The organism is Streptomyces apocyni (genome assembly GCF_009739465.1).
Lineage (GTDB): Bacteria > Actinomycetota > Actinomycetes > Streptomycetales > Streptomycetaceae > Streptomyces > Streptomyces apocyni.
This window is the reverse complement of record NZ_WHOM01000065.1, coordinates 303085-359632: the sequence shown is the minus strand read 5'-3', so window position 1 is coordinate 359632 and position 56548 is coordinate 303085. Positions and strand designations below refer to the sequence as shown.

Sequence of the window (56548 nt, the reverse complement as noted above, 5' to 3'; positions counted from 1 at the left end):
CCGGGGCTACGTTGTGCCGGGGCTACGTTGTGCCGGGGCTCAGCGTGCCGGGGCTCAGCGGGACGTCGAGTGCGTCGTAGAGGCCGGGTTTCGCCGCCGCCAGCCAGTCGATGGCGCCGACCAGTCGGCCGACCGCGGTGGCGTTTCCGCCCGCTGACCGGTTCTCGCCCTCATCGGTGGCCTCCACCGTGACCTCGATACGCGGTCGGCCCTCGATGATCACGCGATGGGCTCCGGCGCCGTCCGGTGGCGTGGGCCAGTGGGGTGCGCAGGACGGGTGGATACGGGTGATGTGCTCGATCACGATGCGGGGTTCGCCGTCGATAAGGCCCCGCACCTCGAAGCGGACCGCGCCCTGGGTGGCGGCCGGGAACTCGCCCATGGTCGGGGTGCGCACAGTGGTGTCGAGGGGGCAGCGGTCCAGGGTCTCGCCGATCTCGTCGAGTTCGGTGCCCAGTGCCCTCGCCATCAGCCGTAGCTGCCCGCCCCACACCAGGGTCGGGACGCCCGGCGCGAGCATCGGCGGCTCGTATTCCATGGGCTGGCCCATGCCGACCAGGTAGCGGACCGAGGCCTCCTGGTCGTACGTGGAGTAGTCGAAGATCTCCTGGCAGCGGATCGCGTCCACGGTGGTCCCGAGTCCGCTGATCAGCAGCGGCAGAACGTCATTGGCCCAGCCCGGGTCGACGCCGGACACGAACAGCGAGCCTCCGCCGTCCGCGATCGCGCCCAGCACGGGTTCCCGTAACTCCGGCGGGGCACCCCGCTGGTCGTACAGCGCGTACAGCGCGGGCGTGACGACGACGGCCCCGGCCCGGATCGCCCGCAGCACGTCGGCGAGGGCCTCGTCGGGGCGGAGGTCTCCGGAGGCCGCGTACACGACGGCGCGTGGCGCGGCGGCGAGCACCGCGTCGACGTCGTCGGTCGCCGCCAGGCCCCACGGACGCGCAAGCCCGGCGAGTTCGCCCGCGTCGCGGCCGACCTTCTCCGGGTTCTGTACGAGCACCGCCGCGAGCTCGAGCGCGGGATGGGCCTGAACGGCGCGCAGGGCCGCGCGCCCGACGTTGCCGGTACCCCAGACGACCGTGGGAATCATGCGCGGGAGAGTAACCCCGGCGCCTTGTGATTCCCAGAGCCGCGCACCGGCGTCTCAGTTCCCGCCCGTCAGCTGGGCCAGCCGTCCGTGCGCCACTGTCGGTCCTGCCGGTCCTGCCCGTCCTGCCGATCCTTCCGGCCAGACGGGCGCTCGGAGGTCGCGCCCCACGGCTTCCGGGCGGCGAGCGCGGCGGCCAGGTCACCGTGGACCGTGAGCGGCGGGCCGTCACCGTCGGGTACGAGCGAGCCGTCTGCGGGGATCGCGGCGAGCTCCAGGGAGCGTCCCTGGTCGGCGAGGCGGCGGGCGGCCAGCGTGATGGCGCTCTGGCCGTCGGCGGACCAGCCGCGCAGTTCGGTGAGGTCCAGGACGACGGGCCCCGCACCCCGGGCCAGTACCCAGCCGACGGCGCCGGTGAAGCGGCCTACGGCATCCGCGCCGAGGTAACCGGCGACGGAGAGGACGCCGTGGTCCCGCTCGCTCGAGTAGCGCCACTCAATGGTCATGGGGTTTTTGCCTTTCATCGCTGCCCGAAGCAGGTCCTTCACAGGGGCAGGGTGATCCAGGCGCTCGACGACAGCGGCGAGTGCTCCGTTGCAGCCGAGGGTATCCGCCGGTGGGTTCCGGCGGCCCAAGCGCCTACGGCGAGGTGACGCGGTTCAGAGCTTGTCCATGCCCGTGTACGGGCTGGCGATCCTGGCCTGGCGGGAGCCGAAGTCGACGAGTGCGGCGATGCCGTCCTCGACGCCGATGATCCTGCCGAGGCCGTACTGGTCGTGGGAGACGCGGTCCCCCAGGGCAAAGTGCTTCACCGGCGCGACGACCGGGGCTTTGAAGGGGCTCGTGGGCAGGTGGCGCCGGGGCGCGGATGGCTTTGTCATTGAGTTCAGTATGCGCCACCCGGGCACCCTTCGGTCAGAGCCGGTAGGGCGACGATGAGATGACGAAGCGGTCTCGATCTTTGTTAGTCGCTGGCGGCGGGTGGGGAGTTGTGCTCCGCATGACCCCCACGCCAGGTCACCTTGACCTCATTTGCTGGGTACCGTCGTGTTTTGCGGACTGCTCAGGCGGAGGCGCGCTTCTTGGGCGAGGCCTTCTTGGCCGTACCTTTCGCGGCCGAAGTCGACTTGGAGCTGGCCGCTGTCTTCTTGGCCGTGCCCTTGACGGACGTACTTTTGGTAGCCGTACTTTTGGTGGCCGCGCTCTTGCTGGGGGTGGTCTTGGCGGACGCGCGTTTGCCCGCGGTGCCGGTGCCCGCGGTGCGCGTGCCCGCGGTGCCCGTGCCCGCGGTGGTCTTCGTGGCCCGCTTCTTCGCGGGCGCCTTCTTCGCCGCCCTCCCCGAGGCCGTGGACTTCTTGCCGCCCACCTCCTTGGGCGCGGTGGGGGCCGACCTGCGCGCGGCGGCCGCCTTGCGGCGGGCGGGCAGTGAGGTCACCTCCGCGACCTCGCCGGAGCCCGAGTCCGGGGCCTCCGCCGACTCGCCCGCCCCGCCCCGGGCCTCCCGCGCCGCCTGGACACTGTTCTCCAACGCGGCCATCAGGTCGATGACCTTGCCGCCGCCCGCGGCGGCCGCCGGTTCGGAAGGGAGCGGGGCGCCCGAGGCCTTCGCGGCGATCATCTCCTCGACCGCCTCGCGGTAGTCGTCGTGCAGCGAGTCGACGTCGACCTCGCCCAGCGTCTCCATCAGCGCGTCCGCGAGGTCCAGCTCGGCGTCCCGTACGGTCACCTCGGCCTCGGGGGCCACCCCTTCGGGCGCGCGGATCTCGTCCGGCCAGAGCAGTCCGTGCATGGCGATCACGTCATCGACGACCCGCAGCATGCCCAGCCGCTCCCGCCCCCGTAGCGCGAACTTGGCCAGCGCCACCTTCTGGCTGCGCTTGAGCGCCTCGCGCAGCAGGGTGTACGGCTTGGCGGCGGTCACGCCGTTCACCGCCAGGTAGTACGCGGCGCCCATCTGGAGCGGGTCGATCCGGTCGGCCGGGATGAAGGCGACGATCTCGATGGTCTTGGCGGTCGGGATGGGCAGCGCCGCCAGGTCCTCGTCGGTGATCGGCACCATCGACCCGTCCGCCTCCTCGTACGCCTTGCCGATCTCGGCCGACGTGACCTCCTTCTCCTCCAGCTCACACACCTTGCGGTAGCGGATACGGCCGCCGTCGGTGGTGTGGATCTGCCGGAACGAGATCGCGTGGCTCTCGGTGGCGTTCACCAGCTTGATCGGGATGCTGACCAGGCCGAAGGAGATGGCACCGTTCCATATGGATCGCACGTCATACCCCTTTGGTCGATAATCTTCGCGATTGCGTGGGATTCTCATCGTATGACGCCGATCACAGAGGTGGAGGGGCGGCGCCTGGCGCTCTCGAATCTGGACAAGGTGCTCTATCCGGCGACCGGCTTCACCAAGGGCGAGGCGCTGCACTACTACGCGACCACGGCCGGGCCCCTGCTGGCGCATCTGTTCAACCGCCCGGTGTCGTTCCTGCGCTTCCCCGACGGCCCTGACGGTCAGCGGTTCTTCGCCAAGAACGTTCCACCGGGCACGCCCACCTGGGTGCATACCGCCTCCGTACCCCGGCACGCCGACGGCGAGGCGGCGGCCACCCAGATCCTGATCCAGGACCTGGCGTCGCTGATGTGGGCGGCGAACCTGGTCACCGAGTTCCACACCCCGCAGTGGCAGGCGGACGCTCCGGGCCAGGCCGACCGGATGGTCTTCGACCTGGACCCGGGCGCCCCGGCCACGATCGTCGAGTGCTGCCAGGTCGCGCGCTGGCTACGGGAGCGGCTGGCCGCCGACGGACTGCTCGGGTACCCGAAGACCTCGGGAGCGAAGGGCCTGCATGTGCTGGTACCGCTGGAGCCGACGCCGTCCGACCAGGTCACGGCGTACGCGAAGGAGCTCGCGGTCGAGGCCGAGAGCGAGCTGCCGGGTCTCGCGCTGCACCGGATGACGCGCAGCCTGCGTCCGGGCAAGGTCTTCGTGGACTTCAGTCAGAACGCCGCCGCCAAGACCACCGCCACCCCGTACACCCTGCGCGCCCGCCCCGAACCGACCGTCTCGACACCCGTGACCTGGGACGAGGTCGAGGCCTGCACCGATCCGGCGCAGCTGTCGTTCCTGGCCACGGAGATCGCGCCCCGGCTGCGGCAGCACGGCGATCTGCTCGGCCCGCTGATCAACCTCAACCGCGCCCGGCCGCTGCCCCGGAGACCGCGGAGGCCCCGGTGACCCCGGGGCGTGCGCTTCACCTTCCGGTTAAGGTCGCGCTCGCCGCGTCGGTGGACGCGCTGCCGGAGGACGGTGCGGGGTGGGCGTACGAGCCGAAGTTCGACGGGCATCGGATGGTGGTGCTGCGCTACGGAGACGGAGACGGCGACCGCGATGGTGGTGGTGACGGCGATGGTGCTGGTGCTGGCGCTGGCGCTGGCGCTGGCGCTGGTTACGGTGACGGTGATGGGGTGGTGTTGCAGGCGCGTTCGGGGCGCCGGATCACCCCCGCGTTTCCCGATCTGGCCGAGGCCGCGCGCGGGCTCCCGGCCGGGACGGTCCTGGACGGCGAGGTGGTGGTGTGGACCGGCGGCCGGATCGACTTCGCCGCCGTACAGCACCGGGCCGCCGCCACGCCCGGCCGGGCCGCCGCGCTGGCCTCGGCGCTGCCCGCCTCGTACGCGGCCTTCGATCTGCTCGCCCTGGCCGGTGCGGATCTGCGCGGCAGCCCGTACCAGCGGCGGCGCGCGCTGCTGGTCGACCTGCTGACACCGTTGGGCCCCCCGCTCCAGCCCGTGCCGATGACGACGGATCGTACGACCGCCCTGACCTGGTACGAGACGCTCAGGGCGACCGGCATCGAGGGGCTGGTGGCCAAACGGCTCGACCAGCCGTATCCGGGCGGGCGCCGGACCTGGCTGAAGCTGCGGCACAGCGACACCCAGGACGCGGTGGTGGTCGGCTACACGGGCAGCGAGGCCCGGCCCCGGGCGCTGGTCCTCGTCCTGCCCGGGGACGGCACGCCGGTGGTGTCGAGCCCGCTGTCCGCCGCCGTACGCGCCCAGGCCGCGGCCCGGCTGCCGGAGGCGGACGGGGAGGCCACGGCGGTGGCGACCGGGCTGGGCGAGATCACGTACCGGACCGTGCCGGGGGAACTCACGGTCGAGGTACGGCAGACCACGACGCGCCATCCGGTGGCGTCGGTCGTACGCGTCCGTGACCCGGATCACAGCTAATCCCGATGCCTAATCAAGTTTGACTAGCTGACCCTCGCGGGCATACCTTCCTCACGTAACCAAACTTGACCACCTGGCGCGAGGAGCGCGTATGACCTTCCTGCCCGAGACCGGATACACCCCGACCGCCGAGGACCGCGCGAGCCTGGACGCCTGGTTCGCGGAGTACGACGCACAGAGCGGCAAGCGCGACGTCGAGCGCATGGCCGACATGGCGGTCTTCCCGCTCAACCTGGTGAGCGACGACTCCGCGGGCAACGGCACGTCGGCACAGTGGGACCGGCAGCGGTTCGTGGAGACGATGACCCACGTCATGGGGGACGGCGGCGCGGACATCACGTTCGAGTCGACCCGCACCCCCGTCTTCCTCTCCCCCGCCCTGGCCGTGGTCTTCACGGACTCGACCATGACCACGCCGGAGGGCACCCAGCAGCTCCGCTACGCCGACATCCTGCTGCGGCGCGGCGGCGTCTGGGCCTTCCAGACGATGATCCAGGGCGGCTGGGGCGACAACCTGTAGGCGCACCTGGCCGCGGGTCAGACCCGCAGCCAGGTGCGCCGGTCGCGGGCGTGCCCGTACAGCGCCTCGATGTCCGCGGGCTTCAGTACGCCGCCGAGCCCGGCCAGCTCCGCGAGCTCGCTCTCCGGGAGCACCCGGAGCTCGCGCGGCACCGCCCGCACGTCGACCGCCCCCGCGTCGGTCACCGCCAGCAGGGGCCGCACCTCGGCCGTCAACGCGAAGCCCGCGCGGTCGGCCTGGTGCCGCAGGGCACGGAGCAGTGGTTGGGGGGCGGTGCGGCCGAGCGCGACGTTCGGGTCGGCGACGCGTACCCGCTGGCGGTGCGCGTTCAGCGCGTAGACGCAGAAGAGCCCGGCGGGCCCGAGCGCCAGATGGTGAATACGGGTACCGCCCGGCAGCGGGACCGAGTGCAGGGTGCGCCAGCCCGCGCCCTCCAGCCGGTCCAGTGCCCCGCCCACGGCCTGTTCGGCGGCGAGGGCACGGCGGCGCGGGTCGGCGCGCAGCCTGCGGGGTGGCGCGGGGTCGCGGTCGAGGGCGATCAGGAGGGCCTCGCCCGGGCGGTTCGGGGCCAGGTCGTCGTCCGGGTGCAGGCTCAGCCTGAGCAGGTCGGACGCGGTGGGTACGGGCGGCGGGCCGACGGTGACCGGCCCGCTGAGGTACGGGCGCAGCGCTTCCAGTACGGGTTCTCTGCGCTCGTCGTGCAGGAGGCTCACCCGGCCCGCGTCGCGGTCGTACCAGGCGACGCTTCTCCCGTCCGGCAGCAGGACGTAGTACCTCTCCTGCCCGTGTCGCCAGGTCGGTACGACCCGCAGTCCGGTCATGCCACATCACCCCACGACCATGGGAGCAGCCCCGGCGGGGAGGGGCAAGAGCCGGGCGGACAGCACGACCGCGACGTTCCGGGTCCGCGAGATCGAGCAGGTCGCGAAAAAGGACTTCCCCACGAATAAGGTGTACGGGGTGACGAAAACCCCGGAGCTTCGGCTGCTCACCTGCGGCGGCGGCCTCCAGGGCGGCCACCGCGCCGACAACATCGTCCTCTACGCCGACCTCGTGAACTAGGCCGCGGCCGCGGGCCTCGGCAGGCAGGAGCGCCGTGACCCGACGCCTGACACCGGGGCCCGTCAGGCTGCCCGTCGCGCTACCCGTCGCCGCCATGCTCCTCCTGCTCGGGCTCACCGTGACGGGCTGCGACAGTCACGACGGCGCCGAGTCCGCGGGGCCGACCCCCAGCGTCGTCGGTCCGGCCGAGCTGTGGCCCGACCTGCCGCCACCTCCTGCCGAGGACCGGGACGGGCTCGACGACGAGATGGCCGAGGCCGTACCTGGCATCGACGTGCCGGGGGGTGACCTGCGTAGGGTCGACCCGGTCGCCATCGTGCAGGCGGAGGCGGCCGCCAACCCGGACACGTACACCGGAGTGGACGCGCTGCCCGATGACACCGCGAGCGCGGTGGCCGAGTGCGGCATGGCGGGCTCGGCCGACGCCGACTGCCCGGTCCTGGAGCCGTACTACCGGGACATGACCGGCAACGGCGAGGACGAGCTGATCGTCGGCATCGAGTTCTCCGACGGCAGTCTGGGCATCCGCTGCTACCAGGTCGCCCCTGACGGCAAAGGATTGATCCGGATCATGTCCACCGCCCAGCCCGTGAACAGCGTGGAGGTGGCGGCGCGGGACCTGATCGTCCACTCCCCCGCGCATATCGCCGACTACGAGTACCGGGACGTCTGGTCCTGGGACGCACAGCAGAAGGCGATGATCCCCAAGCGTCTGGAGATCATCCCCGCCCGCCCGGACGGCACCAGCCCCGTTCCCAGCGCTGTTCCCCTCCCCAACCCGAGCCCCCGCACCGGCCCGAGTGCGAGCCCGAGTCCGAGTCCGAGTCCATCGGCGGCCCGCTCATGAGGTTCCGACCGCCCGCCTGGACCTCGACCCTCACCTGGAAGGCTGCGGTCTTCATCGCGGTGATGTGCTGCTTGCTCGCGGCGCTGCTCGGTTCTCTCGTCCATGTCGCCGTGACCAGCCAGATCGTGGGCTATGCCCGCGAGCGGGCCCTCACCAAACTGGAGGACGTCAGCCGCGTGTACGAGACCGGGGACCAGCTTCCCCCGGGCTCCGGCCTCGACCCGCCCGGACTGCCGGGCGCGCTGCGCGAGCTCGCCTTGGGTGGGCAGCGGGCCACCATGGTCGCCGACCACGACGGCCGCCCGGTCATGTGGGCGGCGGGGCCCGCCGACGACGGCCAGGTGATCACCGCCGAGATCGACTACACCCAGGGCGCCAAGGCGATCGACGGCCTGGACCGCGCCATCGTCGGCTCGTCCGCCCTGTCCATCGGCGCCACGCTGCTGATCGGCTCCTTCGCCGTGACCCGGGTGACGCGCCGACTCCACCAGACCGCGTCCGTGGCCCGCCGGATCAGCGCGGGTGACCTGGACGCGCGGGTGAATGACCCCCGTACGAAGAACCCCGCGCGCCGCCGGGACGAGGTGACCGCGGTGGCCGGGGCGCTGGACACGATGGCCTCGTCTCTCCAGAGCAAGCTGGAGAGCGAGCAGCGGTTCACCGCGGATGTCGCGCATGAGCTGCGCACCCCGCTGACCGGGCTGCACGCGGCGGCCGAGCTGCTGCCGCCCGGGCGGCCCGCGGAGCTGGTCAGGGACCGCGTACAGGCCATGCGGTCGCTGACCGAGGATCTGCTGGAGATCTCCCGGCTCGACTCCAGGTCCGAGCGGCTCGAACTCGACGCGCACCAGCTCGCGGCGGTCGCCGAACGGGTGGTCCGGGCCTCGGGAACGGACACCGAGGTCGTGGTCGTCCGCGACGTGTGCGTCGAGACGGACCGCCGACGCCTCGAACGCGTACTCGGCAATCTGCTGGGCAACGCGCACAAGCACGGGCGGGCCCCGGTGGTACTGACGGTCGACGGGCCCGTGGTCACCGTGCGCGACCACGGTGACGGCTACCCGGACTACCTGGTGTCGCACGGCCCGCAGCGCTTCAGGACGGAGAGCGGGGCGCGGGGTGGGCATGGGCTCGGGCTGACGATCGCGGCGGGCCAGGCGGGAGTGCTCGGGGCGAACCTGGAGTTCACCAACGCGCCAGACGGCGGGGCGCTCGCCCGCCTCACGCTCCCTGACGGTACGGAGTGCGCCTGCGATCCGGAGCCTCCCGCGCCGTAGACGGGCGGGACGGGCGGGGCTGTCGGGAACCAGTGGGACCGGTGGGACTGGCGGGACCGGCGGACCTCCCTTTGTGCAACGCCGCCGCCCCCGTCAATCTCCGTACGCACCCCATCCGCTTGCTACGTTGCCCGTTATGTCCGGAACCGGTACGGCGGTAGTCGCCAAGGAGAGCGCCGAGACGCCCCTACCGCCCGCCCGGGTCCCCCGACGCCGCGGCACCGAGCTGGCTCTGCTGGTGCTGGCCGTCGGCGTCTCGGTGCTCGGATACGTCCATGTCGGGCTCGCCAGAAGCCACGCGGTCCCCCCGGACGCCGCCAGGTACGGCGCCGGTCTCGGCGTACTCGCGCTGCTGGCCCATCTGGCCGTGCGCTGGCGCGCTCCCTGCGCCGACCCGCTGTTCCTGCCGATCGCCGTCCTCCTCAACGGCCTGGGTCTGGTCCTGATCTACCGGCTCGACCTGGAAACCCCCGGCGACATGGCCGCCCCGGCCCAACTCGTCTGGTCCACGGCCGGAGTCGCCCTGTTCATCGCGGCGGTCGTGGTGCTACGCGACCACCGCACGCTCCAGCGCTACACGTACGTCTCCGTGGTCGCTGCGCTGGCCCTGCTCACGCTCCCCATCCTCTTCCCTCCGGTGAACGGCGCCCGGATCTGGATCAGGCTCGCCGGATTCTCCATCCAGCCAGCGGAGTTCGCCAAGATCCTGCTGGCGGTGTTCTTCGCCGCGTACCTGGCGGCGAACCGTACCGCCCTCGCCTACACCGGCCGACGCCTCTGGAAACTCCAGCTCCCCACGGGACGCGTACTCGGCCCGATCGTCGCGATCTGGCTGCTCAGCGTCGGCGTACTGATCCTGGAGCGCGACCTGGGCACCTCGCTGCTGTTCTTCGGCCTCTTCGTCGTCCTGCTGTACGTGGCCACCGGCCGTACCGGCTGGATCGCCGTCGGCCTGCTGCTCGCGGTGGTCGGCGCGATCGCCGTCGGCTCACTCGAGCCCCACGTACACAGCCGCGTCAAGGTCTGGCTGCACCCCTTCGCCTCCATCGACGCGGGCGACGGACCCACCCAACTCGCCCAGTCCCTCTTCGCGTTCGCCGCGGGCGGGCTGCTCGGCACCGGCCTCGGGCTCGGTGACTCGATCCTGATCGGGTTCGCCGCGAAGTCCGACTTCATCCTGGCGACGGCGGGCGAGGAGCTGGGCCTGAGCGGGCTCTCCGCGATCTTCCTGCTGTACGCGCTGCTGGTGGCCCGCGGTTTCCGGGCGGGCCTTGCCCTGCGCGACGCGTTCGGGCGACTGCTGGCCACCGGGCTGGCGTCGATCCTCGCGCTCCAGGTGTTCGTGATCGCGGGCGGGGTGTCCGGTCTGATCCCGCTCACGGGCATGGCGATGCCGTTTCTCGCGCAGGGCGGCTCGTCCGTGGTGACCAACTGGATCATCGTCGCGCTGCTGATCAGGGTCAGCGACTCGGCGCGCTGCCAACCGGACGAGCAGGCGCGGGAAGGGGTCCCCGAGTGATCCGCCACATCCGACTCGCCGCCGCCTTCTCCCTGCTCCTGATGCTCGCGCTGCTCGTCAACGCCGCCCGTATCCAGGTCTTCCAGTCCGAGGAGTACGACAACAACCCGGCCAACCGCAGAGTGGCCATCGCCCGCTACGCCCAGCCCCGCGGCGACATCCTGGTGGACGGCAAGCCGGTCACCGGCTCCCGGGACACCGGTCAGCAACTCCGCCACGAACGCACATACGAGAACGGCCCGTTGTACGCCCCCGTCACCGGCCACGCCTCGCAGACGTACGGCACGACGTTCCTGGAGGACGCCGAGGACGCCGCACTCTCCGGCACCGACCCGATGTTCAGGCCGTTCCCCGCATGGAACGCCCTCACCCGGTCCGAGCCGCCCGGCGGTCAGGTGCACACCACCATCGAGCCCTCGGTGCAACAGGCCGCGTACAACGCGCTCCGCGACAAACCAGGCGCGGTGGCGGCGCTCGACCCGGCCACCGGGCGCGTACTGGCCCTGGTCTCCACGCCGTCGTACGACCCCGAGCTGCTGTCCGGTACGGGGTCCACCGCGACCCGGAACTGGAAGCGGCTGAACACAGCCGCGAGCAAGCCGATGCTGAACCGGGCGCTCCGGCAGACCTATCCACCCGGCTCCGCCTTCAAGGTGGTGACGGCCGCGGCGGCGCTGGAGTCCGGCGTCGTGAAGGATATCGACGCACCGACGAAGTCCCCCGACCCGTACACCCTGCCCGGCACCTCGACCAAGCTCACCAACGCGGTGGCGGGCTGCGCGGACGCCTCGCTGCGGTACGCCGTCGTGTGGTCCTGCAACACGGCGCTGGCGAACCTCGGGGATCAGGTGGGGCTACGCGGGATGGTGCGGGTGGCGGAGCGGTTCGGCTTCAACGACAGCGGCCTGACGATCCCCTCCCCGGTCTCCCGGAGCAACTTCGACACCGACATGGACCGGGCGCAGCTGGCGCTCTCCTCGATCGGGCAGTACGACACGACGGCGACGCCGTTGCAGATGGCGATGGTGTCGGCTGCGGTGGCGAACGGCGGTGACCTGAAGGTCCCGTACCTGGTGGACCGGGTGACCACCCGACACGGCGCCATCGTCTCGACCCGGCACCCCCGCTCGCTGGACCGCCCCTTCGGCCAGCGCACCGCGCAGCTGCTCCGCGAGATGATGATCGGCGCCGTCGAGGAAGGCACCGGCGAGAACGCGGCCATCCCGGGCGCGATCGTCGGCGGCAAGACCGGCACCGCCCAGCACGGCATCGCCAACTCGGGCCTCCCGTACGCCTGGTTCGTCTCCTGGGCCCAGCCTCAGCACGGGGCCCGCCCGGCGGTCGCGGTCGCGGTGGTCGTGGAGGACGCGGCGGCCGACCGGGAGGACATCAGCGGGGGCGGCAGCGCGGCGCCGATCGCGCGGGCGGTGATGGAGGCGGCGTTGAACGCTGAGCCCTGAGCGCTGACGGGCCGCAGCCCGCGGCTCGGCCGATCAGTCCCCCGTACGCCCCGCGTCACGACCCGCCTCAATCACCTCCGCCACCTCCGCCACCCGCGCCGCCTCCTCCGCCGCGAACCGCTCCGCGTCCAGCTTCTCCGCGATCTCCTCGTCCTGGGCCATCAGTTGATCCAGATTGGAGTTGCCCATCTCGAAGACGCCCATGTCGACATACGCCTCCTGGAGCCGCTTGCCCCACAGACCGATATCCCGTACGCACGGCACGATGCGGCTGAACAGCAACTGCCGGAACAGCGCCAGGTACTCCGACCGCTCGCTGTACTCCGCCGCCTCCGCCTTGGAGATGCCGAAGTTCTCCAGCACCTCGGCGCCGCGAAGCCGGTCGCGCATCAGGTAGCAGCCCTCGATGACGAACTCCTCGCGCTCACGCAGCTCGGCCTCGCTGAGCTGCGCGTAGTAGTCCCGCAGCGCCATCCGCCCGAAGGCGACGTGCCGGGCCTCGTCCTGCATGACGTACGCCAGGATCTGCTTGGGCAGCGGCCGGTCGGTGGTGTCCCGGATCATGCCGAACGCGGCCAGCGCGAGGCCCTCGATCAGTACCTGCATGCCCAGGTAGGGCATGTCCCAGCGGGAGTCGCGCAGGGTGTCGCCGAGCAGCGCCTGGAGGTTGTCGTTGATCGGGTAGACCAGGCCGACCTTGTCGTGCAGGAAGCGCCCGAAGACCTCGGCGTGCCGGGCCTCGTCCATGGTCTGGGTGGCGGAGTAGAACTTCGCGTCCAGGTCGGGCACGGACTCCACGATCCGCGCGGCGCACACCATCGCCCCCTGTTCACCGTGCAGGAACTGGCTGAACTGCCAGGAGGCGTAGTGCTGGCGCAGTTCGCCCTTGTCGCGGTCGGTCATCTTCCCCCAATGGCGGGTGCCGTAGAGGGTCAGCACCTCGTCGGGGGTGCCGAGCGGGTTGTGCGGATCGACCTCTTGACCCCAGTCGATGCGCTTGGCGCCGTCCCACTGCTTGTCCTTGCCCTTCTGGTAGAGGGCGAGGAGGCGGTCGCGCCCGTCGTCGTACTCCCAGCTGAAGCGGGCCGAGCCGGCGGCTGGGACCTGCCAGGTCGGTTCTGCGGGGGCGTGTGTGTAGCGGTCGTACGTCGACACTGACGTCTCCTTCGCTCAGCGACTGCGCGCCACGACGTCCTTGCAGGACGCGGTAGTTGGCAGATTCACACGTTGGTAGACGGATGGTCAACAAGTCACGCACAAGGGATTGACGCCCTTACTGACAAGTAGTCTCATAAGAGGTGACCGCTGGTAACCCCCAATCCCCACGACGAGGCAGGAATGGCATGACGACCACAACGGAAGCCGTCACGCTTGAGGGACTCCGGGACGCTCTGGGCCTGCTGAAAGACCGCGAGCAGGTGGCTGAACGCCTACTCGAGTCGTCCGCCAAGCACTCCTTCGACCCCGACAAGGAACTCGACTGGGAGGCCCCCGCCGAAGACGGCAAGTGGTTCTGGCCCCCAGAACTGCTCTCGCTCTACGACACCCCACTCTGGCGGAAGATGCCCGAAGAGCAGCGCATGGACCTGGCCAGGCACGAGGCCGCCGCGCTCGCCTCGCTCGGCATCTGGTTCGAGATCATCCTGATGCAGCTGCTCGTACGGCACATCTACGACAAGTCGGTGACCAGCGCGCATGTGCGGTACGCGCTCACCGAGATCGCGGACGAGTGCCGCCACTCCATGATGTTCGCCCGCATGATCAAGAAGGCCGGGGCACCCACGTACCCCGTCACCCGCGCCCACCACAACCTCGCCCGCGTCCTCAAGACGATCTCCACCACCCCCGGCTCCTTCGCGTGCACCCTCCTCGGCGAGGAGATCCTCGACTGGATGCAGCGCCTCACCTTCCCCGACGAGCGCGTCCAGCCGCTGGTGCGCGGCGTGACCCGCATCCACGTCATAGAGGAGGCCCGCCATGTGCGCTACGCCCGCGAAGAGCTACGCCGCCAGATGGTGACCGCTCCCCGCTGGGAACGCGAACTCACCCGCCTGAGCTCCGGCGAAGCGGCCCGCGTCTTCTCCCTGGCCTTCGTCAACCCCAAGGTCTACGACAACATCGGCCTGAACCGCCACGAGGCCCTCGCCCAGGTGAAGGCCAGCGCCCACCGCCGAGAGGTCATGCAAACCGGCGCGAAACGCCTCACCGACTTTCTGGACGACATCGGGGTCATGCGAGGACCAGGCCGCCGCTTGTGGCGCAGCTCGGGCCTCCTGGCCTGACGAGCTCCGCGTTCACCGCAAACGGCCGTCCCCGGTGCCTGTCAGCCGCGACTGGTATCGATGACGCAGAAGCGGTTGCCCTCGGGGTCGGCAAGGACGACGAAGTCGGGGTCCTCCGGATAAAGGTCCCACTCGACGCGCTGGGCACCCAGGGACACCAGCCGCTCAACCTCGGCCGCCTGGTCAACCGCGTTCCTTGCGTACAGGTCCAGATGGGCTCGCGGCCGCTCCTGAACCGGCGTCTCGCTCAGCCCGAGCGCCAGCTGAACCCCGGGCCCTTCCGCCGGGACCAACACCACCCAACCGTCGTCCGCCTCCTCACGCGGCACATACCCCAGGGCCTCCGCCCAGAACGCGGCCGCACGCGGCACATCCGAGACCCCCAACACAACCGACCCGATGCTCAACATGCACCGATCTTGCCGGACAGTTGGCGGGGCGGGGCGGGGCGGGGCGTCGTCGGGGTGACCCAGTGTCCGCGAGGGTGCGGGGATGGCCGCCCTCTAGTCGCAATGGTCGCGGGGCCGGGCCGGCCACCATCCGACGAACCGGGCGGCCACCGGCAACCCTCCAGTACTGGCCCACCACGACACCGACCCGCCCCGCCCCACCCCGCACCCCGGGTGCCACGGTTGTCACGGCGAAGGTTCAGACCCGGTCCAGCGGGCGGTGCGGCTCGGCCGGGAGGTCCACCGTGATCTGGTCGTCGGGGCGGACTACGCCGCCCTTCTTCACCACGCTCATGATTCCGGCCTTGCGGACGACGTTCCCGGCTTCGTCGCGTCCGACGACCTGCTTCAGCAGCCCGTCCTGGAAGTTGTCGATCTGTCGGCAGGGGTTGCGCAGGCCGGTCACCTCCAGCACCGCGTCATCGCCGAGGCTCAGGATGGTGCCGACCGGCAGGCTGAGCAGGTCGATGCCGCGCGTGGTGATGTTCTCGCCGAGTTCGCCAGGCCTCACCTGGTATCCCGCCACGCCGACCTCGGCGAAGAGTTCCTCGTGGATGAGGTGGACCTGACGCAGGTTCGGCTGAGTGGGGTCCTGCGCAACAAGCCAACGGTGCTTGACCGTCACCCCGGCATGGACGTCCCCCTCCACGCCGAGCCCGGCGAGCAAGGTGACGCTGTCACGGTTCGGTTTGGTGAACGCGTACTCGCCGTTGCTGCTGACGGCCGTCACCATCCCGCTGATGCTGTGCTGCACGCACACCTCCATTAGTCGGCGGACTCGTCGCCCTTGGGCGCGTCAGCGGGCGGCGGCAGTACGTCTACGACGTACGAGCCCTTGTGCGGCAGCGTCTCAATCAGTCCCCGCTCGCGGAGGTCCCGCAGAGCGCGCCGGATGGTTCGGTCGGCGACACCGTAGGTCTCAGCCAACCGCGTGATGCCGGACAGTGCCCCGCCAGGCGGGATGCGTCCCGACCTGATCTCCGCTTCGATGCTGCGTGCGATCCGCTGCCACTCGTACTCGGCCATGCCTTCAGTTTCGCGCGGTGTACCGCCACCTGCCCCGCCAGCCCATGGCGCACCGAGGGCGACCATGGCGCACCGTGGTATATCCAGAAGGTGCCCCCGCGACCGTTCCAGCGGTCCGGGGGCATGGCCACCAACCCCAGGAGGTTGATGACAGTGGGCATTATCCATGCGTTGCTGTGTTGGGTAGCGGCGGTGTTCCGCCCGCGTCCGTGCGGCACTGTTCCCGCGCCCGGGACCGCACCCCTGCACCCCGCGCCCGAGCCCCTCGCACTCCCCCGCTCCCCGTACGGGCTGGACCTACCCATCGACGGCACCGAAACGGCGCTCGTGCGCCCCTACCTCGTCGCCGACGAGCGGCGACAGCGGCGGCTCGCCCTGGTGCTCGCCGCCGACTTCGGGATCGACCTCGACACCCATGTACTGAACGGGGCGGGGGTCGCCTGATGGACGAGCCGCCGGTCACCGTGTCGCCTCGCGTCTGCGTGCGCTGCACGGCCCTCACCGCCATCCCGGTAGTCGTCTCCGAGGTGCACCAGAACTCCGGGCCCGGCTTCAGCGTCTACGCCTGCCCTGACTGCGCGGCCGTCCTCCCGCCCACGCCCGACGTGTTCACCCTGCTCCCCGCGCCCCTCGCTCAGGCCGCACGATGAACGGGCTGTCGGCCGAGTGCACGCTAGCCCGCCGCCCGGAGTACCAGCGCCTGCACCGCGAGTGTCGGCAGACCCGAGACGTCCCGCTCCCCCACGGCATGGGCGTGCTGCTGACACCTCGTTGCCCGTGCGCCTGTCACCGGTCAGCCCCCGGCCCAGCCCCAACCCCAACTTCAGTTGGCGCCCGCAGCAGTGACGCCGGAAGGTAGTCGGACTCGAAGGCCAGGTCCCAGCCGTGGACCTGGACCGCCAGCGCCGCCAGCGCGAGCGGGCCGACCGGGAGCAGGGTCCTGGGGGCGGGGTCAGGGTCGAGGGCGGGGTCAACGCTCGCGTGGTGTTCCAGCAGGCGGTCCGCCAAGGCCCGTTCGAATGCCGTCTGGTCGTCTGTCAGCAGTACGCGCAGCAGTCGCTGATCCGGTGTCAGCGCACCCCCGGCGGCAGCGTCCAGAGCCAGCGCCGCGTCCAGGCGTTCGTCAATGGACGGCTTGCGCAGCGGCACCCGGGGCCAGTCCCGGGGCAGGTGTCCGCGTGCGGGGGTCAGGTAGCCGCACAGGGCGTCCATCTCGGCGATATCGGCCGGGGCCGATATCGACTCCCGTTTCGCGTACGGGACTCCGTCGCGGATCGCGGGCGCGTAGTCCTCCCGCAGCAGCAGCCCGATCACCCTCTCCCACTCCCACACCAAGCCGCTGCTCACGCACAGCGTGAAGGCATCGAGCCAGGTCCGGGCGGTGGTCGGATGGGGCGGCTCCAAGCTCTCGTCGTAGGCGATCTCCTCGCTGCTGAGCCGCTCGTCGATGACCGGGAAGGAGATCTCGAAGTCGCCGTTGGGGAAGCAGCCCAGGGAGAGCACGCCGAGCGCGCACTCCGCCGAGGTGTTCAGGGCGGTACGCACATCCGGCGCCTGGAGCGCGGGGTCCTCCAGGGCCCGCGCGGCGACGTGGTCGAGGAGTTGCTCGCTCATCGTCACCAGCGTCGGGCGGAGCGGGGCGTCGCCGTAGCGCATGGAGTGCCAGTGGCCGTGAGTCTGCCGCCATGCGCTCTCGAGTGCTGCCTCGATCCGCCGCTCGCTGACGGTCTGATGTCGTGCCACGTTCTTGATCACCATGCCACCAATGGTGGCAGCCACCACTGACATCCCCCTCAGTGCCAGCCAGCCGTCAGGCGTACCGGCAGTGTGGCCGCGCCGCTGCCACTACCCTGCGGATATGTCCTCGGCAGCGTCTACCCGTCCGCCCACCCGCGCGTCCACGTCGGGAGCCGCACCCGCGTACCGCCGGCTGAGCGTCGAGGAGCGGCGTACGCAGCTGCTGGCCGCCGCGCTCACGCTGTTCGCGCGCCGGGCGCCCGAGGAAGTCTCGATCGACGACGTCGCCGAGGTGGCGGGGGTCTCGCGGCCGCTGGTGTACCGATACTTCCCAGGCGGCAAGCAGCAGCTGTACGAGGCCGCGCTGCGCTCCGCCGCCGACGAACTGGAGCAGTGCTTCGCCGAGCCCCCGACCGGCCCGCTCACCGAGCGGCTTGGCCGCGCCCTGGACCGCTATCTCGCCTTCGTCGACGAGCACGACACCGGCTTCAGCGCGCTGCTCCAGGGCGGCAGCGTGGCCTCCACCTCCCACACGACCGCGATCGTGGACGAGGTGCGGCGAACCGCCGCGGACCAGATCCTGGCCCATCTCGAGGTGGCCGAGCCCGCCCCCAGGCCGCGCATGATGGTGCGGATGTGGATCACGGCGGTCGAGGCCGCCTCGCTGATCTGGCTCGACGAGGGCAAGCAGCCGCCGAGGGACGAGCTGCGGGACTGGCTACTCGACCACTTCATGACCCTGATGACCGCCACCGCCGCGTCCGACGAGCAGACCGCGACCGTCCTCCGCGCGGCCCTCGCCCTGGAGCGGCCCGACGGCTGCGCCGGGTCGCTGGCCCGGCGCGTGCTCCCCGTGGTGGGCGACGCGGCGCACCTGCTCTGACGCACGGATACGGGGGCACGGGGATACTGGTGGCGTGAAGAGTGAAGACGTCCCGTTTGTCGGTGGGCCGCTGGATGGGCGGGTGCTGTCCGTACTGACTGGCATGACCGGGAACCCGCCGAAGGTGTACGAGGTCCCCGTGCCAGGCGCCGACGGCGAGAAGCCCACCACCCTGGTGTACCGGAGGGTGCCGGTGGCGCACACCCGGCGGGTCGGCCTCACCCAGGGCTGGCAGTACGAATACGACCCGGAGGGCAAGCCCAGCGGCGGCCCGAAGTGGCCCTGGACCAAGCCGCAACGCGACGCGTCCCCCTGACGTACTGACGTCGTGTCAAATTTGGCTCGCCGTACCGACCGGATCGGGTGACCCGATACGGCCGTACCGCCCCCGCCACCAGGTGGCCACCGCGCCCGCGCCGCATGCTCGCGGTGGAGGTGGTCCTGTGTCGGGCAGCGTTCTTCGTGTCGTGTGTACGACGGCCCTGGTGGCGGCGGTGATGGCGGCCGGGCCCGCGGCCGCGGTGCCGGTCCCCGCCGACCCTGCCCCCGCCCCGGCGCCTGCCGCCCCTGTCGCCCCTGCCCCCACGGAGCGCTCCGTCGCCGAGCTGCTGACCGACCTTCAGGAGCTGTACCGCAAGGCTGAGGACGCCACCGAGTCGTATAACGCCACCGCCGCGAAGCTCAAAGCCCAGAAGGCCGAGACCAGAAGGCTCGGGCGGGCGCTGGCCCAGGCCCGCCTCGCCCTCGGCGCCAGCCGTGGCGCGGCCGGGCGGCTGGCCCGCCAGCAGTACCAGAGCACCAGCGAACTCTCCCCCTACGTCCGCCTCCTGCTCGCCCGCGACCCGCAGCACGCCCTCGACCAGGGCCATCTGATCCGCCGCGCCGCCGCGCAGCGGGCCGACACCGTAGGACGCCTCACCGCGAGCGAACAGCGCGCCAAGGAGCTGGCCGCGAAGTCCCGTAAGGCGCTGGACAAGCAGCTGACCCTGAGCGAGAGACGCAAGGCGAAGCGGGACGAGGTCAAGGGGCGGCTGGCGGAGGTCGAGCGGCTACTCGCCGGGCTGACGCCGGAGCAACTGGCCCAGCTGCGGGAGCTGGAGGACTCGGAGACCGCCAGCGCCCAGGAGGAGCTGATCACCTCCGGGGCCCTGGGCGATGCGTCCGCGCGGGCACCCTCGCAGGCGGGCGAGGCGGCGCTGCGGTACGCGGTCGAGCAGATCGGCAAACCGTACGAGTGGGGAGCGGAAGGTCCGGCGGCGTACGACTGCTCGGGGCTGACCTCTCAGGCGTGGGCCCACGCAGAGGACACGTACGACACGGACCGCGCGCGCCACGCCGTCCCCCGTACCTCGCAGGAGCAGTGGGACGAGCTCACCCGCGTGCCCTTGGACGAGGTACGCCCAGGTGACCTGGTGGTCTACTTCCCCGAGGCCACGCACGTCGCGCTCTACCTGGGCGACGGCATGGTCATCCACGCCCCGCGCCCCGGCGCGAAGATCAAGGTTTCGCCCATCGCGGCGAACCCGCTCCTCGGAGTCGTACGGCCCGATCCCGACGCGGAGCCGGTCGAGGACTACGTCGCGCCGGAGCTGCCGGAGGGAGCCACGGAGGGGTCGGATCTGGGGTACGGGGAGGCGGGGGAACCGCCACCGGCCCAGCAGTGACCTCCCCCTCCCCCGCGACGCCCGTCAAGCTCCTGCGGCGTCCGTCAAGCTCCCGCCGCGCCCGTGCCCGCGACCTCCGCCACGTACGCGTTCGCCTTCTCCGGGTCGTAGAAAAAGTTCTCGAAGTCGGACGGGTCGTTGAAGCCGTTGGCGAAGCGGTGTGCGATCGGCGGGAGTTCCCCGGCCGCGCCGATCAGGTTCAGGACGTGCTCCGGGGGGACACCGAGCATCGCGTTCGTCCACTTGGTGACGTGCTGGGCGGTGTCCCAGTAGCGGTCGAACGTCGCCTGCATCCAGGCCTCGTCGAACGGGCGGTCACCCTGCTCGACGATCGAGGAGAGGTACGACGCGGCGCACTTGGACGCCGAGTTGGAGCCCTGGCCAGTGATCGGGTCGTTGGCGACGACGACGTCCGCGACGCCGAGGACCAGGCCACCGCCCGGTAGGCGGCCGATGGGGTTGCGGACCGTGGGGGCGTAGCGACCGGCCAGCGTGCCGCCCGCGTCGGTCAGTTCGACCTTGGTGGCACGGGCGTACTCCCAGGGCGTGAAGCGCTCCATCAGCTCCAGGGTGAGGGCGAGGTGTTCGGCGGGGTCCTTGACGCCCTTGAAGACGTCGAGCGGGCCGCCGGGGATGCCCTCCCAGAAGAGGATGTCGGCGCGCCCTGACGTGGTGAGGGTCGGCATGACGAAGAGCTCGCCCACGCCCGGGACCAGATTGCAGCGGACCGCGTCGTACTCCGGGTGCTCGGGGCGCGGGCCGAGCCCGTGCACGTACGACACCGCGAGGGCGCGCTGCGGTGTGTCGTACGGCGAACGGGCGGCGTCGCGGCCGAACATCGAGACCAGCTCGCCCTTGCCCGCGGAGACCATGACGAGGTCGTACGTGCGCGAGAAGTAGTCGAGGTCGGAGACGGCGGCACCGTGGATGACGAGCTGGCCGCCACGCTGCGCGAAGGTCTCCATCCAACCGGCCATCTTGACGCGCTGGTCGACGGACTGGGCGTAGCCGTCCAGTTTGCCGACCCAGTCGATGACCCGCTGCGACTCGGGTCCGGCGACGGACACGCCGAGGCCCTCGATCTTCGGGGCCTGGGACTCCCAGAAGCCGAGCTGCTGGTCGCGCTCGTGCTGGAGCGCCGTGTGGAACATGCACTGGGTCGACATGACCCGGCCGGACCGGATCTCGTCCGCCGTGCGGTTGGACATCAGGGTGATCTCGTACCCCTGCGACTGGAGCGCGAGGGCGAGTTGGAGGCCGGACTGACCGGCTCCGACGATGAGTATCTTCCGCATGGGGGGCCTTCTCTGCTTGCGGGCGTACGTCTGGTGCGGGCTTATTCGGGGGTGACGTCCAGGGCGTGGCCGACCAGGGCCAGCAGGGTCTCGATGACCGCGATCCGGCGGCGCGCGTCCATGATCACCACGGGGGTGTGGGCGGGGAGCGTCAGGGCGTCGCGGACGTCCTCGGCCTCGAACCTCTCCGTGCCGTCGAAGTGGTTGACCGCCACGACATACGGAATCCCGCAGCTCTCGAAGTAGTCAAGAGCCGCGAAGCAGTCGGGCAGCCGCCTGGTGTCGGCGAGGACGACCGCGCCGATCGCGCCCCGCACCAGGTCGTCCCACATAAACCAGAAGCGCTGCTGGCCGGGGGTGCCGAAGAGATAGAGGACCAGGTCGTCGTCGAGCGTGATGCGGCCGAAGTCCATCGCGACCGTGGTGGTCGTCTTCTCCGGGGTCGCGGTCAGGTCGTCGTCCGCGCTGTCCTCGCTGGCCGAGGTCATCAGGGCCTCGGTCTGGAGCGGGGTGATCTCCGAGACGGCGGTGACCAGGGTGGTCTTGCCGACGCCGAAGCCGCCCGCGATGACTATCTTGGTGGCGATGGGGGCGCGGGTGGTGTCGGTCTGCCAGGGCTGGGCGCCGTCTTCGTCGGCTGGCTCAGCTGGCTCAGCTGGCTCGGCTTCCGCGATGCGTGTGTCAGAGACGGCGGAGTCCACCAAGCACCCTTTCGAGCAGTGCGCGGTCCGGCTGGCCCGGGCCGTGCCCGGTTCCGTACACACGGATCTTTCCCTGGTCGGCGAGGTCGCTGAGCAGTACCCGCACCACACCCAATGGCATCTTCAGCAGCGCGGCGATCTCGGCGACCGTACGCATCCGGCGGCAGAGCTCCACGATGGCGCGCAGCTCCGGCAGGACACGGGTCTCCAGCGAGCCGCCGGGCAGTTCGCGCCGTTCGTCGGGCGCCGAGAGGGCGTTGTCGATGCGGGCGACGAAGGTCTCGACGAGGAGTAGGTGGCCGAAGCGGGTGCGGCCGCCGGTGAGCGAGTACGGGCGTACCCGGGCGGGTTTGCGGTTGGCGCCGCGGATGGGAAGGTCGGCTGTGCTCACTGGGCGCTCTCGCTCTCCATCGACTGGCGCAGTTCGCTGCGGAGTTCGGGGGTGAGGACGTGCCCGGCGCGGCCGACGAAGAGCGCCATGTGGTACGCGACGACGCTCATGTCGCAGTCCGGCCTCGCGTGCACGCCGAGCAGCGAACCGTCGCTGATCGCCATCACGAAGAGACTGCCTTCCGCCATGGCGACCACCGTCTGCTTGACGCCGCCGCCGTCCATCAGCTTGGCGGCGCCGATGGTGAGGCTGCAGATGCCGGAGACGACCGTGGCGAGGTCGGCGCTGGAGCCCTTGGGTCCCTTGGGGCCCTTAGGCCCCTTGGAACCCTGGGAGCTGGGCTCGGTGCGGTGTTGTTGCTCCGTGTCGGGGTCCGAGGAGAGCAGCAGCAGGCCGTCGGAGGAGACCACGGCGACAGAGTGCAGGCCAGGGACGTCCTCGACGAGGTTGGTCAGCAGCCACTGGAGGTTGCGGGCCTCGCTGCTGAGCTTGGTGGCGGGATCGCCGGATTCATCGGGTTCACCGGGTTGGGGCGGATCGCTGAGGTCACTCGGGGTGGTGCTGGGCGTACGCATGGGCGCAGTCAACTGCGGGCCTCCTCGACTGTGTCCCCCGAGTCTTCTGCGGTCCGATCGGTCTCCGTTGGCTCCGTTGGCTCCGTTGGCTCCGTTGGCTCCGCTGGCTCCGCTTGCTCCGCTGGCCGATCGGTTTCCGCACTTCTTTCCGAGAGTTCGGCCTCTACGTCGCGGCGGCCGTCCCTCGCCCCCTGGTAGAACCCGCCGAGCCTGCGGCGCAGGGCTTCGGCGTCGATGGAACCTGTGACGGGTGGGGCGGGAGCCGGTACCGGGGCCGTGATGACGGGCGTCCGCTTGGGCAGGCCCTTGTCGGTGACGCGCTCCCACTTCGGGGGCTCCGTCTCCTCCCCCGCGTCTGTGTCGGGGTCGAGTTCGGCCCTGGGCGCGGGGATCGCGGCCGCGCTGGTGTCGGAACCGTCCGAGGTTCCGCCATAGACGCCGCTGCCGCTGACCGTGACGCCCTCAACCTGGGCGTCGTCTTGGGCGTCCTCGCCCGCGTCCGTATCGGCGTCGTGGGCGCTCAGGGTGCGCTCTGCGGCGCTGATGAGCGGGTCCTCGGGCGCCTCGTCCTCGTCCTCAGGCACAGACGGCGACTCCGACGGCAGCTGCGACTCCGACTGCGACTGCCACTGCGACTGGACGGAACGGCCAGGGATGACGTTGGAGTTGGCCTCCGCCTCGGAGCCGGGCAGGTGGACCGCCGGAGCCGACCCCGACCCCGACCCCGCACCCGCCACCGCGCCTGCACCCGCACCCGCCGCGTCGAGCCCCGGAGCCACCGCCGTCGACGGCGCCGCGGTGAGGATCGACTTGGGCAGCACCACGACCGCCGCCACGCCAGCCTGCTTGTGCTCGCGCAGCTGGACCCGGACGCCGTGCCGCGCAGCGAGCCGGGCGACCACGTACAGCCCGAGGCCGAGATCGCCGTCCCCGCCCGCCTCCACAGCGCGCGGCTCAGGCTCGTCCGGGTCGAACTCCGCCAGACGGGTGTTGACTTCGCGCAGCCGCTCCGGGGCCATGCCGATGCCCTCGTCCTGTACGGAGAGCATCACCTCGCCGCTCTCCAGGAGCCACCCGGAGACCTCCACCGAGGCGTCCGGCGGCGAGAACGAGGTGGCGTTCTCCAGCAGTTCGGCGACCAGGTGGCTGACGTCGTCCGCCGCGAACCCCGCGAGGTGCGCGTGCTGCGGCAACGAGGAGATCCGTACCCGCTCATAGCGCTCGATCTCGCTGACCGAGGCCCGCAGGACGTCGATGAGCGGCACCGAGCCCGGGTGGGAGTGCTTGTGCTCGGCGCCCGCGAGGATCAGGAGGTTCTCGTTGTGGCGGCGCATGACCGTCGCGAAGTGGTCCAGCCGGAAGAGGGTGGCCAGGCGCTCCGGGTCCTGCTCGCGGTCCTCGAGGTTCTCGATGACGGCGAGTTGCCGCTCGACGAGGCCGAGGGTGCGCAGCGCCAGGTTTACGAAGGTGCCTTCGACGCTGTGCCGTACCTGCTCAAGGCGGGTGGTGGCGTCGGCCAGTTCGCGGCGCAGCTGCTCGCTTTCCTCGGCGAGGGACTCGCGGCGGCCGACCAGGTGCTTGCGGTCGCTCTCCAGTACGCCGAGGCGCTCGCGCAGTTTCGCGCTGTGCGCGTGGAGGGTGTTGACCGAGCGGACGACCTGCGCGAACTCGTCGTTGCGTCCGGTGAAGCGTACGGGCTCGTCGGCGGCGGGGTCGTCGGCGATCCGGGCGGTGCCCAGGCGCAGGACGGCGAGCGGCCGGGTGAGCGTACGGGCGACTCCCATCGCGACGCCCACGGCGAGCAGCAGGCAGGCGCCGACGATCGCGATCTGGAGTTCCAGGGCGGTGACGTCGTCGTCGCGCAGTTGGGCGATCCGTGCGGTGCGTTCCGCGGTGAGGCTGTTCTCGACGCCGCGTAGCTGCTCCACGCGGGCGGACAGCGCGGCGTCGACCTTGGCGCGGTTCAGGGCTAGTTCGGCCTCGGAGAGGGTGGGCTGGTCGGTGAGGCGGGCGAGGTACTTCTCGGCGGTGGTGATCTCGGGACCGGTGACCGTGGAGCGGAGTTTGGCCTGGTCGACGCCGTGCGCGGCGCGTTCGAAGTCGGCGCGGGCGAGTTCTTCGCCGATCCTCGCGCGCTGGGCGGCGGCGGTGAGTTCGTCGCGGCGGTCGTCCAGCGGGGATTCGGGGACGCGGGTGACGTACTGGGCGGTGACCGGGTCGTACGTGGTCTGCGGCTCGGGCCGGGGGACGGCGAGCGCGGCGAGGAGCAGTCCGCGGCTCGCGGTGGCCTGCTCGACGGCGCGGTCCAGGTCGGCGAGGGCGCGGCTGCCGGAGCCCGCGCGGGGCGGCAGCCGGTCGGCGAGGCGCTCGGTGAGGGTGTGCAGCTCGCCGATCGCGTCGGTGTACGCGGCGTGCGCGTCCAGGGCCGTGCCCTTGCCGGTGAGCGCGGTCCGCCGTACGCCGGAGATGGCGTCGAGGTCCTCGCGTAGCGCGGTGGGTGCCTCGGCCCGCAGCTCGGTGATCTGCCGGTCGACGCGCGCGCTGCCGCTTTCGTCGGGGCCCTTGCCCTTCGGGCGCCCGGCGGCGATGTACGAGGTGACCTGGTCGCGTTCGTCGGCGAGTGAGTGGGCCAGTACGACGGCGCGCTGGGTGCGTTCGGCGAGGGTGACCAGGCTCTGTGACTCGGCGAGTTGGTCGGAGGACGACAGCAGGGCGGGGCCGCCCGCTCCGGCCACGGCGGCGGCGACCACGGCGACGGCGATGATCAGTCGGCTGCGGACGCGGACCCGGCGGCCGGTGGGCGTGGCGGGTGCGCTGGGTGCGCTGGGTGCTGTGGGTGTCAGTGCGGGTGCGGGTGAAGGGGGCGCGGCGTCGGTCCGGTCCGCGCTCGTCGGCTCCACGCTCGTCGGCCCGGTGCCCGGCTGGTCCGTGCCCTCATCGGACGTGCCGCCGTTGCCACCTTTGCCACGCGGCCGCTTCATCTGCACCGGTGCTCGCAATCTCGATGTTCTCGTTCCTCGCCCCGGGGAAGGGGCACTGAAGTGCTGGCTCGGGCACCCCCTGACCCGGGTGACGAAGAGTCAACACGGACACACCCCTGGTTACGGCACATGACCTTTCCAGCGGGCTGGGACAGGGGCCGCCCATCACCCACCAGGCCACCCGAAGGAGTGAACAACGGCGGCTGTGGGTGGGCAAGTCTTCGTGACACTCGCATCAGCCCCGCGCGGAGCGCCGGTTGGACTGGCCGGGCGGGCTTTGGCAAGATGCCCTGCCGCGCACTTCCGGAAGGCGCCAATCCGCCCAAATCCCGCCTGGCGGCGCGCTACAGGGGGACGCCAGGGGGTTCCGGGCCCGCCGTGAAGGGCTCATGCAGACTGGCGGCATGCGCATGGAACTCGCCACGGACCCCGGCCACCCCGATCGCCCCAACGAGGACTACGCGTCGTTGGCGCTGCCCGCCTCGGGTCAGGGCGGTTCGCTGGTTCTGCTGGATGGCGTGACCCCGCCAGCCGACGCTTACGGATGTCTTCATTCCGTTCACTGGTACACGGCCCAGCTCGGTGGCGCCCTAGGTGAACTGTCCGTTTCGCGTCGAGATTTGACGCTGCCTGACGTATTGGCCCAGGCCATTGGGCGCACCGCCGACGCCCACCGCGACACCTGTGATCTTTCTCACCCCCGTACGCCGCAGGCAACCGTCGTCCTGGCCCGCTGGGACGCGGACCGCGTGGAGTATCTGGTGCTCTCCGACTCCGCGCTGCTGGTCGAGGGGTCGGACGGCGAGGTCACGCCCGTACTCGATGACCGGCTCGACACCCTGCCGCCGCGGGTCAGGCACCTGGGCGACGCGGCCCGTTCGCTGCCGGATGGCTCGCCCGAGCGTACGGACGCGGTGGGTGCCTACCGCGTGGCGGTGGAGGCGCTGCGTAACGCGGAGGACGGCTTCTTCACCGCGGCCGCCGACCCCTCGGTGGCGGCGCGGGCGGTCACCGGGGCGCTCCCCCGGGCCGAGGTCGCGGCGCTGGCGGCGCTTACGGACGGGGCCGGGCGCTGGGTGGAGATGTTCGACGAGGGGAGCTGGGCGGACTGCTTCGCGCTGCTGCGCAAGGAGGGCCCGAGGTCGCTGATCGAGCGGGTCAGGGCGCTGGAGACGGAGCGGGCGGAGTCCGGGCCCGCGTTCCGCTGGAAGAGGCACGATGACGCGGCGGTGGTGTTCGCGGAATTCTAGGGCTTTGGCTCGCTGGCGCTGCTGAGCTCTGGCTCGCTGGCGCCTGGGCCGTGGGCCGTGGGCCCTGGGCCCTGGGCCCTGGCTCGCTACGGTTGTTCCTCGGCGCCTGAGTTCAGCTGGCCGAGTAGCCGGGCCAGCTCGGCCACCTCGCGGCGGTCCCAGTCGGCGAGTTTGCGCACGTACTGGGCCCGGCGGGCGGCGCGGACCGTGGCGAAACGCTCGCGACCGTCGTCGGTGAGGCGGATCAGCGACGCGCGGCCGTCGGCGGGGTCCGGCTCCCTGGTGACCAGGCCGAGCTCCTCCAGGGCACGGAGCTGACGGCTCATCGTCGCCTTGCCGACGCCGATATACCCGGCGAGCGCGGTCGCACGCTGAGCGCCGCACTCGGCGAGCCGCACCAGCAGCCCGTACGCGGCGGACTCCAGGTCGGGGTGGACGGCGCGGGCCATCTCGCCGGACGAGGCGCGGGCGCGGCGCAGAAAGACCGTGAGCTCCCGCTCCAACGCGAGGAACTCCTGATCGACCCCGTCGACTCCGTCGCCCCCGTCGACCCCGTTGTCGTCCGACCCGTCCCGCACGTCAGCACCCTCTCTTACGTTCCGCTCTTACGTTCCGCCACCCGCAGCCGTTGCCCCGGCCGCACCAGTATTTCGCAGGCGGTGGCGGGGGCGGTTTCCGGTCCTACGCTGGAAGGGTGCCGCCGCTGTCAGGGGACGGCCACCACGGAGGTGCCCCATGTTCCTCGCCACCGCCGTCGTCTCGGCGCTGCTCGCCGCGGCACTGGTCGCGTCGGCTCTGCTGAAGCTGAGCCACCGCCCGACCGCGGTGGAGAGGTACGCCAGGCTCGGCGTACCCGAGGACCGCCTCAACCACCTGGCCGCGCTTCTGCTCGCGGGGGCGGTGGGCCTGGTGGTCGGACTCTTCTGGGTGCCGATCGGGATCATCGCGGCGATCTGTCTGATCCTCTTCTTCTTCGGCGCGATGGGCTTCCACATACGCGTCAGCGACTTCAGGGGCCTGCCGGTCCCGGCGGCGCTCTGTGTCCTGGCGGCTGTCGCCCTGGCCCTGCGGCTGGCGTCGACGTAGCGCGGGGCGAGCGGGGGTGGTCCCCCCGCTCGCCTCCTCGTCAGGCCGCGACCCGTACCTCCGTCGGCGCTTCCCTGGACGCGTCACTGCTCGCCGGAGACAGCGCCAGCTCCAGGACCTGGCGGACGTCCGTCACCGGGTGGACGTCCAGCTTGTCCAGGATCTCGGCGGGGACGTCGTCCAGGTCGGCCTCGTTGCGCTTGGGGATCACCACGGTGGTGATGCCCGCGCGGTGCGCGGCCAGCAGCTTCTGCTTGACGCCGCCGATGGGCAGCACCCGGCCGGTCAGCGACACCTCGCCGGTCATCGCCACATCCGTACGGACGAGTCGGCCGGAGAGCAGCGAGGCGAGGGCGGTCGTCATGGTGACGCCCGCGCTCGGGCCGTCCTTGGGGACCGCGCCCGCGGGGAAGTGGATGTGCACGCCGCGGTCCTTCAGGTCGCCGACGGGCAGCTCCAGCTCCGCGCCGCGTGAGCGGAGGAAGGAGAGCGCGATCTGCGCGGACTCCTTCATCACGTCACCGAGCTGACCGGTCAGGGTCAGTCCGGATCCACCGGTCTCCGGGTCCGCGAGGGATGCCTCGACGTACAGCACGTCGCCGCCCGCGCCGGTGACCGCGAGCCCGGTGGCCACGCCGGGTACGGCGGTGCGCCGCTCGGCCGGGTCCTGTGCGGACTCGGGTACGTGGTGCGGCCGTCCGATCAGTTCCCGCAGCTCAGCGTCCGTCACCGTGAAGGGCAACTCGCGCTCGCCCAGCTCGTGCTGGGCCGCGACCTTGCGGAGCAGCCGGGCGAGGGAGCGCTCCAGGTTCCGTACGCCCGCTTCCCGGGTGTACTCGCCCGCCAGCTTGCGCAGCGCCGACTCGTCGAGCGTGACCTCGTCCTGGCCGAGACCGGCCCGTTCCAGCTGCCTGGTGACCAGGTGGTCGCGGGCGATGACGACCTTCTCGTCCTCGGTGTAGCCATCCAGCCTGACCAGCTCCATGCGGTCGAGCAGCGCCTCCGGGATGGCCTCCAGGACGTTGGCCGTGGCCAGGAAGACGACATCGCTCAGGTCGAGTTCGACCTCCAGGTAGTGGTCGCGGAAGGTGTGGTTCTGCGCGGGGTCGAGCACCTCAAGCAGTGCTGCGGCCGGGTCGCCGCGGAAGTCGGAGCCGACCTTGTCGATCTCGTCGAGCAGGACGACGGGGTTCATGGAACCCGCCTCCTTGATGGCCCGTACGATCCGTCCCGGCAGCGCCCCCACGTACGTACGCCGGTGCCCGCGGATCTCCGCCTCGTCCCGTACGCCACCGAGCGCGACCCGCACGAACTTGCGCCCCATGGCATGCGCCACGGACTCGCCGAGCGAGGTCTTCCCGACGCCGGGCGGCCCGACCAGCGCCAGCACGGCCCCACCGCGCCGGCCGCCGACCACCCCGAGTCCGCGCTCGCCGCGCCGCTTGCGCACGGCCAGGTACTCGGTGATCCGCTCCTTCACGTCGTCCAGGCCCGCGTGCTCGGCGTCCAGGACGCCCCGGGCGCCCTGGATGTCGTACGCGTCCTCCGTGCGCTCACTCCAGGGCAGCTCCAGCACGGTGTCCAGCCAGGTCCGAATCCAGGACCCCTCGGGCGACTGGTCGGAGGCCCGCTCCAGCTTGTCGACCTCCTTGAGCGCGGCCTCCCGCACCTTCTCGGGCAGGTCGGCGGTCTCAACGCGCGCCCGATAGTCGTCGGACTCCTCCCCCTCCGACTCGCCGTTGATCTCGCGCAGTTCCTTGCGTACGGCGTCCAGCTGGCGGCGCAGCAGGAACTCGCGCTGCTGCTTGTCCACACCCTCCTGGACGTCCTTGGCGATGGACTCGGCGACGTCCTCTTCGGCGAGGTGCTCGCTGAGCCAGCCGGTGGCCAGCTTGAGCCGGGCGACGGGGTCGGCGGTCTCCAGCAACTCCACCTTCTGCCCGGTGGACAGGAAGGGCGAGTACCCGGCGTTGTCGGCGAGCTGCGACACGTCCTCGATCTGCTGTACGCGATCAACGACCTGCCACGCCCCACGCTTACGCAGCCAGCTGGTGGCCAGCGCCTTGTACTCCTTGGCCAGTTCGGCGACGGCCCCCGGCAACGGCTCAGGCACGGTCTCTTGAACCTCGACGCCCTCCACCCACAGCGCCGCCCCGGGCCCGGTCGTCCCCGCCCCGATCCGCACCCTCTGCCGCCCCCGGATCAGCGCCCCGGGATCGCCGTCAGCGAGCCGCCCCACCTGCTCAACAGTGCCCAGCACCCCCGTACCCGCGTACGTCCCGTCAACCCGCGGCACCAGCAGCACCTGCGGCTTGGCGGTATCCCCACGCGCGGCCGCCTGAGCCGCCTCGACCGCGGCGCGCACGTCGGCGTCATTCAGGTCGAGCGGCACCACCATGCCGGGCAGTACGACCTCGTCGTCGAGCGGCAGTACGGGCAGGGTGAGCGACGTGTGCGCCTTCGACCCAGTGGACTCAGCAGCCATGATCTGATCTCCCCTTAGGCATTCAAGTTGAGCTTTACCGACTCAATGGTTGTGAGCCCAGAAGTGTTCCCTCCGGAGTGTTCGCCGTGAGCGATCAGGGACCACTGTCCTATGCGGGTAGACCTTGCACTTTCCAAGTCAAAGCTGCATCGGACTTTGCATCGTCCGCGTGACCTTGCATCGAGGTACGCGGTTAACGGGCCATGGATCGTGTGTTGGGTGTGGTGCAGGGCGGTACAGCAGGCCCTCCGGCGTACGGCTTCGAGGTCGGGTACGTCGAGCCAGGCGGGTCGGAGCTGCGGCGGCCGCTGACGGATGCGTGGGCGGTCCGGTTCGAGGACTCGGCACCGGTACGCGGGTTCAAGTCGTACAAGGGGCAGCGCCATCTACCGGGGCTGTGGTGGTCGGCGACGGTCGGCGGGCACATCGGGTACGAGTCCTGGCTGGAGCGCGATCACGTGATGCTGCTGGACTTCGACCCGACCGTGGTGGGGGTGTCCTCCCAACCCTTCTGGCTGTTCTGGGCCTCGGAAAAGGGCAAGGGCATCTCGCACGCACCGGACTACTTCGCACGCCGTGACGACGGTTCGGCGGTGGTGGTCGACTGCCGCCCGGTGGACCGCCGAAAGACGCGGGACTGGGCCAAGTTCGAGGCGACACAGTCGGCCTGCGATCAGGTGGGGTGGGAGTTCCGGCTGGTGGGGGCACCGGACGCGATCGTGGTGCGCAACGTGCGGTGGCTGGCGGGGTATCGCCATCCGCGGCACCGGTTGGAGCCGGTCGCCTCGGCCCTGCGGGATGTGTTCGCCGAGCCGCGTCCACTGGCTAGCGGCGCAACGGAAGTGGGTGATCTGGTCTCGGTGCTGCCAGTGCTGTTCCATCTGCTCTGGCTGCACGACCTGGCGGTGGATGTGTCGGTGCCGCTGCATGCGGAGTCGCTGGTGTCGCCCGAGGCAGTGCGGTGACGGGCGGCCGGGATGCCTCGGTACTGCGGCCCGGGGACTGGATCACCTATGACAGCGGTGACCATCAGGTGGTGGGCCTGGCGGGGACGTCGGTGCGGCTGCGCTCGGACAGCGGGGCGGAATCGGTGGTGCTGGCCTCGCATCTGATGGCGGCGCCGGACTTCGCGGTCACAGGCACCGAGCCGCTGCCCGCACTGGAGCCGTCCGGCTTGCTCGCGACGCTGCCGGAGGCGGTTCGCACAGCCGCGTACGAGTGGGAACGCCACGTCGTGGAAGTCGAGACCGGGCTGCCGCCCGGCGCCGCACCGGGCACGCCACTGCGGCCCGAGTACGACCCGCAGGTGTGTTCGCTGCTGGAGCGCGCACGGGCGAAGGCGGATGAGTTGGGGGTGAGCCTGCGCACGGTGATGGGCAAGCGGTCTCGCTATGCCCAGCAGGGGTTGTGGGGGCTGGTCGATCAGCGTCTGGTGCGGATGTCAGCGGTGACCGGACAGGCCGATGCCCGGCTTGTCGCCGTGATCCAGGAGGCCCTGGCCGCCGAGACGCCCACCTCGACAGGGACCCGCTCCCGGCTGATGCGCCGGGTGGTCAAGATGGTGGAGGCCGCCCACGGCGAGGGGGTGGTGCCGCTGCCGGGCAAAAGCACCTTCTACAAGCTGATCGATGCGCTCTCCACCGGCAAGCACACCTTCGGCTCGGCGGCCACCCGGCGGCAGACGGCGAACCGGCCCGAGGGGCCGTTCACGCCGACGTTCGCAGACCGGCCCGGGGAACAAGTTCAGATCGACTCCACCCCGCTGGACGTCATGGTGGTGCTCGATTCCGGGCTCACCGCCCGCGCGGATCTGACGATTGCCATCGATATCGCGACCCGCACGATCTGCGCCGCGGTACTGCGGCCCATGGGCACCAAGGCGGTGGACGCCTCGCTGCTGCTGGCGCGGATGCTGGTGCCCGAACCGATGCGGCCTGGCTGGTCCGCCGCACTGCGGATGGCGGCCTCGCGGATGCCGCACCGGCGGCTGCTGGACGTGGACGCGCGGATGGAACAGGCCGCGGCGAAACCGGTGATCGTGCCGGACGCCGTTGTCATCGACGGAGGGAAGGTGTTCATCTCCGACACCTTCATCCGGGCCTGCGACCGGCTCGGCATCTCGGTGCAGCGATCACGCCCGCGCACGCCGACCGACAAGGCGATCGTGGAGGCCACGTTCTCCGCGATCAACACCCTGTTCGTCCAGCACCTTCCCGGCTACACCGGGGCGAACGTCTCACGCCGCGGTGAACGCATCGAGGATCAGGCAGTCTGGACGATCCCCGAACTCCAGGACCTGCTAGACGAGTGGCTTCTGGCCGGGTGGCAGGCCCGGCCGCATGACGCTCTGCGTGACCCGTTCCGCCCGAAGAAGGCGATGTCGCCGAACGACAAGTACGCCTCGCTGGTGGCGGCCTGCGGCTACCTGCCGCTGGTCCTGCGCGGCGAGGACTACCTGGAGCTGCTGCCGGTGGCCTGGCGAACCATCAACGACTACGGCATCCGGATCAACTACCGCACCTACGACTGCGCGGAGTTGGGGCCCCATCGGCGTCAGCACTCCGGACACACGGCCAAGCGCGGGCTCTGGGAAGTGCACTACGACCCCTATGACCTGTCCCAGGTGTTCGTACGCACCGAGCAGGGCTGGATCACCGCCCCCTGGGTTCATCTTCCGCTGGTGAACGCTCCGTTCGCGGACTTCACCTGGCAGCACGCCCGCCGTCTGGCCGCCGAGGCCGGGCTGGATGACGCCAACGAAGCCGCTGTCGCCCGTGTCCTGGACGGGCTGCTGACCCGCGCCGAGCACGGCCCGGACACCAGATCGGCCAAGGTGGCCGCCCGCACCCGCACCGCTGTCGCCGTCCACCCGCCCGCCGCAGCACCCGAGATCGAAAACCAGACGGAGCCCGAGCCGGAATCCGAGGTCCAGCCGCCTGCGGCGGTGGCGGGTTTCGGGGTCTTCGACGCCCACGCAGAAGCCGAAAGGTGGCTATGAGCAAGCCCTCCCCTTCCCGCACTCCGGCCAGGGCAAGACCGGCACCGCCCGACAATCCGCTGACCACCAAGGAGGGCTGGCGCCACTGCGTCGAACACGAGTCGATCCCGCCCCGGCTCCTGACAGTCACTGAACGAGCGGCAATGAGCCGGACCGAACAGTTACAGGAGGAGGACCGGCGCCGGGAGTATCACGCCGATCTGCCGATGGTGAACACCCCGACCATCGGCAAGGTCATCACCACCTCCCGACTGCTGATCCAGCTCAACCGCAACCAGATCTCCGCCCGACGCGGCGTGATCCTCTCCGGCGCCTCCGGCACCGGCAAGACAACCGCCTTGACCCAGCTCGGCCGGGCCCACGAACTGGCTGTCCGCAAACGGCATCCACGCGACCACAACCGGCTCCCGGTCGTCTATGCCACCGTCCCCCCGGCGGCCACCCCGAAGATGCTCGCGATGGAGTTCGCCCGCTTCTTCGGGCTGACCTTCCCCACCCGGGTCAACGTCACCGACATCGTCGACGCGGTCTGCGCGACCGCCGCCCACGTCCATGTCGACCTGGTCCTCGTGGACGAACTACACAACCTGAATCTCGCGACACGGTCCGGCGCCGAAGCATCCGACCAGCTCAAGTACTTCGCCGAACGGCTACCCGCCACCTTCGCCTACGCGGGCATCGACATTGAATCCCAGGGCCTGTTCGCCGGCACCCGCGGACGGCAGATCGCCGGACGCTTCGTCGTCATCCCCGCCGCCCCGTTCTCCCACGCCACCCCCGCCGACCACGATGCCTGGCGGGCCCTGGTGGGCACCCTGGAATCCATGCTCCGGCTGCACCACCACACCCCGGGCACCCTCACCGCGCTGAGCGAGTACCTCTTCCACCGCACCGGCGGCATGATCGGCAGCCTCTCCCAGCTCATCCGCGGCGCCGCCGTCCTGGCCATCGAGGACGAAAGCGAACGCATCACCGAGAACCTGCTGAAGCTCGTTCCGATCGACTTCGCGGCCGAGCAGTCCGAGAAGCTCACCGCCCCTGCCAAACCCACCGCGAGGCGGAGGCGCGCGGCCTGATGCTCATCCGCCGTCTGCCCGACCCGGTCCCTCCTGCCCGACATGAGATCGCCGCCTCCTACATCGGCCGCCTGGCCCGGCTCCACGGTCTCGACATCAACACCCTCTGGCAGTGCGTCACCGAACGCGAAGCCTCCGGCGGCATACGCCGCGTCGTCGTCCCCGAACGGCTCGCTGCCATCACCGGCCGCACCGTCCATTCCCTCGCCGGAGCACTGCCCGAACTACGCACTCCACAGCCCGACTGGGCCATGTTCCGCCACCAGCCACAACCCGGCTGCCACCACTGCAACGCCAAACACCCTGGCGGCGAAGTCACCAGGGTCCTGCCGCACCACCGCTACGTCTGTACCCGACACCGGCTCTGGCTCTGCCCAACCGACGCCGACGGACACACCACGCCCCTCGACGCCCTCCCGGAGATCGTCCAGGCACAGCGCCGGCACCTGCGCATCCTCCAGCGCCACGGCTGGGCCACCACCTATGACGCCGTCCTCACCGGCATACTCATCTGCGGCCAGCTCTGGTCACGCCCGGAGAACGAGAACGGCGGAGTCTGGCACGACTGGATCCGCCGGGCCAACATCCTCATCCCGCCCGGCACGGCCGAAGCGACATACTCCGTCGCACGCCTCTGCGCCGCGGTCTATCCCGAAGCCGTTGCACTGGCCTCGCTCTTCGCATCGCCCTATTGGAGACAGCAGGCACAGAAAACGGCCTGGGACCGCCGCCTTTTCAACGCCGAGATCGCCCGACGGCTACGACACCCTCACTACGGCGAGCACGAAAACGACCCCATCAGCTACTGGGCCAACATGACCGCCAAGCGCCCGCCGCTCGCTCCCATCCGCGTCCACGACCAGAAACACCACCTCCGGAAACCAGCCCTGCGCACCGCCACCCAACACGCACAGCAACGCCAAGCCCACGCCTTCAACCCATCCCACCGAGCTGGCGACGCACTCACCGCGCACCGCCACCTCGCCACCGTGTTCCGGCGCGCCTGGCACCCCTTTCGAACCCACACCCTTCTCCCGAATGGAGACAGCACCTACACGCTCTCCTGGTGACAGCCCAGTAGAAGTAGCCGAGCATCCTGGCTTCGTCCACGAGAACGGGCTCTCATCCACCTCTTGTGGTCGCGTACACAGCGTGGCCGTCATTCTTCAGGCGATGGCGGTCACGGTCGTGAACCGACTCGAACAAGGTGGCCCGGTCGAAGCTCCCTTAGAACTGTTGACCTGCGATTTTATAGAAGGACGTCTGGTACGCCTCCAGCGCAGCACGGGCGCGGTCCTCGTTGCCGCCGAACAACCCACTCGCGAGGGGACCCCATTGGGCACCTTGCGTATCGAACTCATGCGCCAGGTCGGCAATCGGGTTGCCGTGGCTCTCGGACCGCCAAGTCGACCGCCCGTACCAGCGAGAGTGTCTCCACGACGGTTTCTGCGGGTTTGCGGCCGCACGCACGTTCACCACATCTTGTGCGAGCACCCCGAGCACCACTTCGGCCCGGTCGAATTCCGAACTGTAAGCGTCGTCGTCCGACCATTGGTCCGAGAAGATCGGGCGAAGGACATGGTGCAGCCACTCAGCAACCGGCGTGTGGTACTTACCGTTCCGACGTTCCGTGAAGTCCTTCAACGAGTCGCCCAAATCCCTCCCTGTCGCGCTTGCACGCGCGAGGGTATTGGTGACGTAGTCCGTGGTACCGCCGAACGGTTTGTTCGGATCCGTTGCCTCGACGATGGGCGTCGGCTTCTGCCCGTACCTGTCCCTGACCGACGGGTCGATGACCATTGACTTGAGGTTGGCCCAGTTGCCGCTCGACGCACAGGCGAGCGCGGCGGTCATGATGCCAACCATCCCCGGGAGGTGGCGGAGTTCAACTAGAGCCGACGTCCCACTCTCCGGCCTGGTTGCCGCCGCGACGAAAGAGCGAATGCCGCTCGTCCATGGCTGCAACGATTCGGGCGCTCCCCAACGGCACGCGACCTGAAGTGACGCGCAGAACGGCTCGGAGAGGGTCCAAAGGTCTTGTGCCTCCTCAGCGATACGAACGATCTGCTCCTCGTTCGTGCCGTCCAGCTGCCCGGCCAGCCGCTCCGCATTCTTGAGGACCGCAAGCACACGCTGGACTTCTTGCGAGACCAAGTCATCCAACTCAATGCGCCGTGACGGTTCGAGGAGCATCTCTTTGGTGAGTCGCTTGAGAAGGTCCGCCCGGTCCGCAGAGGTCGCCTGCTCGACTGCGGCGAGGGCGGTAGCCAGGTCGGGCCTCTTTTCGCCGAGCAAGCGATTAATCGTGGTAACGAGCCTGGCCGCGTGCGCCGTGTGGTCCCTTCCGAACAGATCCGAGTAGTTGAGGTCACTCAGCACTCGTCCGGCCCCGAGGTCCCAGCCGGGGACGTCTCCCGCGTCGAATCTCACGGGGATCAGCCAGACGCGTCCGGGTGGCATCTGGCGGAACTCTTCGACGGCGAGGGTTAGTTCCTCGTTCATGTAGGACCTAGCCTTGGCCCGGGAGTTGTCTGAGAAGCAGGCCAGGAAGACGAGCGATCCGTCTCTGATGGCCGCCCGGATCTTGGCTCTCCAGGCGTCGCCTGGCCCGAGGTCCTTGCGGTCTCTCCAGTACGGGATCTGGGCCGCCTCCAGGACAGCGCAGAGGCCATCTACTTGATCCGAGTCTTCGCGGACGTATGAGATGAAGACGTGTTTGCCCACTTCGTCGCTCATGGCTCGGATGATAGGTCCTAGCTCTGACACTGACGGCACCGAAACCCGATGCCGTAACGGAGCCAACTGGCTACCAGCTGACCCCACGAAGATCGACTTTTCACTCCTCGTGCAGGACCACAAGGAAGTGGGCAAGAGCCGGGATCCGTGATTAGAACCAGGCGCCCCCGCCTCTCCGAAAATGCAAGGTTGATCTGCACAACTCGGTAGTCCGCCGCGCAGACTGAACCTTCATCTTGCCGGTCACAGCCATGGGTGGATGAAACCTTCGGTTGCACACGACAACCACTGTCGGTCCGAGGTGTCGGGGCCCTGTGCTGCCCAAGGGCTGGCAGACCACAGGGCACCGAACCCATACACACGGAACAATAATCTAAGGAAGTTGCTTCCATGGAATGGACATGGTTTGCTGAGGCCTGCCGGGTTTCCGTCAGCTCTCCACGGGGGCGTTGGTCACCGCCTGGATTTGACCTGCCTTAGAGAGGAGTGCGCGTCATGACCGTTCCCGCGGTCTACGGCGGACCAGGGTCGTCACCGACCCGACCTTCGATCCGCCGGGCGAGTACCCCATGCCCCTCCCGGGCGACCACAAGCTCGTCAAGGCCGACCCCGCGCCGGTCACAGCCGCCGACCTCGGCCGGGCCCTGCTGGCCGAGGTGCCGGTCATCTTCACCACCGAGAGCGGCGCCGACCGCCTGGGCGGCAACGCCCGCGGCCTCGCCTTCTGGCAGACCGCCGAGCTCAAGCGGCCCGACGGCGGCACCGTGACCATCACCGGCGTGCCCGCCCGGCACGGCCCCGTGGGCTGCGAGCCGATCTCCGGTGACGTCGTCGGCTTCATGCTCACCTCCGACGACCTGCCCTCGGTCTACGTCAGCGGCGACAACGCGGCCCTGGAGCACGTCAAGGAGATCGCCGACCGCTTCGCTCCCGTCGACACGGCGATCCTCTTCCTCGGCGGCGCCCGCATGCCGTTCGCCTTCGACGGTGCCCTGCTCACTCTCGACAGCGCCCTGGGCGCCGAGGCCGCCAAGACGCTCGGCGCCCGCCGCGTCGTCCCCGCCCACTACGACAGCTGGGCCCACTTCCAGGAAGGCCGCGCCGAGATTGAGGCCGCCTTCACAGGGGCTGGCCTGGCCGACCGCCTCGACTTCACCAGACGACCCCAATCGAACCAACCGAACCAACCGAACCAACGGAGACCACGATGACCAAGATCACCACTGCCAACCTCGACCTGGCCCGCACCTACTTCCAGGCCGTGCAGACCGGAGACATGGCCGCCCTCGGCGGCCTCCTCGACGAGGAGATCGTCTGGCACCAGCCCGGTAGCAACCAGTTCTCCGGCGACCGCAAGGGCCAGGGCGCTGTCTTTCAGATGCTCGGCGGCATGATGGAGGCCAGCCAGGGCACCTTCGCCATCGACAAGATCCACTCCCTGATGGGCAACGGCGACCTGGTCGCCGCCACCATCCACTTCACCGGCCGCCGCGGCGACACGTCCATGGCCATGGACGGCGTGGACCTCCTGCGCATCCAGAACGGCAAGATCACCGAGATGTGGCTCTTCTCCGGCGACCAGAGCGCCGAAGACGCCTTCTGGGGCCGCTGAAACCTCGTATGCCCCGAGGACCGACCCGACCTCGGGGCACACGGCGTCGCCCCGCCCTCACCAGCCCGCATCAACCGCCCGAAGCCGCGCCCGAAGCCGTGCCGGAAGTACTGCGGCGGCTCACGAGGCCGACCGGCCGGACTGCTTCGGCGCCCGCATCGTCGGCACCGGCGCCTCACCCGCGGCCTTCCGCTCCGCGTCCAGAGCACGTCCGGCCGCCCGCAGCGTACTGAGGACCGCGGTCACCTCCCGCACGGACTGCTCGGGAATCACCGACCCGATCCGCAGCTCCAACTCGGCCTCGAACACCTGCACCGCCCCCTCCACCAGCCTGCGCCCCTCGCCCGTCAGCTCGACGATCGACGAACGCCGGTCGTTCGGATTCGCGCGACGCCCACACAGGCCCGCCGACTCCAGGCGGTCCACCACCTTGCTCGTACCGCCCACCGTGATCGAGAACTCCTCGGCGATGTCCTGGATCCGCCGCCCCGGTCGGCGCAGCAGCAGGTGCAGCACCTCGAACGACGTCAGCGGAAGGTCGTACTCCGCCCGCAACCGCCCCTCGATGCCGTTCCACAGCTCGATCTCCAGCGAGACCAGCTCCCGGTACAGCAGCTTCAGATCAGCCATCACTCATCTTCCAAAGATTTATCTTCCATGGATGATTCATTGTAGTCGCCGGTGGATCCCACGCCAGCCGCGGGCTGGAGCGCGATCATGTAGTGATGCTCGACTTCGACCCGGTGGTGGTGGTAGGGAGCAACTGCTCCTTACCAGCCCTGAACTCGCCGACGCTCTCAGCGCAGTAGTGAGCCGCTGAGCAGATGCGTGTGGCTGCGTCCATCGGCCGCACCCCTTCGGCCGATCCGGCAGTACTCGCCATGCTCATCGACGACCTGGCTCCATGGCTCGCAGCCGAATACACCGCCGTGCACGGCGAGAAGGCACCGCGCCCCTGAACGAGCCCCCTGCCCATCGAATTTCGCAAGGTGATCCTGCCGACCCCGCGACGGACCCAGACCCCATCCCTGCGAGTCACAGACCACCACGGCAGGGTGTCGCAGACATCGAATGCACGGGACATCGTGACTGTTGTCCCGTGCAGGTGAACCCTGCGCGTTCGCTTGAAGATGCGCTGACACTCGCGCCGCAATCGCAGCAGGGGCGGAACTGGGTCGCCTCGGTGTGCAGCGGACCGTACCGTCGCCGGCATGAAGCTGCTCTCCGTCAATATTGGCAAACCCCAACCCAACCCATGGAAGAGACTCAGCGCGACAGGCATCGACAAGCGGCCCGTTGATGGCCCGGTCGCCGTCGCTGCCCCCGGCCCCAAGGGCACTGGGGCAGTCGGTCTCGCGGGCGACCGCGTCTACGACGTGAAGCACCACGGCGGTTCCGACCAGGCCATTTATGCCTATGCCCGCGAGGATCTCGATGGGTGGGAGAACGAGTTGGGCAGGCTGCTTGAGAACGGCGTCTTCGGGGAGAACCTCACCACCGTCGGCCTCAACGTCAACGGTGCACTGATCGGCGAACGCTGGCGCATCGGGCCCGATGTGGTCCTGGAGGTGTCGTGCCCACGGATCCCGTGTGCGACCTTCCAGGGCTGGCTGGAGCGCGACGGCTGGGTCAAACGCTTCACGCAAGCCGCGCTGCCGGGCGCGTATCTGCGTGTCATCGCGCCCGGGGACATTCGGGCCGGTGACCCGGTCGAGATCGTGCGTCGGCCCGACCACGACGTGACCGTGGCACTTGTCTTCCGCGCGATGACGCTCGAACCGGACCTGCTGCCGCGGCTGCTGGCCGCCGACGCACTGCCGGAGGAGACCAGGGAACTGGCCCGTAGGCGCATGACCGTATAGGTCATCCAATGTCAGTGTGTGAAGACTGACGTGGACTCCACGCCGGTGGAATGCGGCCGCTCCCGCGAGACCGTCAAACGCTCCGACCTGGCCGGATGGGCTGAAAACGGCTACTGCACCAGCCACAGCCGGTTCTTCTGGGGCCTGCGCCTGCACCTGGTGCGCACCCTCCAGGGCCTGCCGGTCGCCTTCGCGCTGACCAGGACCAAGGCCGATGAGCGCGAGGCCCTGCTGGGCCTGCTCGCCGCCGAACCCGAACTGGCGGCCGACCCGCCTCGGCGAGCCGCTGGCTTCCGCATCCTGCGCCGATTGCCTTCTCTGCCAGCGGCAGCATGGCGCGGATATGGGCGTCCAGCTGTGCCGCGTACTCGGCCGAAGCGGCCTCGCCTGGCCTGCGGTATTCGACGAGGGCCTGGCGGCAAAGGACCTCGACTTCCTGCAAGTCGACACCGGGCGGCTGCTGGTCTCATTCATGGCCAACCTCCTGGGGGTTCGCGGAATGATGCTCGGCACATAGCGCGCGCTGGACCGGTGGAACGGTGGACCGGTCCAGTCACCGCGCGCCGGGGGCTGTCGGTCGCGGGTCCCCGGGATGCCCCGGGAGGCCGCGAGAGCGATGAGTAGAACACTCGACTGCAGCGAGGCAGGCTGGACCCATGAGATCGCTCTTCCGCTCAGCTCCGCTGCCAGGAGTGGGCGGTCATAGCCGGGCCCTTTTCCGAGTCGCGCAGTGCGTGCCGTTCGTGATCGTACTGGTCGCGCTGGGCATCGAGCTCTCACCTGCACACTTTCTGGTCACCGGCACCTTCCTCACCGCGATGCCGGCGCTGGCCGCGTTGACGATGGGCCCGAAGGGCATCCTCTCCGTAGCAGCTCTCGCTCTCGCCACCGACCTGACCTCCCCCGCCTACGACCTGGCGTACTACAGCAACATCGTGAGTCTGCTCCTGGTGTCCCTAGCCAGTGTCACGATGAGCAACGCCGTGCGCACGCGCAGGCAGAGCGAGCTCGACCAGGTCCGTCGGATCGCCATGGCAGCCCAGGAGGCCATCCTGCGTCCGGTACCCGCCCGGCTGGGCCGGGTGCGGGCGGCCAGCATGTACCTCGCGGCTGAGACGGGGGCGCAGATCGGCGGTGACCTGTACGAGGCTGTGCAGACCCAGTACGGGGTCCGGCTGATCGTGGGCGACGTCCGGGGCAAGGGACTGCCTGCCGTGCGCGCGGCCGCAGCCGTGCTGGGCGCGTTCCGGGTGACCGCGCACTACGAGGATGAACTCGCGGAGGTGATGAACCACTGCGCGGCTGCGCTGCGACAGGAGCGCGCCGTGCCCGGTGCGGTCGATCAGGAAGTTCTGCTGGAGGGTTTCGTCACCGCGCTGGTAGCCCAGGTGTCCGACACACCCGAGGTCCAGGTGGTCAACCGCGGCCATCCGCCTCCGCTGGTGCTGCGCCAGGGCAAGGTTGAGGCCCTGATGCCCACCTCACCGCTGCCGCCCCTCGGCCTGGAAGACCTCCTCACCGGCCCTCCTGCCAAGGCGGAGAGCTATCCGTTCGCACCCGGCGACCGCATGCTGCTGCACACCGACGGCGTGATCGAAGCCCGCAACCCTGACACCAACGATTTCTTCGCCCTGCCCGAGGCCATGGAGGCGGTGCACACCTGCCCCCCGCACGAGTTCCTGGAACAACTGCACCGCAGATTGATCCGCCACACCGATGGCCGCCTGACCGACGATGCGGCGATGCTCCTCGTTGACCGTCTCAACGAAGAAGCAGGCAAACAAGCAGCCGGCGCCGCTGCCGCCGCCTGAAGTGACAGACCGCAGTGATCTCCCGGCCACGTCCTGAGCGCGGTGCTTGGCGAAACCCGCCAACTGAAGCGCTCAGTGTGCGACACGAAGTCGCTCCAGGTAAGTAAGTCCAGCCACGTGAAGGAGGTATCGATCGGCTGAACTTCGGGCCAGTGTCCAAGGTCCGTCCCCGCGCTCCCATGCGTCGCTGGTAACGGCGGGGTGTGAAGCGGAGCGTTCAAGCCCAAGAGCGTCCCGGCCATCGGGGTGCAACAGGTGAGGGGAAGGCTGGACGGGCGAACGAAAGTGAACCCTCGATGATGCCTCGTGACTTTAAGACCGCGCTGATGGCGTGTTGGCGGCGGTCACAGGACCCGGTGCTGGGAAGCACCAAGCGACCTTCGGGTAACTGAGCCCGGAGGGAGGACACCGCTGGTCTCGGGGTAGAGGGGGCGCCCACCCCAGCCGCGTCTTACTGGTGCGGAACGTGGAAACCCCGACGGGGTCCAAGCCTTGGCTTGGTAGGCCGACCGCAAGGAAGGCTGAAGTCCCTGGCGGGAGAAGGAAGATCCAAGAAGCGAAGGCCGGCGGGCCGAAAGGCCAGAGGAAACCGGGAGATTGGGACCTTCACCCGCTCTCGCATAACTCGCCGGATACGGGCCCTGGTGGTCCGGCCCGAAAGGGTGCCCACGTGGATCAGGTGAGCCTTTGAAGTCACCACTGCAAGGAAGCCGGAACCGAGGGACAAGTTAGACACCGGAGGCGAACATGGAGATCACGGCACCTGTCGTGGTGTCCTCGTCTGCGGTGAACGGACCCGAGGACGTCTTATTCGACTGGCACGGAATCGACTGGGCCACCTGCGAGGAGAACGTACGGCGACTGAGGCAGAGGATCTTCAAGGCGACGCAGGACGGGGACCTCAAGAGGGTCCGCAACTTGCAGAAGCTCATGCTGCGAAGCCGCAGTAACACGCTGGTCAGCGTGAAGCGGGTGACGCAGCAGAGCAGTGGTCGCATGACGGCTGGCATCGACGGGGAACGGGCCCTCACGCCGAAGGCGAGAGGCACTCTGGCGGCCGAGATCCATCGGTCGTCGAAGCCCTGGAAGGCCAGGCCGGTCAAGCGAGTGTTCATCCCGAAGAGCAACGGGAAACAGCGACCACTCGGCATCCCGGTCATCCGTGACCGGGTTCTCCAGGCCCGCGTGAAGAACGCGCTGGAACCCGAGTGGGAAGCGCGGTTCGAGCCGAGGTCTTATGGCTTCCGGCCCGGCCGCAGCTGCCAGGACGCGATATCCGCGATCTTTTGGACGGTGAAGGGCAAGAACCCGAAGCGTCTGTGGGTCCTGGACGCGGACCTGTCGGCGGCGTTCGACCGCATCGACCACACCCACCTCATGACCATGCTCGGCCAGTTCCCTGCCAGGGATCTGATCCGCGGCTGGCTGAAGGCGGGCGTGATCGACCGCGGCCGGTTCGCACCGACCGAGGAGGGCACTCCTCAAGGCGGTGTGATCAGCCCGCTGTTGCTGAACGCTGCTCTGCACGGACTGGAACAGGCCGCAGGGTGCCAATACACGGTGCGGGCCGGGCGTGAGCCCGGCGCGATGCCCGGCACTCCGGTGCTGGTGAGGTATGCCGATGACTTCGTCGTGCTCTGCCACGACGAAGAACAGGTGCACCAGGTCAGGGCCCGTCTGGAGGACTGGCTGGAGCCGAGGGGTCTTCGCTTCAACGAGGAGAAGACCCAGGTCGTCCACCTCGATGAGGGGTTCGACTTCCTCGGATTCAATGTCCGTCGGAAGGGCCAGAAGAAACTGATCATCACTCCGAGCACAGCGGCCTGCGCGAGGCTCCGGGCTCGATTACGGACCGAGGTGAAGGCCCTGCACGGGGCCAATGCCGAGGCCGTGTTGCGCAGACTGATCCCGATCGTTCGCGGTTGGGCGGCCTACTACCGGGCGGTGGCATCCACGACGACGTTCTCGTCGCTGGATCACTACATGTGGCGACTGACCTTCAAATGGGCCAGACGACGTCACCGCAACAAGTCGAGGCACTGGGTCGTGGACCGGTACTTCGGCAGGTTCCACCCGTCCCGGCGAGACCGGTGGGTGTTCGGCGACCGCGACAGCGGCGCCTTCCTCATCAAGTTCGCCTGGACCGGCATCGTCCGCCACCAGCTCGTCAAGGGCGGAGCGTCCCCGGACGATCCCGCTCTGACCGAGTACTGGCAGCATCGCCGCCGCAGGAAAGCGCCACCGCCGATGGACAAGACGAGTCTTCTCCTGGCGGTCCGGCAGCAGGGGCTCTGTCCTCTCTGCAAGCAGGCGCTGATCGTCGGAGCCGAGTACGAACCGGACAGTCCACGCGAGTGGATCAACTGGTTCGCGGCCTCGAAGAAGATGCTCCACAAGCATCACTTCACCTACCGGCGAGACGGCGGCACGGACGAGCGGAACAACCTTCGCCTCGTGCACTCCGAATGCCACCGTCAGCATCACGCTGGCGACGGCAAAAGGACCACATAACCCTGCTGACCTGCGAAGCCCATGGGGCTTGCTTGAGCCGGATGCGGGGAAAGCTCGCACGTCCGGTTCTGAGGGGGCCGGGTCACGGCAACGTGATCCGGCTACCCGACCACACGGACGTCAGTGACCATCGCCCATCGGATACGTCTCGGTCTCCTCCCACACATCGCCCGGAGTCACGCCATACTCCACCACGATCGCCTTGCCCTCCTGGTCAACGGCGGTGTGCAGCAACTCGACCACCGGGAACGGCAGATCGCACTCCAGCCACGCGGCCTCGCTCTCGGTCCCCAGACGAACCCTCTTGACGTCCACGCCCCGCACGGAGACGCGACCCGTCATGCGCTGGATATACCGGGTCGTGCCCTCGATGATCGGCTTCGCGCTGGCCAGTTTCGGACACACGTCTGCGATGTCAGGCGGGAACCAGGCCACCACAGACGAGCATGCGGAACCGTCGGTGAGCTGCACCAACCGCTCCCGGCGCAGTGCCTCCTGCCCCTCGCCCAGACCGAGGCAGGCGGCGATTCGCGCGGGCGGAACCTCCCGAGTCGGGCTGCCGACGATACGGAAGGCCCGGCCCGAAGCCCTGGACGAGCCGGACTTACGGCCGCCTGCCGGGCGGGCCAGCGGTGTCGTGCTGACGCGGTAGCCCTGCCCCTGCCGCGCATCGACCAGGCCGTCGCGCTCGAGGGTGTCGTACGCCTTGATCACGGTCGCTCGGGAGACGTTCCAGAGGGCCATGAGTTCCCGTTGGGACGGCAGGAGGTCATCGGGGCCGAACTCCTCGTCGGTGATGCGCTGCCGCAGCGCGTCGGCGATCTCCTCGTACTTCAGAACGGCCATACGGGGGGCTCCTCCATGCTGGACAGGTTGACCGGTCAGGGTAGACGATCCCGTCCATGACACCTGAGCCACAGGTCGCTCCTGAAGTTCTCGACTTCTATACGCAGACCATCGACGAATCCGCCCGGCTCACCTCCAGCGCCGACGGCAAGCTCGAACTCGTCCGCACGCAGGAGATCCTGCGCCGCCATCTGCCATCTTCCCCGGCGCGCGTCCTCGATGTGGGTGGCGGTCCCGGCATCCACGCTCAGTGGCTTGTCGAGGACGGCTTTCAGGTCCACGTCATCGATCCCGTCCCCCGCCACATCGACCAAGCCCCCGAGACCGGAGCGACCGCCGAACTCGGCGACGCCCGCAAGCTCGCCGCTCCGGATGACTCCTACGACGTCGTCCTCCTCTTCGGGCCGCTCTACCACCTCCTCGACCAGGAGGACCGGGACCGGGCCCTCGCCGAGGCTCTGCGTGTGGTCAGGCCCGGCGGACTCGTCGCCGCGGCGGCCATTGGCCGCTACGCCTCACTGTTCGAGCACGTCGCCACCACTCTGCTCGACGTGGACCACGTACGGAACGCCGTCACCGACATCCTCACCACCGGCGTGCATCAGCCTGGCAGGAAGGGCTTCACCGCGTCCTACTTCCACACCGCCGAGGGCCTGGCCGAAGAACTCAGCGCCGCTGGCCTGCGGGACGTGAAGGTCCACGGGATCGAGGGCCCAGCGTGGGCCGTGCTCAAGGGCACCGAACAGCACACCGGCGAATCGGTCCAGGACACACCCATGTTCCGCGCCGCCCTGGAAGCCGCACGGCTGGCGGAGCCCTACCCGGACCTGCTGTCCGCCAGCTCACACATGCTCGCCACCGGAACCGCCCCCGCCTGACAGGCTCGTCGGCACAAGATGAGACAGTCGGACGGCTTCCAAGCCGTCCGACTGTCTCAAAGTGCGCACCACAAGTGCACACCGCTGCGGAGCGTCAGCCCCGGTGGGCGGGGAGGGGCTCCGCGTGCGGGCTTGCCGGGGGCGCGGGTGCCTGCGCGGGGGCCGGGGCCTCGTCGTGGGTGAGGTCCGGGAGCCAGTTCAACCAGCTTGGGAAGTACCAGTTGCGTTCGCCGAGCAGAGCCATCACCGCGGGGAGCAGGACCGCGCGGATGATCGTCGCGTCGATCAGGACCGCCACCGCCAGGCCGACGCCCATCTGTTTCATGGACTGCATCGAGAGCGTGCCGAAGATCGCGAAGACGCCGACCATGATCGCCGCCGCGCTGGTGACGACCCCGGCCGTGGTGACCACGCCGTGGGTGATCGCGTCGCGGGTGGTCCGCCCCTGGACCTTGGCCTCGCGGATACGGGAGACGACGAAGACGTGGTAGTCCATCGACAGGCCGAAGAGGATCACGAACAGGAACAGCGGCAGCCAGGAGATGATCGCGCCGACACCCTCGGCGCCGACCAGCGAGGCGCCCCAGCCGTACTGGAAGACGGCCACCAGGATTCCGTACGCCGCCCCCACCGACAGGAGGTTGAGGACGATCGAGGTGATCGCGATCGTGAGCGACCTGAAGCAGAGCAGCATCAGCAGGAACGCGAAGACGACGACGAAGGCGAAGACCGGGGCCACGGCCGAGACGATCTGCTTGTTGAAGTCGTGCGATCCGGCGATCACGCCGGTGACGGGCGCTTCGAGGCCCTCGATCTGGCCGAGGGTCTGGGGGCGTATCTCGTCGCGGATCAGCTTCAGGCTCTGCTCCGCCGCCTCCTGGTCGGAGCCGCCGACCAGCGGTACCGAGATGATCGCCACGTTCTGCTGCTCGTGTGTGACGAGCTCGACCGGGCCGCGTGAGGCGCCCGAACTGACCGCCTGCTCGCGGAAGTCCGCGATCGCGCTCTGGGTGTCGGGCGCGGTGATGTCGGCGGCCTTCACCACTACCTCCGAGCCGGGTCCGAGCCGCCGGGGAAGGCGTCGCTGACGCGGTTGTAGGTGGCGACGATCGGCAGTGAGTCGCCGAACTCCTGGTCCAGGGTCAGGTTCTGGGTCTTCATGCCGAGCACGGGCAGCGCGACGGCGACCAGCGTCCCCGCCGCGACGTGCACGAGAGACCGCCGGGCGCTGGAGTACATTACCGGCCCTCGACGCCGGCCCGGACGTCGCCGAAACGACGTGCCTGCCATGCCTGTAGTCGTTCTTCCCGTCCGTGAGACCAATCGTAGCTAGGATCTTGGGTGTGCAGCTCCGCTACAACTACCGGACCTACCCGGACGCCGCACAGCGCCGTGCGCTGGCGAGTGCGTTCGGGTGCGCCCGCGTGGTGTGGAACGACTGCCTGCGCGACCGGAAGGAAGCGCACGCGGCGGGGCTGCCGTACGTGAAGTCGGCCGAGCTGTCCCGGCTTCGCGTCACCCAGGCCAAACGCACCGGGGAACGCGCTTGGCTCGCCGACGTGTCGGCGGTCGTCCTGCAACAGTCCCTGCGGGACCTGGACACCGCCTACAAGAACTTCTTCGACTCGGTCAAGGGCAAGCGGCAGGGCCGCAAGGTCGGCCCTCCCCGCTACAAGTCGAAGAAGGACACCCGGCAGTCGATCCGCCTCAACACCAACGCCTTCTCCGTTCAGGACGACGGCACGGTATACGTGGCCAAGGTCGGCAACCTCAAGGTCACGTGGTCCCGGCGGCTGCCGGCCGCACCCACGTCCCTGACTGTCACGAAAGACAGCTCCGGCCGGTACTTCCTCAGCTTCGTCGTGGACACCGAGCCGGACATCCTGCCCGAGCTGGAGACCGACGCCGGTATCGACCTCGGCTTGTCCGCCTTCGCCGTCCTGTCCGACGGTAGCAAGATCGACAGCCCGCGCTTCCTGCGCCGGGCGGAGAAGAAGCTCAAGCGTCTTCAGCGGGAGTTGTCCCGCAAGCAGAAAGGGTCGAAGAACCGGGCCAAGGCCCGCATCAAGGTCGCACGCCAGCACGCCAAGGTGGCGGACCGGCGCCGGGACTGGCACCACAAGGCATCCACGCAGATCATTCGCGACAACCAAGCGGTGTACGTGGAAAACCTCGCGGTGTCCGGCCTCGCCCGTACCCGGCTCGCCAAGTCCGTGCATGACGCGGGGTGGTCCGCGTTCGTCGGCATGCTGGAGTACAAGGCGGTCAAATGCGGTCGCACCTTCGCCAGGGTGGACCGGGCCTTCCCGTCCTCTCAAGTCTGCTCGGCTTGCGGGTTCCGGGACGGCCCCAAGCCCCTGCACGTCCGGGAGTGGACGTGCGGGGCCTGTGGCACCCTGCATGACCGCGACCACAACGCAGCCCGAAACGTCCTCGTCGAAGGACGCCGAATCGTCGCCGCCGGACGGGCGGAGACGCTAACTGCCTGTGGAGCGCCGGTAAGACGGGCACCCGTGCCCGCACAGCGCGGTGAAGCAGGAAGCCCCCGGAAGGGTCAGACGACCCAGGCCGGAACCCCTGGGCATTAGGCCAGGGAGCACGTCAAACCTATAGGGAGTTCGTCGAGTGGGCGTCAGGGTCGTGGGGTGGGGAGAGGGCGCTGCGGCAGGATGGGGGGTATGCGAGACGCGTACAACCCCGCAGAACCCGTTGTCCTGGATCGCCGCGAGGGCCCGTACGGCGAGGTCGCGCTGCGGCGGCACGGGGAGCTGCTGCAGATCATCGCCAACGGGTGTTTCCTCATGGACACCTCGGACGGCCGCTCCGAGCGGCTTCTCGTCGACGCGGCGCGTACGGCGCTCGGGGCGCGGCCAGCGCCGGACCTGCCGAGCCTGTTGATCGGTGGTCTCGGCGTTGGGTTCTCGCTGGCGCACGCGGCGGCGGACCCCCGGTGGGGGCGGATCGCGGTCGTCGAACGTGAGGCGGCCATTATCGACTGGCACCTCGGGGAGCCCGCTCCGCTGGCCACCGTCTCAGGAGCGGCGCTGCGGGACCCCCGTACCGAGATCCTGCACACCGACCTGATCGCGTATCTGCACGCCGCGACCGAGCGCTACGACGCGCTGTGTCTGGACATCGACAACGGGCCGGACTGGACGGTCACCAAGGACAACGAGGGGCTGTACTCGCCCGCCGGACTCGCCGCCTGCCAGGCCCGGCTCAGGCCCGGCGGGGTGCTGGCCGTGTGGTCCGCGCAGCCGTCGGCCGATTTCGAACAGGCCATGCGGAATGCCGGATTCCGGGGGGTGCGTACCGAAGAGATGCCGGTTGCCCGGGGCGTTCCGGACGTAGTGCACCTCGGCATCGTGGCTGCGTAGCCGCACCGTGTCCGCTGCCTTTACTCTGCTGACCGACACGCGATCACTTCAGGGGCGGGCGATGGAGCAGACACACACCTCCCATAGCGGCCCGGCCTCCACGCCGGGCGCACAACGGCGGGTGCTGGTCGTCGAGGACGACCTGACGATCGTCGACGCCATCGCCGCGAGGCTGCGCGCCGAGGGGTTTGTCGTCCAGACCGCGAGCGACGGGCCCGCGGCGGTGGAGACCGCCCAGGCGTGGCAGCCCGACCTGCTGATCCTGGACGTCATGCTGCCCGGTTTCGACGGGCTCGAGGTCTGCCGGAGGGTCCAGGCGCAGCGTCCGGTGCCGGTGCTGATGCTGACGGCGCGGGACGACGAGACCGACATGCTGGTCGGTCTCGGGGTCGGCGCCGACGACTACATGACGAAGCCGTTCTCGATGCGGGAGCTGGCGGCGCGGGTGCATGTCCTGCTCCGCAGAGTCGAGCGCGCGGCCCTCGCCGCGACGACTCCGCGCGGTGGCCTCCTCCGCCTCGGCGAACTGGAGATCGACCACGCCCAGCGCCGGGTCCGGGTGGGCGGCGATGACGTCCATCTGACCCCGACCGAGTTCGACCTGCTGGTCTGCCTGGCGAACAGCCCGCGCGCGGTGCTCTCGCGCGAGCAGCTGCTGGCGGAGGTGTGGGACTGGGCGGACGCGTCCGGTACGCGGACCGTGGACAGCCACATCAAGGCACTGCGCCGGAAAATCGGCGCGGAGCGCATCCGTACGGTGCACGGGGTGGGCTACGCGCTGGAGAGCCCAGCACCATGACCCCCGGGCCCGACCCGGCAGGCCCCGCCCACGACGCCACGGCCGACGCCCACCACACCGCGACTGACGGACCCAGCCGCGCCGACGCCGCGCCGCACGCGACGCGCGGCGGCGAGCAGCCCGCCACGGGCGGCACCGCGAGTGACGACCTCGCCGCACCGTGCGGCTCAGGGGGCGAGTCCAGCGCCCCCCGGAGCCGACGACCCGGCGCTCCTAGCGGCAGCACCCCCAGCGGTGGACCCGGCAAACCGGACGACGCGTCCGGCGCTCCGAGCAACGAAAGCGGCCCAGCAGCCGGGGGCAAGGCCAGGCCCGGGACCGAAACCGGGGCCAAGGCTGGGACCGAGGCCGGGACCCAGGCCATGGCCCGAGCCGCGACCGAGGCCAAGGCCCGCACCAGGGCCGGAGCCGGAGCCAAGGCCGGGACCGAGACCGGGGCCGGGACCCAGGCCGGAGCCGAGGCCAAGGCAGGAGCCGAAACCAAGGCAGGGACCAGGGCCGGAGCCGAGGCCGACACCGGGACCGAGGCCGGGAACGAGGCCGGGAACGAGGCCGGAGCCGGGGCCGGGGAGCGCTCGTCCAGGGGGCGTCGCGCGGCGCGGCGCGGCTGCGGGGCGCCCGGGTCGACGCGCGCGGCGCTTCGGCGCTGGGTGGTGCGGGGGCTGCGGGCCGCCGTGCGGGGGCTGCGGCCGTTTTCGATCAAGACCAAGCTCGGGGCGCTGGTGGTCGTCTCGGTGTTCATCACCACCGGGCTCCTGATGGTCGCGCTGCGCACCCAGACCGAGCTGCGCTTCATCACCGTCTTCTCGGTGATCGCGACGCTGCTGATCACCCAGTTCGTGGCGCACTCGATGACCGCCCCGCTGGACGAGATGAACACCGTCGCCCGCTCCATCTCGCACGGCGACTACACCCGCCGCGTGCGCGGCGCGGACCGCCGCGACGAGCTCGGCGACCTGGCCTGCACCATCAACCGCATGGCGGAGGACCTGGAGGCCCAGGACCGGCACCGCAAGGAGCTGGTGGCGAATGTCTCACACGAGCTGCGGACGCCGATCGCCGCGCTGCGCGCCGTACTGGAGAACGTGGTGGACGGCGTCTCGGCCGCCGACCCCGAGACGATGCGTACGGCCCTGAAGCAGACCGAGCGCCTCAGCGGCCTGGTGGAGACGCTGCTCGACCTGTCCCGCCTGGACCACGGAGTGATACCGCTGCGGGCCCGCCGCCTGGAGGTCTGGCCCTATCTGTCCGGCGTGCTGAAGGAGGCGCAGCTGCCGGGCGCCGCCGCCGCGCAGCGCCACGGGATGTACTCCTCGTCCGGGCGGCACACCCGTACGGACGTCCATCTGCATCTCGACGTCTCCCCGCCCGAGCTGACCGCGCACGCCGACGCCGAGCGGCTGCACCAGGTGGTGGCGAACCTGATCGACAACGCGGTCAAGCACAGCCCGCCGCACGGCCGGGTCACCGTACGGGCCAGGGCGGGCGCGGCGCCCGAGTCGCTCACCCTGGAGGTGCAGGACGAGGGGCCCGGCATGCCGCGCTCCGAGTGGCACCGGGTCTTCGAGCGCTTCAACCGCGGCCTCGCCCCGACCCCGCACGGCCCCGGCAGCGACGGCGGTACGGGTCTGGGGCTGGCGATCGCCCGCTGGGCGGTCGATCTCCACGGCGGCCGGATCGGTGTGGCTGAATCCCCTCGCGGCTGCCGCATCCAGGTCACCCTTCCAGGTATTCCCTGGTCACCCGGTTGACGTAGGGTTCGAACGGAAGCCGCGAGTTCGGACGAGCTCACGGCCAAGGGTGCGGACATTCAGGGCCGCGACCCTCCCCTCAAGCGCGCCTGCCCCACCGGAACCCCGCTTGTTTCCCGCCATTTCGGCCCCCGAAACACGACTCGCGATGTGACTTACACGACCAAAGGCCCGCCCGGTCTGCACCTCTCGGCCATAGAGGCGTAGCCTTGATTCCCGCTGTCCACCACCTTGTGAAGCGGAAGAGGGCGGTTACCGCCGTGTCGCCACAGTCCCCCAGTAACTCGAGCGTCTCGACCGACCAAGACGGGCAGGGCAAGAACCCTGCGACCGCGTTCGGTCCTAACGAGTGGCTCGTCGACGAGATCTATCAGCAGTACCTCCAGGACCCGAATTCAGTCGACCGCGCCTGGTGGGACTTCTTCGCTGACTACAAGCCGGGCGGCAAAGCCGCATCGGTGAAGGCGACGGAGAGCCCCGCCCCGGGTGCCGCAGCCGCGGGGGCTGCGGGCACCACCACGCCCGCGGCTCCGGCCACGACCCCTGCTCCGGCACCGGCAGCCACGCCGACGAAGCCCGCGGCCCAGGCCGCGCCTGCCGCACCGGCAGCTCCAGCGAAGCCCGCCGCCCCGGCGAAGCCCGCCGCGGCCCCGAAGCCCGCCGCCGCCAAGGCCAAGGCCGAGCCCGCCGCCAAGGCGGAACCCGCGACCGAGGCCCCGGCCGGCCCCGACTACGTCACGCTGCGCGGCCCGTCGGCCGCCGTCGCGAAGAACATGAACGCCTCCCTGGAGGTGCCGACGGCGACGTCCGTCCGCGCGATCCCGGTGAAGCTGCTCTTCGACAACCGCATCGTGATCAACAACCACCTCAAGCGCGCCCGGGGCGGGAAGATCTCCTTCACCCACCTCATCGGGTACGCGATGGTGCAGGCCATTAAGGCCATGCCGTCGATGAACTACTCCTACCAGGAGAAGGACGGCAAGCCGACCCTGGTCAAGCCGGAGCACGTCAACTTCGGCCTGGCGATCGACCTGGTCAAGCCCAACGGCGACCGCCAGCTCGTCGTCGCGGGCATCAAGAAGGCCGAGACCCTGAACTTCTTCGAGTTCTGGCAGGCCTACGAGGACATCGTCCGGCGCGCCCGCAACAACAAGCTGACGATGGACGACTTCACCGGCGTCACCGTCTCGCTGACCAACCCGGGCGGCCTCGGCACGGTCCACTCCGTGCCCCGCCTGATGCCCGGCCAGTCCGTGATCATGGGCGTCGGCTCGATGGACTACCCGGCCGAGTTCCAGGGCACCTCGCAGGACACCCTGAACAAGCTGGGCATCTCCAAGGTCATGACGCTCACGTCGACCTACGACCACCGGGTGATCCAGGGCGCCGCCTCCGGCGAGTTCCTGCGGATCGTCGCGAACCTCCTCCTCGGCGAGGAGAGCTTCTACGACGAGATCTTCAAGTCGCTGCGTATCCCCTACGAGCCGGTCCGCTGGCTCAAGGACATCGACACCAGCCACGACGACGACGTCACCAAGCCCGCCCGGGTCTTCGAGCTGATCCACTCCTACCGTCAGCGCGGCCACATCATGGCCGACACGGACCCGCTCGAGTACCGCCAGCGCAAGCACCCCGACCTGGACATCACCGAGCACGGCCTCACCCTGTGGGACCTGGAGCGTGAGTTCGCGGTCGGCGGCTTCGCCGGCAAGTCGATGATGAAGCTGCGCGACATCCTGGGCGTGCTGCGTGAGTCGTACTGCCGCACCACCGGTATCGAGTTCATGCACATCCAGGACCCCAAGGAGCGCAAGTGGCTCCAGGACCGGGTGGAGCGCGCCACGACCAAGCCGGAGCGCGAGGAGCAGCTGCGCATCCTGCGCCGGCTGAACGCCGCCGAGGCCTTCGAGACGTTCCTGCAGACCAAGTACGTCGGCCAGAAGCGCTTCTCGCTCGAGGGCGGCGAGTCCGTCATCCCGCTGCTCGACGCGGTCATCGACTCGGCCGCCGAGTCGCGCCTGGACGAGGTCGTCATCGGCATGGCCCACCGTGGCCGGCTGAACGTCCTGGCGAACATCGTCGGCAAGTCGTACGCCCAGATCTTCCGCGAGTTCGAGGGCAACCTCGACCCGAAGTCGATGCACGGCTCCGGCGACGTCAAGTACCACCTGGGCGCCGAGGGCACCTTCACGGGCCTGGACGGCGAGCAGATCAAGGTCTCGCTGGTCGCCAACCCCTCGCACCTTGAGGCGGTCGACCCGGTCCTGGAGGGCGTGGCCCGCGCCAAGCAGGACCTCATCAACAAGGGCGGTACGGACTTCACGGTCCTGCCGATCGCCCTGCACGGTGACGCGGCCTTCGCGGGCCAGGGCGTCGTGGCCGAGACGCTGAACATGTCCCAGCTGCGCGGCTACCGCACCGGCGGCACGGTCCATGTGGTGATCAACAACCAGGTCGGCTTCACCGCCGCCCCGGAATCCTCCCGCTCCTCGATGTACGCCACGGACGTGGCCCGCATGATCGAGGCGCCGATCATCCATGTGAACGGCGACGACCCGGAGGCCTGCGTCCGCGTGGCGCGGCTCGCCTTCGAGTTCCGCCAGGCGTTCAACAAGGACGTCGTGATCGACCTCATCTGCTACCGCCGCCGCGGTCACAACGAGGGCGACAACCCGCAGTTCACCAACCCGCAGATGTACTCGCTGGTCGACAAGAAGCGCTCGGTGCGCAAGCTCTACACCGAGTCCCTCATCGGCCGCGGCGACATCACCCTGGAAGAGGCCGAGCAGGCCCTGCAGGACTACCAGGGTCAGCTGGAGAAGGTCTTCACGGAGGTCCGTGAGGCCGCCACCCAGCCGAGTGAGTACCAGGGGGTCGACCCGCAGGCCGGGTTCCCCGAGTCGGCGTCCACCGCGATCTCCCAGGAGACCGTCAAGCGGATCGCCGAGTCGCAGGTCAACATCCCCGACCGGATCAAGGTGCACCCGCGCCTGATGCCGCAGATGACGCGCCGCGCGTCCTCGGTGGAGGACGGCACGATCGACTGGGGCATGGGCGAGACCCTCGCCATCGGCTCGCTGCTGATGGAGGGCGTCCCGGTCCGGCTCTCCGGCCAGGACACCCGCCGTGGCACCTTCGGCCAGCGGCACGCGGTCCTCGTCGACCAGGAGACCGGCGAGGACTACACCCCGCTGCAGTACCTGTCGGACGACCAGGCCCGCTACAACGTCTACGACTCGCTGCTCTCGGAATACGCCTGCATGGGCTTCGAGTACGGCTACTCGCTGGCCCGCCCCGAGGCGCTGGTCATGTGGGAGGCCCAGTTCGGTGACTTCGTCAACGGCGCGCAGACTGTCGTGGACGAGTTCATCTCCTCGGCCGAGCAGAAGTGGGGCCAGACCTCCGGCGTCACGCTGCTGCTGCCGCACGGCTACGAGGGCCAGGGCCCGGACCACTCGTCCGCGCGCCCCGAGCGGTTCCT

At 69.8% G+C, this 56548-nt stretch carries 52 protein-coding genes and 3 pseudogenes (1 of these 55 cut by a window edge); 34 read left to right on the top strand and 21 right to left on the bottom strand.

What is annotated here, in order from left to right; all coding sequences use genetic code 11:
• Nucleotides 1-22: 22 nt before the first annotated feature.
• The 4 genes from GCN81_RS20595 to ku form a co-directional block, all read right to left on the bottom strand.
• A complete protein-coding gene (locus tag GCN81_RS20595) occupies nt 23-1096 on the bottom strand; it encodes an NAD(P)H-dependent amine dehydrogenase family protein (protein WP_156726082.1) in 1074 nt (357 codons plus the stop codon).
• A 68-nt stretch (nt 1097-1164) separates the two neighbouring features.
• Nucleotides 1165-1599 carry an STAS domain-containing protein gene (locus GCN81_RS20590; protein WP_156726081.1) on the bottom strand — a complete coding sequence of 145 codons (435 nt, stop codon included), beginning with the start codon at nt 1597-1599 and terminating at the stop codon, nt 1165-1167.
• 153 nt (nt 1600-1752) lie between these two features.
• On the bottom strand, nt 1753-1974 hold the full coding sequence (locus tag GCN81_RS20585; protein ID WP_156726080.1) for a hypothetical protein: 222 nt from the start codon (nt 1972-1974) through the stop codon (nt 1753-1755).
• A 182-nt stretch (nt 1975-2156) separates the two neighbouring features.
• Entirely contained in the window at nt 2157-3362 is a 1206-nt protein-coding gene (gene ku, locus GCN81_RS20580) for a non-homologous end joining protein Ku (protein WP_156726079.1), read from the bottom strand.
• Between the two features lie 51 nt (nt 3363-3413).
• Here ku and ligD point away from each other — a divergent pair, with 51 nt between their 5' ends.
• The 3 genes from ligD to GCN81_RS20565 all read left to right on the top strand — a co-directional run bounded on the left by ligD (nt 3414) and on the right by GCN81_RS20565 (nt 5840).
• Nucleotides 3414-4325, top strand: a complete 912-nt coding sequence (ligD, locus tag GCN81_RS20575; protein WP_156726078.1) for a non-homologous end-joining DNA ligase — start codon at nt 3414-3416, stop codon at nt 4323-4325.
• A complete protein-coding gene (locus tag GCN81_RS20570) occupies nt 4322-5320 on the top strand; it encodes an ATP-dependent DNA ligase (protein WP_197287719.1) in 999 nt (332 codons plus the stop codon). The genes ligD and GCN81_RS20570 overlap by 4 nt, the downstream gene beginning before the upstream one ends.
• Nucleotides 5321-5411: 91 nt before the next feature.
• Nucleotides 5412-5840: a nuclear transport factor 2 family protein gene (locus tag GCN81_RS20565; RefSeq protein ID WP_156726077.1), complete on the top strand. Its 429-nt coding sequence runs from the start codon at nt 5412-5414 to the stop codon at nt 5838-5840.
• Between the two features lie 17 nt (nt 5841-5857).
• Here the strand turns inward: GCN81_RS20565 and GCN81_RS20560 are convergent, their stop codons facing one another.
• A complete protein-coding gene (locus tag GCN81_RS20560; protein ID WP_156726076.1) occupies nt 5858-6661 on the bottom strand; it encodes a nuclease-related domain-containing protein in 804 nt (267 codons plus the stop codon).
• A gap of 19 nt (nt 6662-6680) precedes the next feature.
• Between GCN81_RS20560 and GCN81_RS20555 the strand changes: the two genes are divergently transcribed.
• From GCN81_RS20555 to GCN81_RS20535, 5 genes are all read left to right on the top strand, one after another.
• Nucleotides 6681-6902 carry a sortase domain-containing protein gene (locus tag GCN81_RS20555; protein ID WP_407697997.1) on the top strand — a complete coding sequence of 74 codons (222 nt, stop codon included), beginning with the start codon at nt 6681-6683 and terminating at the stop codon, nt 6900-6902.
• Nucleotides 6903-6936: 34 nt separating this feature from the next.
• Entirely contained in the window at nt 6937-7749 is an 813-nt protein-coding gene (locus GCN81_RS20550; RefSeq protein ID WP_231626865.1) for a hypothetical protein, read from the top strand.
• Nucleotides 7746-9026 carry a sensor histidine kinase gene (locus tag GCN81_RS20545; protein ID WP_156726075.1) on the top strand — a complete coding sequence of 427 codons (1281 nt, stop codon included), beginning with the start codon at nt 7746-7748 and terminating at the stop codon, nt 9024-9026. Before GCN81_RS20550 ends, GCN81_RS20545 begins: the two co-directional genes overlap by 4 nt.
• Nucleotides 9027-9162: 136 nt before the next feature.
• Nucleotides 9163-10545: an FtsW/RodA/SpoVE family cell cycle protein gene (locus tag GCN81_RS20540; RefSeq protein WP_156726074.1), complete on the top strand. Its 1383-nt coding sequence runs from the start codon at nt 9163-9165 to the stop codon at nt 10543-10545.
• The gene (locus GCN81_RS20535; RefSeq protein WP_156726073.1) at nt 10542-12005 is read left to right on the top strand and encodes a penicillin-binding transpeptidase domain-containing protein; all 1464 of its coding nucleotides are present in this window, start codon (nt 10542-10544) and stop codon (nt 12003-12005) included. Before GCN81_RS20540 ends, GCN81_RS20535 begins: the two co-directional genes overlap by 4 nt.
• Nucleotides 12006-12038: 33 nt before the next feature.
• Here the strand turns inward: GCN81_RS20535 and GCN81_RS20530 are convergent, their stop codons facing one another.
• The gene (locus tag GCN81_RS20530) at nt 12039-13160 is read right to left on the bottom strand and encodes a ferritin-like domain-containing protein (RefSeq protein WP_156726072.1); all 1122 of its coding nucleotides are present in this window, start codon (nt 13158-13160) and stop codon (nt 12039-12041) included.
• Between the two features lie 188 nt (nt 13161-13348).
• Here GCN81_RS20530 and GCN81_RS20525 point away from each other — a divergent pair, with 188 nt between their 5' ends.
• Nucleotides 13349-14287 carry an AurF N-oxygenase family protein gene (locus tag GCN81_RS20525; protein ID WP_156726071.1) on the top strand — a complete coding sequence of 313 codons (939 nt, stop codon included), beginning with the start codon at nt 13349-13351 and terminating at the stop codon, nt 14285-14287.
• Between the two features lie 41 nt (nt 14288-14328).
• Here the strand turns inward: GCN81_RS20525 and GCN81_RS20520 are convergent, their stop codons facing one another.
• The 3 genes from GCN81_RS20520 to GCN81_RS20510 all read right to left on the bottom strand — a co-directional run bounded on the left by GCN81_RS20520 (nt 14329) and on the right by GCN81_RS20510 (nt 15762).
• Nucleotides 14329-14697, bottom strand: coding sequence for a VOC family protein (locus tag GCN81_RS20520; RefSeq protein ID WP_156726070.1), 369 nt, complete (start codon nt 14695-14697; stop codon nt 14329-14331).
• A 238-nt stretch (nt 14698-14935) separates the two neighbouring features.
• Nucleotides 14936-15469 carry an MOSC domain-containing protein gene (locus GCN81_RS20515; protein WP_231626893.1) on the bottom strand — a complete coding sequence of 178 codons (534 nt, stop codon included), beginning with the start codon at nt 15467-15469 and terminating at the stop codon, nt 14936-14938.
• Between the two features lie 32 nt (nt 15470-15501).
• Nucleotides 15502-15762, bottom strand: a complete 261-nt coding sequence (locus tag GCN81_RS20510; protein ID WP_156726069.1) for a winged helix-turn-helix domain-containing protein — start codon at nt 15760-15762, stop codon at nt 15502-15504.
• 147 nt (nt 15763-15909) lie between these two features.
• On the opposite strand from GCN81_RS20510, the gene GCN81_RS20505 reads away from it, so the two are divergent.
• Together GCN81_RS20505 and GCN81_RS20500 are read left to right on the top strand one after the other, a co-directional pair.
• Nucleotides 15910-16206, top strand: a complete 297-nt coding sequence (locus GCN81_RS20505) for a hypothetical protein (protein ID WP_156726068.1) — start codon at nt 15910-15912, stop codon at nt 16204-16206.
• The gene (locus GCN81_RS20500; RefSeq protein WP_156726067.1) at nt 16206-16412 is read left to right on the top strand and encodes a hypothetical protein; all 207 of its coding nucleotides are present in this window, start codon (nt 16206-16208) and stop codon (nt 16410-16412) included. The genes GCN81_RS20505 and GCN81_RS20500 overlap by 1 nt, the downstream gene beginning before the upstream one ends.
• Before the next feature lie 136 nt (nt 16413-16548).
• On the opposite strand, the gene GCN81_RS20495 is transcribed toward GCN81_RS20500, so the two are convergent.
• Nucleotides 16549-17520, bottom strand: a complete 972-nt coding sequence (locus tag GCN81_RS20495; protein ID WP_325065121.1) for an immunity 49 family protein — start codon at nt 17518-17520, stop codon at nt 16549-16551.
• 100 nt (nt 17521-17620) lie between these two features.
• On the opposite strand from GCN81_RS20495, the gene GCN81_RS20490 reads away from it, so the two are divergent.
• From GCN81_RS20490 to GCN81_RS20480, 3 genes are all read left to right on the top strand, one after another.
• Nucleotides 17621-18382, top strand: coding sequence for a TetR/AcrR family transcriptional regulator (locus GCN81_RS20490; RefSeq protein ID WP_156726066.1), 762 nt, complete (start codon nt 17621-17623; stop codon nt 18380-18382).
• Between the two features lie 34 nt (nt 18383-18416).
• Nucleotides 18417-18698, top strand: a complete 282-nt coding sequence (locus GCN81_RS20485; RefSeq protein ID WP_197287717.1) for a hypothetical protein — start codon at nt 18417-18419, stop codon at nt 18696-18698.
• 127 nt (nt 18699-18825) lie between these two features.
• A complete protein-coding gene (locus tag GCN81_RS20480; protein ID WP_231626864.1) occupies nt 18826-20046 on the top strand; it encodes a C40 family peptidase in 1221 nt (406 codons plus the stop codon).
• Between the two features lie 44 nt (nt 20047-20090).
• On the opposite strand, the gene GCN81_RS20475 is transcribed toward GCN81_RS20480, so the two are convergent.
• The 5 genes from GCN81_RS20475 to GCN81_RS20455 are packed head-to-tail and all read right to left on the bottom strand — an operon-like array spanning nt 20091 to nt 25989.
• Nucleotides 20091-21341, bottom strand: coding sequence for a styrene monooxygenase/indole monooxygenase family protein (locus GCN81_RS20475; protein ID WP_156726064.1), 1251 nt, complete (start codon nt 21339-21341; stop codon nt 20091-20093).
• A 41-nt stretch (nt 21342-21382) separates the two neighbouring features.
• The gene (locus tag GCN81_RS20470; RefSeq protein WP_197287716.1) at nt 21383-22042 is read right to left on the bottom strand and encodes a GTP-binding protein; all 660 of its coding nucleotides are present in this window, start codon (nt 22040-22042) and stop codon (nt 21383-21385) included.
• A complete protein-coding gene (locus tag GCN81_RS20465) occupies nt 22023-22433 on the bottom strand; it encodes a DUF742 domain-containing protein (RefSeq protein ID WP_156726063.1) in 411 nt (136 codons plus the stop codon). The genes GCN81_RS20470 and GCN81_RS20465 overlap by 20 nt, the downstream gene beginning before the upstream one ends.
• On the bottom strand, nt 22430-23020 hold the full coding sequence (locus tag GCN81_RS20460) for a roadblock/LC7 domain-containing protein (RefSeq protein WP_407697996.1): 591 nt from the start codon (nt 23018-23020) through the stop codon (nt 22430-22432). The genes GCN81_RS20465 and GCN81_RS20460 overlap by 4 nt, the downstream gene beginning before the upstream one ends.
• Complete coding sequence (locus GCN81_RS20455) at nt 23017-25989, bottom strand: sensor histidine kinase (RefSeq protein ID WP_156726061.1); 2973 nt, start codon at nt 25987-25989, stop codon at nt 23017-23019. The genes GCN81_RS20460 and GCN81_RS20455 overlap by 4 nt, the downstream gene beginning before the upstream one ends.
• 404 nt (nt 25990-26393) lie before the next feature.
• On the opposite strand from GCN81_RS20455, the gene GCN81_RS20450 reads away from it, so the two are divergent.
• Complete coding sequence (locus GCN81_RS20450) at nt 26394-27239, top strand: hypothetical protein (RefSeq protein ID WP_156726060.1); 846 nt, start codon at nt 26394-26396, stop codon at nt 27237-27239.
• Between the two features lie 86 nt (nt 27240-27325).
• Here the strand turns inward: GCN81_RS20450 and GCN81_RS20445 are convergent, their stop codons facing one another.
• Nucleotides 27326-27817, bottom strand: a complete 492-nt coding sequence (locus GCN81_RS20445) for a MarR family winged helix-turn-helix transcriptional regulator (protein ID WP_156726059.1) — start codon at nt 27815-27817, stop codon at nt 27326-27328.
• A gap of 157 nt (nt 27818-27974) precedes the next feature.
• On the opposite strand from GCN81_RS20445, the gene GCN81_RS20440 reads away from it, so the two are divergent.
• A complete protein-coding gene (locus tag GCN81_RS20440; RefSeq protein WP_156726058.1) occupies nt 27975-28325 on the top strand; it encodes a DoxX family protein in 351 nt (116 codons plus the stop codon).
• Between the two features lie 40 nt (nt 28326-28365).
• Here GCN81_RS20440 and lon read toward each other — a convergent pair whose 3' ends face one another.
• Nucleotides 28366-30810, bottom strand: a complete 2445-nt coding sequence (gene lon / locus GCN81_RS20435; protein ID WP_156726057.1) for an endopeptidase La — start codon at nt 30808-30810, stop codon at nt 28366-28368.
• Nucleotides 30811-31013: 203 nt separating this feature from the next.
• Here lon and GCN81_RS20430 point away from each other — a divergent pair, with 203 nt between their 5' ends.
• From GCN81_RS20430 to GCN81_RS20415, 4 genes are read left to right on the top strand one after another with little or no spacing between them, the layout of a single operon-like run.
• Nucleotides 31014-31775 (top strand): TnsA-like heteromeric transposase endonuclease subunit, encoded by a 762-nt coding sequence (locus tag GCN81_RS20430; RefSeq protein ID WP_156726056.1) that lies wholly within the window; start codon nt 31014-31016, stop codon nt 31773-31775.
• Nucleotides 31772-33808, top strand: coding sequence for a Mu transposase C-terminal domain-containing protein (locus GCN81_RS20425; protein ID WP_156726055.1), 2037 nt, complete (start codon nt 31772-31774; stop codon nt 33806-33808). The genes GCN81_RS20430 and GCN81_RS20425 overlap by 4 nt, the downstream gene beginning before the upstream one ends.
• Nucleotides 33805-34884 (top strand): ATP-binding protein, encoded by a 1080-nt coding sequence (locus GCN81_RS20420; RefSeq protein ID WP_156726054.1) that lies wholly within the window; start codon nt 33805-33807, stop codon nt 34882-34884. Before GCN81_RS20425 ends, GCN81_RS20420 begins: the two co-directional genes overlap by 4 nt.
• Nucleotides 34884-35954, top strand: a complete 1071-nt coding sequence (locus GCN81_RS20415; RefSeq protein ID WP_156726053.1) for a hypothetical protein — start codon at nt 34884-34886, stop codon at nt 35952-35954. The genes GCN81_RS20420 and GCN81_RS20415 overlap by 1 nt, the downstream gene beginning before the upstream one ends.
• A 157-nt stretch (nt 35955-36111) precedes the next feature.
• Here GCN81_RS20415 and GCN81_RS20410 read toward each other — a convergent pair whose 3' ends face one another.
• Nucleotides 36112-37620, bottom strand: a complete 1509-nt coding sequence (locus tag GCN81_RS20410; protein ID WP_156726052.1) for a toll/interleukin-1 receptor domain-containing protein — start codon at nt 37618-37620, stop codon at nt 36112-36114.
• A gap of 524 nt (nt 37621-38144) precedes the next feature.
• On the opposite strand from GCN81_RS20410, the pseudogene GCN81_RS20405 reads away from it, so the two are divergent.
• Together GCN81_RS20405 and GCN81_RS20400 are read left to right on the top strand one after the other, a co-directional pair.
• Nucleotides 38145-38831: pseudogene (locus GCN81_RS20405) on the top strand (MBL fold metallo-hydrolase); the annotation flags it as partial.
• 5 nt (nt 38832-38836) lie between these two features.
• Nucleotides 38837-39232 (top strand): nuclear transport factor 2 family protein, encoded by a 396-nt coding sequence (locus GCN81_RS20400; protein WP_156726298.1) that lies wholly within the window; start codon nt 38837-38839, stop codon nt 39230-39232.
• A 120-nt stretch (nt 39233-39352) separates the two neighbouring features.
• Here GCN81_RS20400 and GCN81_RS20395 read toward each other — a convergent pair whose 3' ends face one another.
• Nucleotides 39353-39862 carry a MarR family winged helix-turn-helix transcriptional regulator gene (locus tag GCN81_RS20395; protein WP_156726050.1) on the bottom strand — a complete coding sequence of 170 codons (510 nt, stop codon included), beginning with the start codon at nt 39860-39862 and terminating at the stop codon, nt 39353-39355.
• A gap of 200 nt (nt 39863-40062) precedes the next feature.
• Between GCN81_RS20395 and GCN81_RS20390 the strand changes: the two genes are divergently transcribed.
• From GCN81_RS20390 to ltrA, 6 genes and pseudogenes are all read left to right on the top strand, one after another.
• Complete coding sequence (locus tag GCN81_RS20390; protein WP_407697995.1) at nt 40063-40191, top strand: hypothetical protein; 129 nt, start codon at nt 40063-40065, stop codon at nt 40189-40191.
• A 252-nt stretch (nt 40192-40443) separates the two neighbouring features.
• On the top strand, nt 40444-41094 hold the full coding sequence (locus tag GCN81_RS20385; protein ID WP_156726049.1) for an MOSC domain-containing protein: 651 nt from the start codon (nt 40444-40446) through the stop codon (nt 41092-41094).
• A gap of 30 nt (nt 41095-41124) precedes the next feature.
• A pseudogene (locus GCN81_RS32505) lies at nt 41125-41370 on the top strand (IS982 family transposase); the annotation flags it as partial.
• 67 nt (nt 41371-41437) lie between these two features.
• A complete protein-coding gene (locus GCN81_RS31965) occupies nt 41438-41611 on the top strand; it encodes a hypothetical protein (RefSeq protein WP_197287715.1) in 174 nt (57 codons plus the stop codon).
• Between the two features lie 217 nt (nt 41612-41828).
• Complete coding sequence (locus tag GCN81_RS20375) at nt 41829-42905, top strand: PP2C family protein-serine/threonine phosphatase (RefSeq protein WP_325065120.1); 1077 nt, start codon at nt 41829-41831, stop codon at nt 42903-42905.
• A gap of 747 nt (nt 42906-43652) precedes the next feature.
• Nucleotides 43653-45416, top strand: coding sequence for a group II intron reverse transcriptase/maturase (ltrA, locus tag GCN81_RS20370; protein WP_156726047.1), 1764 nt, complete (start codon nt 43653-43655; stop codon nt 45414-45416).
• Nucleotides 45417-45536: 120 nt separating this feature from the next.
• Here ltrA and GCN81_RS20365 read toward each other — a convergent pair whose 3' ends face one another.
• Nucleotides 45537-46262 (bottom strand): GntR family transcriptional regulator, encoded by a 726-nt coding sequence (locus GCN81_RS20365; protein ID WP_156726046.1) that lies wholly within the window; start codon nt 46260-46262, stop codon nt 45537-45539.
• Between the two features lie 56 nt (nt 46263-46318).
• On the opposite strand from GCN81_RS20365, the gene GCN81_RS20360 reads away from it, so the two are divergent.
• Nucleotides 46319-47140, top strand: a complete 822-nt coding sequence (locus tag GCN81_RS20360; protein ID WP_156726045.1) for a class I SAM-dependent methyltransferase — start codon at nt 46319-46321, stop codon at nt 47138-47140.
• Between the two features lie 94 nt (nt 47141-47234).
• Here the strand turns inward: GCN81_RS20360 and GCN81_RS20355 are convergent.
• Nucleotides 47235-48377, bottom strand: a pseudogene (locus tag GCN81_RS20355) (MMPL family transporter); the annotation flags it as partial.
• 106 nt (nt 48378-48483) lie between these two features.
• Here GCN81_RS20355 and GCN81_RS20350 point away from each other — a divergent pair.
• The 5 genes from GCN81_RS20350 to GCN81_RS20330 all read left to right on the top strand — a co-directional run.
• Nucleotides 48484-49728: an RNA-guided endonuclease InsQ/TnpB family protein gene (locus GCN81_RS20350; RefSeq protein ID WP_156726044.1), complete on the top strand. Its 1245-nt coding sequence runs from the start codon at nt 48484-48486 to the stop codon at nt 49726-49728.
• A gap of 81 nt (nt 49729-49809) precedes the next feature.
• Entirely contained in the window at nt 49810-50517 is a 708-nt protein-coding gene (locus GCN81_RS20345; protein ID WP_407697994.1) for a spermidine synthase family protein, read from the top strand.
• Between the two features lie 61 nt (nt 50518-50578).
• Nucleotides 50579-51316, top strand: coding sequence for a response regulator transcription factor (locus GCN81_RS20340; protein WP_156726042.1), 738 nt, complete (start codon nt 50579-50581; stop codon nt 51314-51316).
• Nucleotides 51317-51999: 683 nt separating this feature from the next.
• Nucleotides 52000-53067 carry a HAMP domain-containing sensor histidine kinase gene (locus GCN81_RS20335; protein WP_156726297.1) on the top strand — a complete coding sequence of 356 codons (1068 nt, stop codon included), beginning with the start codon at nt 52000-52002 and terminating at the stop codon, nt 53065-53067.
• A gap of 260 nt (nt 53068-53327) precedes the next feature.
• Nucleotides 53328-56548: the 5' portion of a multifunctional oxoglutarate decarboxylase/oxoglutarate dehydrogenase thiamine pyrophosphate-binding subunit/dihydrolipoyllysine-residue succinyltransferase subunit gene (locus tag GCN81_RS20330; protein ID WP_156726041.1), read on the top strand. It continues 607 nt past the right edge of the window; 3221 of the gene's 3828 nt are visible here — the first part of the coding sequence; it begins with the start codon at nt 53328-53330; the stop codon falls past the right edge of the window.

Coding starts and splice junctions, on each gene's coding strand:
- GCN81_RS20595 (WP_156726082.1), bottom strand. CDS start 1,096: ATGATTCCCACGGTCGTCTGGGGTACCGGCAACGTCGGGCGCGCGGCC.
- GCN81_RS20590 (WP_156726081.1), bottom strand. CDS start 1,599: ATGACCATTGAGTGGCGCTACTCGAGCGAGCGGGACCACGGCGTCCTC.
- GCN81_RS20585 (WP_156726080.1), bottom strand. CDS start 1,974: ATGACAAAGCCATCCGCGCCCCGGCGCCACCTGCCCACGAGCCCCTTC.
- ligD (WP_156726078.1), top strand. CDS start 3,414: ATGACGCCGATCACAGAGGTGGAGGGGCGGCGCCTGGCGCTCTCGAAT.
- GCN81_RS20565 (WP_156726077.1), top strand. CDS start 5,412: ATGACCTTCCTGCCCGAGACCGGATACACCCCGACCGCCGAGGACCGC.
- GCN81_RS20560 (WP_156726076.1), bottom strand. CDS start 6,661: ATGACCGGACTGCGGGTCGTACCGACCTGGCGACACGGGCAGGAGAGG.
- GCN81_RS20555 (WP_407697997.1), top strand. CDS start 6,681: ATGGGAGCAGCCCCGGCGGGGAGGGGCAAGAGCCGGGCGGACAGCACG.
- GCN81_RS20545 (WP_156726075.1), top strand. CDS start 7,746: ATGAGGTTCCGACCGCCCGCCTGGACCTCGACCCTCACCTGGAAGGCT.
- GCN81_RS20540 (WP_156726074.1), top strand. CDS start 9,163: ATGTCCGGAACCGGTACGGCGGTAGTCGCCAAGGAGAGCGCCGAGACG.
- GCN81_RS20525 (WP_156726071.1), top strand. CDS start 13,349: ATGACGACCACAACGGAAGCCGTCACGCTTGAGGGACTCCGGGACGCT.
- GCN81_RS20520 (WP_156726070.1), bottom strand. CDS start 14,697: ATGTTGAGCATCGGGTCGGTTGTGTTGGGGGTCTCGGATGTGCCGCGT.
- GCN81_RS20515 (WP_231626893.1), bottom strand. CDS start 15,469: ATGGTGACGGCCGTCAGCAGCAACGGCGAGTACGCGTTCACCAAACCG.
- GCN81_RS20510 (WP_156726069.1), bottom strand. CDS start 15,762: ATGGCCGAGTACGAGTGGCAGCGGATCGCACGCAGCATCGAAGCGGAG.
- GCN81_RS20505 (WP_156726068.1), top strand. CDS start 15,910: ATGACAGTGGGCATTATCCATGCGTTGCTGTGTTGGGTAGCGGCGGTG.
- GCN81_RS20500 (WP_156726067.1), top strand. CDS start 16,206: ATGGACGAGCCGCCGGTCACCGTGTCGCCTCGCGTCTGCGTGCGCTGC.
- GCN81_RS20495 (WP_325065121.1), bottom strand. CDS start 17,520: ATGGTGATCAAGAACGTGGCACGACATCAGACCGTCAGCGAGCGGCGG.
- GCN81_RS20490 (WP_156726066.1), top strand. CDS start 17,621: ATGTCCTCGGCAGCGTCTACCCGTCCGCCCACCCGCGCGTCCACGTCG.
- GCN81_RS20475 (WP_156726064.1), bottom strand. CDS start 21,341: ATGCGGAAGATACTCATCGTCGGAGCCGGTCAGTCCGGCCTCCAACTC.
- GCN81_RS20455 (WP_156726061.1), bottom strand. CDS start 25,989: ATGAAGCGGCCGCGTGGCAAAGGTGGCAACGGCGGCACGTCCGATGAG.
- GCN81_RS20450 (WP_156726060.1), top strand. CDS start 26,394: ATGCGCATGGAACTCGCCACGGACCCCGGCCACCCCGATCGCCCCAAC.
- GCN81_RS20440 (WP_156726058.1), top strand. CDS start 27,975: ATGTTCCTCGCCACCGCCGTCGTCTCGGCGCTGCTCGCCGCGGCACTG.
- lon (WP_156726057.1), bottom strand. CDS start 30,810: ATGGCTGCTGAGTCCACTGGGTCGAAGGCGCACACGTCGCTCACCCTG.
- GCN81_RS20430 (WP_156726056.1), top strand. CDS start 31,014: ATGGATCGTGTGTTGGGTGTGGTGCAGGGCGGTACAGCAGGCCCTCCG.
- GCN81_RS20420 (WP_156726054.1), top strand. CDS start 33,805: ATGAGCAAGCCCTCCCCTTCCCGCACTCCGGCCAGGGCAAGACCGGCA.
- GCN81_RS20415 (WP_156726053.1), top strand. CDS start 34,884: ATGCTCATCCGCCGTCTGCCCGACCCGGTCCCTCCTGCCCGACATGAG.
- GCN81_RS20410 (WP_156726052.1), bottom strand. CDS start 37,620: ATGAGCGACGAAGTGGGCAAACACGTCTTCATCTCATACGTCCGCGAA.
- GCN81_RS20395 (WP_156726050.1), bottom strand. CDS start 39,862: ATGGCTGATCTGAAGCTGCTGTACCGGGAGCTGGTCTCGCTGGAGATC.
- GCN81_RS20385 (WP_156726049.1), top strand. CDS start 40,444: ATGAAGCTGCTCTCCGTCAATATTGGCAAACCCCAACCCAACCCATGG.
- GCN81_RS31965 (WP_197287715.1), top strand. CDS start 41,438: ATGGGCGTCCAGCTGTGCCGCGTACTCGGCCGAAGCGGCCTCGCCTGG.
- ltrA (WP_156726047.1), top strand. CDS start 43,653: ATGGAGATCACGGCACCTGTCGTGGTGTCCTCGTCTGCGGTGAACGGA.
- GCN81_RS20365 (WP_156726046.1), bottom strand. CDS start 46,262: ATGGCCGTTCTGAAGTACGAGGAGATCGCCGACGCGCTGCGGCAGCGC.
- GCN81_RS20360 (WP_156726045.1), top strand. CDS start 46,319: ATGACACCTGAGCCACAGGTCGCTCCTGAAGTTCTCGACTTCTATACG.
- GCN81_RS20345 (WP_407697994.1), top strand. CDS start 49,810: ATGGGGGGTATGCGAGACGCGTACAACCCCGCAGAACCCGTTGTCCTG.
- GCN81_RS20340 (WP_156726042.1), top strand. CDS start 50,579: ATGGAGCAGACACACACCTCCCATAGCGGCCCGGCCTCCACGCCGGGC.